We start from the raw sequence: 54,589 nt of genomic DNA on the forward strand, positions 1-54,589 counted from the left end.
GTCCAAGGCGAACCGTCCGCCCGTCCCCGCCCTCTTCCAGGTCGCGCTCGCCCCCGTGCAGGCGTTCTTCCGCCTGGAGGCCAGCAGCGGCATCCTCCTGGCGCTCTGCGCGGTGGCCGCGCTCGCGTGGGCCAACTCCCCCTGGGGTGACACCTACGCGGCCGTGTTCGACGCGCCCCTGCGCCTGGAAGCCGCGGGCCACGGCGGCGCTTTCACCTTCCGTGAACTCATCAACGACGGGCTGATGACGCTGTTCTTCTTCCTCGTCGGGATGGAGATCAAACGCGAGCTGTCCTCGGGCGAGCTGCGCACCTTCTCCCGAGCGCTCCTGCCCCTCATCGCCGCGCTGGGCGGCATGGTGGTGCCCGCCGCCCTCTATCTGGCCTTCACCCACGGCACCCCCGCGCAGGGCGGCTGGGCCATCCCCATGGCCACCGACATCGCGTTCGCCATCGGGTGTCTTACGCTGGTGAAGGCGCGCGTGGGCCACGGGCTGGTGGTGTTCCTCACCGCGCTCGCCATCTTCGACGACATCGGCGGCATCCTCGTCATCGCGGTGTTCTACGGCACCGGCCTCCATGTGGAGTGGCTCGCGGCCAGCGTGGGCGTGTGCGCGGTGCTGTGGGCGCTCAACCGCTTCTACGTGCGCAACGGCCTGGCCTACGCGCTCGCGGGCCTGGCGCTCTGGTACGCCATGCACCACGGGGGCATCCACGCGACGCTGTCCGGCGTGGTGCTGGGCCTCTTCATCCCCGCGCGGCCCACCCGCCCGGGACGCGAGGTGCTGGAGGAACTGGCGGACTACATCAAGGGGCTCGTGGCGCAGCCGGATGACGAAGGCCAGCGCGGCGCGCAATTGCTGCACATCGAGGAGGCGCTGGAGGACATCGAGCCGCCGCTCAACCGCTTCGTCCACTTGTGGCACGGCTTCGTGGCGTTCGGCATCGTGCCGCTGTTCGCGCTGGCCAACTCCGGCGTGGACGTGTCCGGCATGGGCCTGTCGGATCTGCTCAAGCCCCTGCCCCTGGGCATCATCGCCGGCCTCTTCGTGGGCAAGCAGGTGGGCATCTTCCTCTTCACCTGGGCGGCGGTGAAGGCGGGCGTCTCCCCCCTGCCCGCGGGCGCGAGCCTCGCGCAACTGTACGGCGTGGCGGTGGTGGCCGGCATCGGCTTCACGGTGGCCCTGTTCGTGGGCGGACTGGCATTCAGTGGACAGCCGGCGCTCCTCGCGGAGGCCAAGCTGGGCATCCTCACCGGCTCGCTGCTCTCCGCCGTGGTGGGGTACGTGCTATTGCGCTACGTGGCCCGACCCTCGGTCGCGCCAGACCGCTCGCCATGAACCTCCAGGACCTCAACCGCATCCGGCAGATCACCGTCATCGCCGCCCGCCATGGTTTCGGCGAGGTGGCCGAGCGCGCGGGCGTGTGGCGCATGCTGGGCCGCAAGGAGAAGGTGGAGGTCTCCCCGGAGACCCAGCGCGAATCCACCGCGCGCCGCTTCCGCCTCTTCCTGGCGGAGCTGGGCCCCACGTTCATCAAGCTGGGCCAGGTGATGTCCACCCGCGCGGACCTCCTGCCCGCGGAGTTCGTGGAGGAGCTGGCCACGCTCCAGGACCATGTGGAGGCCATCCCCCTGGAGGCCATCCACGCGCAGATCCGCGACGCGCTGGGCAAGGACGTGCACGAACTGTTCGCGCAGGTGGACCCGGAGCCGCTCGCCGCCGCGTCCATCGCGCAGGTGCACCGCGCGGTGACGTTGGATGGTGAGGAAGTCGTCGTGAAGGTGCAGCGGCCGGACATCGCCGAGCGCATCGACGCGGACCTGGGCGTGCTGCGCTCGCTGGCGCGCCTGCTGGAAGCCGTGGTGGAGGAGACGGGCATCTACACGCCCTCTGGCATCGTGGACGAGTTCGACCGGGCCATCCACGAGGAGCTGGACTTCGTCAACGAGGCCTCCAACATTCGCGCGTTCCTGGAGACCCACCGGGACCGCCCGTACATGAAGATTCCCCGCGTGCACGCGGCGCTCTCCAGCCGCACCGTGCTCACGCTGGAGTTCATCCGGGGGGAGAAGATCAACCCGGCCGTGCTGTCGGAGGCGGAGCGCAAGCAGCTTGCGCAGAACATCCTGGAAGCAAGCTTCCGCCAGCTCTTCGACGACGGCCTCTTCCACGGCGACCCGCACCCCGGAAACCTGCTGCTGATGGAGGGCCACCGGCTGGCGCTGCTGGACTTCGGCGTGGTGGGCCGGCTCACGCGCCCCATGCAGGAGACGCTGGTGATGCTCTGCCTCGCGGTGGCGCTCAAGGACAGCGACTCCGTGGCGCGCATCCTCTACCGGGTGGGCGTGCCCGACGCGCGCGCCAACCTGATGGGCTTTCGCAACGACATCGAGTCCATCCTCGGCCAGCACCTGCCCACCACCCTGGGCCAGGTGGACGCGCGCACGCTGCTCCGGGACCTGTTGGACCTGGCGGTGAAGTACCGCATCCGCATCCCCAAGGAGTACGCGCTCCTGTCGCGCGCCTCCATCTCCACGGAGGGCATGCTGCGAAGCCTCTACCCGGAGATGAACATCCTGGAGGTCGCGCTGCCGTACGCGAAGGAGCTGCTCGCCGGGCGCTATGACCCGAGCCAGCTCCAGGGCGGCCTGATGCGCACGCTGTTGCGCTTCCAGTCCATGGCGCAGGACCTGCCCACGCAACTGTCGCAGATCCTCCTGGACCTGGAGACGGGCAAGTTCAGCGTCACCGTGCGCGCAGAACAGTTCGACAAGCTCAACGAGAACCTGCGCAGCGTGGCGGTCATCGCCTTCCTGGGCCTGTGCGCGTGCGGCTTCATCGTGGGCGCCTTCATCGCCTTCGCGCCCCGGCCGCCCATGTACGGCAACGTGCCGGTGCTGGGCATCGTGGGCATCGCGGTGGCGGCGGCGCTCTTCGGCGCGGTGCTCACCTGGTATCTGTTTGGCGGCCGCTTCGGGAAGGTGAGCCTCTCCCGCTTCCTGAAGAAGCGCCGGTAGCGCCGGGGCCTTCCGGAGTCTGGAGCGCCCTCGCGGTGAGGTGGGTGTGACACCGGCCCACCCGGGTCGGGCAGGCAGGCCGGGGAGCGCGTGTCACGGGAGTGAGATCGGATCCGTTGAGGGGTGCACAGTCACGCTCGGGCCGGTTAGGCTGCGCGGCGTGTTGGCTCCCCCTCTTGCCCACGTGGTCGTCTTGCTCGCGAACCCTACCGCCGCCCGTCGTCCGTACCGCGCCCCGCTGGCTTCGCTGTTCGCGGTCGCGCTCCTCGCCACCTCCGCCGGCTGTGCTGGCGGGCTGGATGATCCTGATCGCTTCACCGGGGGCACAGGCAGTGCCTGCGCGACCAGCACCACCGCCACGGGCATCCTCCAGGCGCAGTGCTTCGCGTGTCACTCCACCTCCAGCAAGGAGATTGGCGCGGGCCTGGACCTGGAGGCCACCGGCCTTCCGGGGCGCCTGTACACGACGACCTCGTCCTCGACGTGCAGTTCCGTGCCGATGGCGAACAGCGCCGATCCCGCCAATTCGCTCTTCCTGAAGAAGCTGACGTCGAACCCCGGCTGCGGGACGCGGATGCCTCAGGGCGCCGCGCTCAGCGATGCGGAGACGGCCTGCCTCAAAGAGTGGCTGGTCAACGGAAAGCCGAGCTCGCCTTGAAGACGCGCAACCGTTTCGGCTCCATCACCGCCCTGCTGGGCGCCGCCCTCCTCCTGGGGCCCGTCGCCCACGCCGCGCCGAAGAAGCCGGCGAAGACGACGCAGTCCGCGAAGAAGAAGCCCGCGAAGCAGGCCGACGTGCGCCGCGTCGCGGTGGTCGCCTCCGGTCCGCACGCGGAAGCCGCGCGCGACGCGCTGGAAGCGGAGCTGGCCCGCCGCCCGGCCCGCTATGAAATCGTGCCCGAGTCCGCCGTGCGCAGCGCCGCTTCGCGCCTGGGGCAGGATCCCACCACGGCCGCTGGCGCCTCCGCCGTGGCCAGCGAGCTGGGCCTGAGCGCCCTCCTGGTCGCGGACACGTCCACCACGGGCAAGAAGCAGCAGGTGCGCCTCTCCGTGCGCAACGGCAAGGATGGCAAGGCCCTGGCCTCGCCCGCCGCGGCCCGCCCGGCGACGGCGAAGCTGGTGCCCGTGTCCGTGAAGCGCCAGTGGACGGCGCTGGAGAAGGGCCTCCAGAAGAGCCGCGCCCCGGAAGCCGTCGTCGCCCCGTCCAAGCCCGTGGAGCCCGAGCCCCCGCTGAAGCCCGCGACGCCCATCACGGACACGACGCCCGTGACGCCGCCCGCGAAGACGCCCGTCACCCCCGAGGACAAGACGCCCCCGCGCAAGCCGGTGGTCGTCGCGCCGAAGCCCGAGGAGAAGAAGCCGGAGGATACGCAGACCTACGCCGGCACCGCGCGCCGTCCGCCCCTCGTGGAGGGCGCGGTGGGCCTGAAGCTCTTCGGCCGTTCGCTTCGCTACAAGGACGACCTGTTCGGCGTGCTGCGGCCCTACACGCTGGGCCTGGACGTGGGCGGCTTCGCGCTGCCGGGTGCGCCGCAGGTGAGCGGCGACCTCACGGTCTACCCGCTCGCGCGCTTCAAGCAGGGCGCCCTGGCGCGGCTGGGCCTCACCGGCTCCATCGACCAGTCGTTCGGCCTGAAGTCCACCGGCAGCACGGGGGCCGTGTCCTATCCCACCGTCGCGCGCGAGTGGCAGGCGGGCCTGCGCTACGTGATGCCCTTCGGCCAGGCGGAGCGCTACGGCTTCGAGGTCACCGGCACCTACGGGATGAACACCTTCCGCATCGATCCGGTGAACGACGAGCGGCCGTTGGACCTGCCCAACGTGGAGTACCAGACCGCGGGCCTGACGCTGGGCCTGCGCGCGGAGCTCACGCAGAAGCTCGATTTCAACTTCCGCCTGGGCTACCTGCACCCGCTGAGCGCGGGCGAGCTGAACTCGGACACGTGGTTCCCCAACGCGTCCATGGGCGCCGTCACCGGCAGCGCCACCGTGGCCTACCGGCTCAACAGCTTCCTGGACGTGCGGCTCAAGGCGGACCTGCGCCGCTACTTCTTCAAGTTCAACCCGGACGTGGGCGACAACTACATCGCCGGTGGGGCCGTGGATCAGTACCCCGGCCTGTCGCTCCAGTTGGGCTTCAAGTACTAGCCAGCGCGTTCCGGAGGACCCGCCGGTCCGTGCCCCGCACGGACCGGCCGTGGAGTCTGGAGCGCTGACTTCGCCGGGTCGGGATGTACCCGATTTCCTACTTGGCCAGGGATGTCAGGGGCGGCCGTTATACCCCTGAGCGATTTTCCCCTGACCCAAGGAGGCGGCGTGAAGGGTTTCAAGTGGTGCCTGGCGACAACGGTGCTGGCGGTGGTGGCTCCCGTCCAGAGAAGCGAAGCCCTCCCCCACCGCATCACCTACGGACTGGTGGGCGAGTGGAAGGCGACGGTCACCTCTGCCTCGCTGCCGGAGGTGGCGCCGGATTCGAGCGGGCTCGCGTATTCCACCAGCCATGACCAGACGGGGACGGTCATCGGAGGGCTGGCCCAGGCGGATGGCTGGACGGGCCTGGGCATGAACCTGGCGGGTGACAAATACATCCAGGTGCCCTACTCGCCCTACCTGAGCTTCGGCACGGGGGACTTCACGCTGACGGCGTGGGTCCGGATGATGGACACCACCCGGACGGTGAAGACGATCATCGACAACCGGGGCTCCGACGGCCGGGGCTACACGTTCTCCGTCGTCAATGGCAACAAACTGGACCTGCTGCTCTCGGACTCGGCGGGCTCCACCCACCACCAGTCCAATCCCAGCCTGGCCCCGCAACTGGTGGCCAATCGCTGGCACCACGTCGCGGTCAGCGTCCGGCGCACCTCGTGGCCGGCGATCGCCACCTTCTTCGTGGATGGGATCCCCGTGGGCACCACGTCGCCGCGCCTGGGCTCCATCGTGAACACCGCCCTGCCCTTCCTCATTGGCGGGAACAACGACGGCGCAAGCTACCGCTTCAGCGACCACATCGACGAGGTGATTGTCTTCAACACCGGCCTGTCGGACGCGGACCTCCCCTACGTCACCAAGCCGGGGAAGCCGGCCTTCGCCCCCTCCTACTGGAACGACCCCAGTCGGCAGTACCTCAACAATTGCTACAACTACGCCACCACCAAGGCCACCAACACCTACGCGCAGCCGGGCAGGCATTCGGGGGCCGTGGCCTCGACCATGGACTGCGCCTCCGTGGTGCAGGCCGCCCTCAACGACGGGCTGGAGCTGCTGCCGGGCTATCCGGATGCCTCGGGATACAAGTCCGCCGTCGCGCTGGTCGTGGCGCCGGGCTACGACTACCACTGGTATCGCCGGGGCACGGACAACCTGTGGACCCACAAGCCCGGAGGGACGGCCGCGACGAACCTCGACAGCCTGGGCCTGACCATCTCCGATCCCGCCACCGCCAACCGAGGCGTCTACACGCAGTTCTGCGGCTACTTCCGCGTCTGGTCGGACAGCATTGATGGCTCCGGTCACGAGAACATCCGCTAGTCCCTGTCCCCCTTCCAGGAGCTGAATCCATGTCTCGTCATTCCTTTCATGCGGTCTTCCTGTGCGGTGCGCTGGGTCTGGGCCTCGCGGGTGTTCCCACGGCCTCCGCTGCCGACGTCCAGTCCGAGCAGTCCCAGCCGGCCCTGCGCGTGACGTACCTGCTGTATTCGGGCCGTCCCAATCCGGTCGTGCTGGTGACGGACCCCGAGCAGATTCGCAGCATCGAGAAGCAACTGAGCCAGGCCCTCGCGAGCGGTGAGCGCGTCACGAAGGCCGAGTCCCATGCCGTCCTGGGCTACACGGGCATCCAGATTGAACGGCTGGGTGCCACGGCCCGGAACAGCGCGCCCCTCGTCCTCCGAGGCGACCTGCTGCGCACCTCGTCCTCCCAGGCCACGGTGTCCCGCGACGTGGCGGGGATCGAGGACATCCTGCTCCAACTGGGGCGGGAGCAGAAGGTGATTGGCGACGTCGAGCTGTCGGTCATCCGCCAGACGCGCTGATCGGGCCGCGGGCCCGGACCTCCGCCCCAGCAGGCGTCCGGGCCCGGATGACCGCCAGCCCGCACTCGGGCCGTTCCTCCGTTCAGTTCTTCCGCTGCCCCCCGGGTTCCACCTTCTCTCGCTTCCGACTTCCCGAGTGGACTCGGTGCAGCGGTCGCCCGTGCACAGCCACCCTGTGGTGAGCACGCGTCCAGAAGACAAACATGATGGGGGGCGAGATGAAAAAGACGAAACGCGCGCTGGGGTTCCTGACACTGCTCGCAAGCGCTGGCTGCGCGGACACCTATTACGATCCGTACTACTACGACACCGCCTACTACGATCCGTACTACGGGGCGTACGACGCGGCGTGGAGCTACGCCTGGGTCGATCCGGTCTACGGCTATTGGTATTACAGCCTCCCGGTGCAGTCTCGAAGCATCGACAGAGGGCAGCTCCAGAACCCTGTCGACGTGAACACGGCGGCCGCCCAGCTCGCGGCGAACGCCTCATCCACCTTCACGCCCACCGGGTGCGCCACCGCCACCTCGTCGGGCGCGACGGTGAACTACGCCCTCAACAACTGCAGGGCCCCCATCGGGCTCGATCAGCTCTCCGGCAACGTCCAGTTGGTGCTGTCGGACAACCAGGGGCAGCTCGCCATCGCGGCCACCTCCACCGACCTCTCCATCAACGGAGCGCCGTACAACCTCTCCATGCAGATCGTCGGCTCCCCTCCCGAAGCGGGTCAGCGCAAGGTGACCATCACCTCCACCAGCTTCTCTCCGGAACGCTTCGACACGCGCTCGTCGGAGAGCACGGTCACGTGGGTGGAGGGCAGCGGGTGCTTCACCTTGAACGGTCAGTCAAGGTCCACGCGGAACAACTTCAGCGCGACCACGACCGTCTCGGGCTATCAGCGCTGCGACAACCAGTGCCCCTCGGCCGGGACGGTGACGGCGGTGACGACCGAAGGGACGTTCTCCACCTCGTTCGACGGCTCCAACACCATCAACGTCTCCACGCCGAGCGATGACACCCGGACGTATACGATTGACTGCTGAGCGCTGAGCGCGACCGGGGCGGGCTGGGGCGTTCGGCTCCAGCCCGCTCCGGCGCAGGCCTGGGCCTTCCTACTTGCTCACCGCGATGGACTTCCGGAAGAGCGCCAGGCTGTAGACGAAGAACCCCACGCCCACCGCGCTCACCATCAGGAACTGGCGCCAGACCGCCTCCAGCCCACCGCCGCGGTAGATGATGACCTGCGAGAAGCTGACGAAGTGCCGGGCAGGCAGCAGGTACGTGACATACTGCAACCACTTCGGCTGGCTTTCGACGGGCGTACTCCCGCCCGAAAGCAGCATCAGCACGAGGACCACGAGGATGATGAGCAGCGCGAACTGCGCCATCGACCGTGAAATCGTCCCCAGGAAGATGCCGAGCGCCGTGGCGAAGAACAGGTAGAGCACGACGCCGACGAACCACAGCACCACCGAGCCGGCGAACGGCACCTTCAACACCATGTGCACGACCAGGAGGAGCGAAGCCCCGGTCGCGACGAGGATCACCAGGCCGTTGGCCCAGACCTTCGCCATCGCGATCTCGAACGAGGTCAGCGGCATCACCAGCAGGTGCTCCAGCGTTCCGTGCTCGCGCTCGCGGATGACCGCGGCGCCCGTCAGCACGACGGTCAGCAGGGTTATCTGGTTGATGATGGCCACCACGCTCTTGAACCAGGACGAGACCCCGTTGGGGTTGAAGAGCTTGCGAACGACCAGGTTGACGGGCTTCGGGCCTGTCTCCTCCGTGCGCCTGAGAAAGGAGGAGACCCGGTCGTTGATGATGTTCTTGATATAGCCAGAGCCGATGCCCGCCTGCTGCATGGCCGTCGCGTCGATGTTCACCTGGATGTCCGGGTTGCGCCCCGCGCGAAGGTCATGCTCGAAGCGGGGCGGAATCACGACGACGAACATGAACCGGCCCCTGTCCATGTTCGCCTGCACCTCGTCGGGGGAGATGAGCTCCGGCAGCTTGAAGCGGGGCGGATAGAAGGCGTTGAGCAACTCCTTGGACAACGCGGACCCGTCCTCGTCGGCGAAGGCAATCGATGCGTTGTTCACCTCGCTCGAAGTCCCCGTGGCCTGGACATAGATGGCCAGGGTGAACGCATAGACGACGAACACGACCAGCACCGCGTCGCTCAGCAGGCTGCGAAGCTCCTTGAGCCCGAGCCACAGAATGTTCAGCAGCGAGTTCACCGCTATTTCTCCTGCTTTCTCAATCCAATGACACTGATGGCCAGGAGGACGGGGACGCACGCGGCCAGGAAGGCGACATCCCGCATGAGGAGGCCCGGCCCCAGTCCCTTGGTGAAGGCGCCCAGGCTGGCGTGCATGTAATAGGAGGCCGGCCAGATGGAACCGACGAGGCCGGCCCCGCCCTGCAGCGTGGAGACGGGCTGCAACAGGCCGGAGAACTGGATGGTCGGCACGATGGTCAGGATGGCCGTGACGAAGACGGCCGCGACCTGGCTGCCCGTGAAGGTCGACGTCACCATCCCGATGCCGGTCGTCGCCGCGACGTAGAACAGCGTGCAGAGCATCAACGTCAGGAAGCTGCCCTTGATGGGAACACCGAAGACGACCAGCGCCAGGGCCGTCAGGATGAAGAAGTTGGCCATGCCGATGACGACGTAGGGCAACTGCTTTCCCAGCAGGTACTCCAGCCTGCCCGTGGGCGTGACATAGAAGTTGATGATCGACCCCAGCTCCTTCTCACGCACGATGCTGACCGTCATGAGAATCGCCGGGATCAGGAGCAGCAGCAGCGCCGGGACGCTCGGCACGATGGAATAGACGCTCTCGAACGTCGGGTTGTACAAGAAGCGCTCTTCGATGTTGGCCGTGTATTTCTGCGCGCCGGCCCACTGGAAGCCGCTCGCGGGATCCCGCAGCATCCGGTTGTGGACCCCCTGGACGTATTGTTGAACGGTGTCGCCACGGAAGGTCATGGCGCCGTCCACCTGCGCCAGCACCTCCGGTCCGGAGCCCCGGCGGAAATCCAGACCGAAACGCGGCGGAATCTCCAGCACCATCGAGACATCGTCCGACTGGAGCCGGCGCAGCGCCTCGTCCGCGGATTGGGCTGGCGGCGTCGGCGCGAAATAGGGTTTCGCCGCGCCGAACTGTTCAATGTACGCGCGACTCTCGGGTGACTGGTCCATGTCCAGCGCGGCATAGCGGATGTTTTCGACGTCGGTCGTGATTCCAAAGCCGAAGACGAGCATCAGCAGCGCCGAGCCGACAAAGGCAAACGCCAGCCGGACCCTGTCGCGGAGGATCTGGATGGTCTCATTGTGGGCGTATGCGAGCATCCGGCCAAGACGCAGCCGGAGGCCGGCCCGGTCCGCTCGTCGCACGGCCGGGGGCCGCGGGGGTGGCGGGGCTTCGGGCGCGCGAGCGGGAGTCGCGTCCCTGGGCGGCGTGTCCTTGCTTTCGGCGCGTGCCTTTTCGGCGATGGCATCTTCCATGTAGCCGATGAAGGCGGTCTCCAGGCTGTCTGCGTTCCGTGCCTCGATGAGCTTCTGGGGGGAGTCCGCCGCCAGCACCCTTCCCGCGTTCATGAGGGAGATGCGGTCGCAGCGCATCCCCTCGTTCATGAAGTGCGTCGTCACGAAGATGGTGACGCCCTGCTTGCGCGACAGATCGATCAGCAGCTCCCAGAAGCTGTCCCGGGCGACCGGATCGACCCCCGACGTGGGCTCGTCCAGGATGAGGATCTGCGGCCCGTGCAGCACGGCGACGGCCAGCGAGAGACGCTGGCGCAGGCCCATGGGCAGGTCCCCGGCCAACGCGTCCAGGTGCGCGCGCAGTCCGAACCGCTCGACCAGCTCCTCGATGCGCGCCTTCGCCTTGTCTGGCGGCAGATGGTAGAGCCGCGCATGCAGGACCAGGTTCTGCCGGACGCTCAGCTCGCCGTAGAGCGAGAACGCCTGCGTCATGTAGCCCAGGTTCTTGCGCACCTCCATGCTCCCGGCATCCACGGAGCTGCCGAAGAGCTTCGCCGTCCCCTCCGTGGGGGGAAGCAGGCCCGTCAGCATCTTCATGGTCGTGGACTTGCCGCAGCCGTTGGAGCCCAGGAAGCCGAAGATCTCACCCCGCTCAATCGACAAGGTGACGTGGTCCACGGCGGTGAAGGTGCCGAAGCGGCACGTCAGCCCGTCGGCCTCGATGGCCAGTTCCGCCTTGCCCGGCGGACGGGGCGGGATGGTGACCTCCTTGTGCCCCCTGCGCTTCTCCTCGGGCAGCAGCGCGATGAAGCAATGCTCCAGGTCCCGGGTCCCCGTGCGCTCCATCAGCTCCGCGGGCGTCCCTGTCGCCAGCACGCGCCCCGCGTCCATGGCGACGATCCAGTCCCACTGCTGCGCTTCGTCCATGTAGGCCGTGGAGATGATGACGCTCATGCCGGGGCGCCCGGTGCGAATCTCGTCGATGAGGCTCCAGAACTGCCGCCGGGAGAGCGGGTCCACGCCGGTGGTGGGCTCGTCGAGGATGAGCAGGTCCGGGTCGTGCACCAGCGCGCCGCACAGCCCCACCTTCTGCTTCATTCCGCCGGAGAGCTTGCCGGCGGGGCGCTCCGCGAACTTCCCCAGTCCCGTGGCTTCGAGCAGCTCCGGGACGCGCACCTTGCGCTCCTCGGGCGACAGCCCGAAGAGCCGGGCCATGAAGTCGACGTTGTCGTAGACGCTGAGCTCCAGATAGAGGTTCTTGCCCAGCCCCTGAGGCATGTACGCGATCCGCGGCCCCACCGCGCGCCGGTGCCGGGCATCGGCGATGTCCCCGTCCAGGACCGTCACCCTCCCCTGCTGCATCTTCTTGGAGCCGGCGACCAGGGCCATCAGCGTCGACTTGCCAACGCCGTCCGGCCCCACGATGCCCACCATGATGCCGGTGGGAACGTCGAGCGAGATGCCGTCGAGCGCGACCACCTTGCCGTAGCGGTGGGTCACGTCCTGGATGGAGACCACGAGCCTGGAGGAGCCGCCCGGCGATTCTGGAGACGCGGATGAGACCATGGCTGAGCCCTCCCGGGTCACCGGGCTAATGGGATTCGGATTCAGCCGTGATGACGTTCTGCAATTTGGTAGGCCAGGTGGCGGAAGGGTCCACCTTCACGTAGCCGACGCCGCGAATGCCTGTCTTGATGCGCTCGACGTAGCGGCTGGCCAGCTCCCGTGGGACCTGGAGCTTCAGTCGGAACACCAGCTTCTCCCGCTCGCTCTTGGTCTCCACCTGCTTGGGCGTGAACTGCGCTTCCGGGGACACGAAGGAGACATACCCGGGGATGGAACGGTCGGGCTCGAAGTCGGCCGTGAGGCGCGCTTCGGAGCCAAGCTTCACGCGGGCGGCCTCGCTCGCCGGGAGGAAGATCTCCATGTAGACGTCTTCCAGGTTCACCAGCGTCAGCGCCGGTCCGCCGGGCGCGAGCACCTCGCCCGGCTCGGCGAGGCGATAGAGGACGCGTCCCGTCACGGGCGACTTGAGCGTCGCGTCGGCGATGCGCGTCTGGACCGTCGCCGCATTGGCTCGCGCGACCTCGATCTCCTCCCTGGAGGTCTTCAGCGTGGCTTCCGCTTCCGCCAGGGCGGCCCGGGTGGTCTCCACCTGGCTTGTTCGAACGTCCAGATCCCGCTGCGAACCGGCCCCCTGCGCCACCAGCCTTCGGGCGCGCTCGGCTTCGATGGTGGCAAGCTGTATCTCACTCTTCTGCTTGACGATCCCCGCCTGGGCCACCGCCAGCTTCTCCTCCGTGGCCGCGAGGTTCGCGTTGGCTTCCGCCAGGCTGGACTCCAGCGTGGTGGTGTCCAACCGCACCAGCACCTGACCCGGCCTGACGAGGTCGCCCTCGTTGACAAGGATTTGCTTCACCCGCAGGGGCTCCTTGGCGGCGACATCGGCCAGCTTGGCCTCGATGCGGCCATTGCCTGAGACGATTCCCTCCGGCAGCGCGGATTTCTTTCCCTTCCAATACTTGAAGCCAATGAACACGGCGATCGCGATGGCGATCAGTCCAATGGCCCACTTGATCTTCCCCTTCGGGTACTTGGGCATGGCGGACTCTCTATTGCTTTTCCGGCTGCGAGCTGTGCTTGACTTCCTGCGTCCGCGGCTTCGACAACATGTCGCCCCAGTCGGTCCGCTTCTCCATCTCGCTTTGCATGGGTTCAGGCACGACGGGTTGATCCCGGCGGACCTCCCAGCCCCCGCCCAGCGCCTTGTAGAGGGCGACCAGGTTCGTGGCGATGGAGGAGTTCGTCTGGACCAGGTTGTTCTGCTGCTGCAAGAGCGAGCGTTGCGCGTCCAGCACGCGCTGGTAGTCCACGGCGCCTTCCCGGTACTGCACCACGGCGAGCTCCACCGACCGCTGCGCGGCTTTCACAGCGGCTTGCTGGAACGCCATGGCCTTCTGGGCATTGACGTAGCCCGTCAGGGCATCCGCCACCTCCTGGGCCGCCTTGAGCACCGTGTTGCGGTAGTTGACGAGCAATTGCTGGAAGCGCGCGTCTTCGATCCGCACGCCATTCTTCAGGCGGCCGTAGTTCAGGAAGGGAAAGACAATCCTGGGGCCAATGGAATACACCAGGCTGCCAAGGGAGAAGAGATTGCCGGAGGACGTGCCGCTGGTGCTCGCCTCCAGCCCTATCGTCCCGAAGAGGGAGAAGCTTGGATAGAGGTCCGCCTCGGCGATGCCGATCCGGGCACACTGCGCGGCGGCGAACAGCTCGGCGCTGCGGACATCCGGCCGCCGCCGCAGGATCTCCGCCGGCATGCCGACGGCCACCGTCGCGGGCGCCAGCGGAATCTGCTTGGGGCCCGCCAGCAGGGCCTCCACGGCGCCCGTGGGCTGGCCCAGGAGCGTGCTCAGGGCGTTTCGGGCCTGCTCCAGCCCGCCCTCCAGTTGGGGGATGGTGGCCCGGGTGCTCTCCAGCAGGGTCGCGGCCTGCGCCACATCGAGCTCCGAGGTGGCACCGTTGGTGAAGCGCGAGTCCGCGATCCGGAAGCCCTCCTCCTGAATCCTGACGTTCTCCCGGGCCTGCTCGATGAGCACCTCGTACGTCCGGACCAGGACGTAGGTTCGCGCCACCTCCGCGTTGAGCGCGACGAGCGAGGATTGGTAGTCCGCCACCGACGCGAGCAGGGCGGCGGCCCCCGACTCCACGCCCCGCCGGTACTTGCCCCAGAAATCCACCTCCCACAGCGCGTCGAAGCCCAACTGGTATTCCAGGTAGTGGCGGTCGAGGGAGCCGAGATTGGTCAGATCCACCAGGTTGGCCGCAGCTGAGTTCTCACTGCGTCCCACCGCTGCGGCGCTGCCGGTGGCCACCTGGATCTGCGGAAACTGCTGGCCAGTGAGGACGCCCAACTGCGCGCGCGCCTCCACGATCCTCAGACCCGCGACCTGCAGCGGCAGGTTCTGCCGGTAGGCGACCTCGACGAGGCGGTCGAGCGCTGGATCGCCAAACGACTTCCACCATTGGGTGTCGACCGCTGCCTGCGTCGAAAGTCGTGGGTCGCCCTGGGTGCGCCACTCCTTGACCACCTCGACCTCGGGCTTCGTGAAGTTGGGACCTACCGTGCATCCGGAGAGCGCCGTCAGGACGCCGAGCAGCGGCCACGCGCCGACGAAGGGTGCACGCCCCGGGTTCATCCCCTGCCTGGTGCTGTCCATCCCCAGCATTCAAGACACCTCGATTGATGGGGAGGATCCGCACTTCGCGCAGCGCACGGAAGTACGAGCGGTCCGAATACCCCTCGGGGCTGACTGCGATGTCCGCTCCCCCAGCCCTGACACCGACCCGAGGGCGAGGCGGATGTCGCCCGCCGCACAGGGTTGGCGCTTCGAATGTCTGACGCGCCCTCAAAGGCACGCATCGCACGCGTCGTAGGGCCGCACGCCCGTCAATGCAGGGTGCCGTCCTGCTCGAGGAGATCGGCGGGATCCGTCACCACGAGGTCCGCGCCATGGCGGCGCAGCTCGGCGGGCCGACCCAGCCGGTCGACGCCGATGACATAGGCGAAGTGGGCCGCACGTGCGGCCGCGACGCCGGCAGGCGTGTCCTCGAAGACGACCGCTTCCTCGGACCCGACACCGAGGGCACGGGCGGCCGCGAGATAGACTTCGGGGGGCTGCGTGGCGCCGAGCCGCGCGTCGAAGAGGTCCAGGATGCCAGCGGACTGGAGCAGTTCGGCGCAGTGCCTGCTCGCGGAGACGACCGCGGTCCGAAGTCCCGCGGCGCGCACCGCCTGGACGTAGCCGACCGTTCCCTCATACGTCTCCACCTGCTCCTGCCGGAGCAGTTCGACCAGGAACTCCGCCTTGCGGTCGTTCAGCGCGTGAACCGTGCTCTCCGGCAGCGCGATGCCGCGGGCATCTAGAAACGCATGGAGTCCTTCCAGGGGTGGCTTGCCGTCGAAGTAGTGGCAGGTGTCGCGCACCAGATCGAAGGGGATGAAGGGCTGCCCCGAGGCTCGCGCGCGCCGCCGCAGATAGTAGTCGCACACCTGCTTCCAGGCCCGGGCGTGGAGGCTGGAGGTCTGGGCGAGGACGCCATCGAGACCGAAGAGGCAGGCGCGTGTGCGGGGCGGAAGGCCCAGCTTCGTCCGGGCGAAGGGCGGCTGGCCCAGGATGAAGGCGTCGACCGCGTAGGCGAACCCGTCCTCATCGTTGGTGCGCGTGACGTGGCGTGCGAAGCGTTGGACCTCCGCGCTGGCGTTGCCCATGGCGAGGCCAAGGCCGGCGGTGGTCAGCATGGGCAGATCGTTGGCCATGTCCCCGATGGCCGCGATCTGCTCGATGGGAATCGCAAGGAGGCGCGCGGCCTCACGCACGACCATTCCCTTGTTCGCTTCAGGATGCGTGACGTCGACATAGTAGGGCGTCGAACGTGCCGCCGACGCCTCGGTGCCCAGTCGCAGGGAGAGCTCGGCCTCGCAGCGCGCGACCCGCTCGGTGTCCTCGCTCACCCCGACGAGCTTGATGGGGGCGTTGAGCACGCCGTGCAGGTCCGCGATGACGACCGGGTCGAACCCGACGTTGCTCCTCTCTCTGGCCACGCGGAAGGCCTCGGGGTCGCGGAGGAACCAATCCGCCCCCTGGTATACCCAGACATCCAGGCCCGCCTGGAGCATGAAATCGACGGCCTGCCTGGCGATGGCGGGAGGAATGGTCCGCTGCTCCAGCACCGTCGTGAGATCGGATTTGACATACACGCCGCCGTTGAAGGCAGCCACGGGGTCGGTGAGATCCAGCGCGGCCACCAGCCCTGCCATCCCGCGCGGCGGTCGCCCGCTCGTGACGGTGAACTGGATGCCGCTGGCGCGCAGCCGGGCGACGGCTTCGCGGGTTCGCGCGGTGACGGCCTTGTCCCGCGTCACCAGCGTCCCGTCGATGTCCGCGATGAGCAACTTGATGGTCATGGCTGCCTCCAGCACCCGCCCGCTTGCTGCGGCAGCCGCACGCCGGGCGTTGTCGGTGACGGCTGGGTCCAGGGTTCAAGATGGCATCGCAACAGGGCGGCACCATCCTGCCCGGCGCTTCAAGGCAATCCCATGGCCGAGCGCCGCCCCGCCAGTTGTCGGCGCAACGGGGCGCCCTCAGGTTCTTGCGATGGATGGGAGGAACACATGCCGACGATGCCAGGGCTCGACCAGACCGCGCGAGCCATCGTTGCTGATGGAAAGGGCATCCTGGCGGCGGACGAGACAGTCTCCACGATCACGAAGCGCCTGACCGCGCGCGCGATCGAGTCGACCTCGGACAGCCGCCGCGCCTACCGCGAGATGCTCTTCAGTGCGCCCGACATCGCCGCGTTCATCGGCGGTGTCATCCTGCAGGACGAGACGATCCGGCAGGACAGCTCGACAGGCATCCCGCTGCTGGAGTTGCTGGTGGGTCGCGGCATCATCCCCGGCATCAAGGTCGACACCGGCGTCCACCCCCTGGCCGGCGCGCCGGGAGAGTTCGTCGCCGAAGGGCTCGACGGGCTCCGCGCGCGGCTCGAGGAGTACCACGAGCTGGGTGCGCGCTTCGCCAAGTGGCGCGCGGTCTTCATCATCCGCGACGGGCTGCCGACCGCGAAGTGCATCCACGCGAATGCGCACGCGCTCGCGCGCTACGCCGCCCTCTGCCAGGAGCAGGGCCTGGTGCCCATCGTGGAGCCTGAGGTCCTGATGGAGGGAGCGCACGCGCTCGAGCAGTGTGAGGACGTGACGGGGCGCGTGCTGCAAGCGGTCTTCAACGAACTCTTCGACGCGCGGGTGTCCCTGGAAGGGATGTTGCTCAAGCCGAACATGGTCACCGCGGGCCTCCGTTGTGCGAGGCAGGCGTCGGTGGACGAGGTGGCGGAGGCGACGTTGCGCGCCCTGACGCGCCATGTGCCGCCCGCGGTCCCCGGGGTCGTCTTCCTTTCCGGTGGACAAGACGCTGTCCTGGCCACCGAGCACCTCAACGCCATCAATGCGCTGGGCGGCCCGAAGCCCTGGAAGCTGAGCTTCTCCTACGGACGCGCGCTGCAGGACGAGGCGATGGAGGTCTGGCAGGGCCGGCGTGAGCACGTGCCCGCCGCCCAGCGGATGTTCCACCACCGCGCCGGGTGCGACAGCGCGGCGGCCCTGGGCAGCTACAGCGGCGACATGGAGGGCGAAGCGGGCTTCGCCGGGGCGACGGAGCCTCCCTCCATCCACGACGAACCCGACTCAACACTCCACACCCAACACTGATGGGAGACATGTCATGGCACATCCGACAGGGACCGGATCATCCGAGGAGTCTGGGTCGTCATGGTCCGCCAGGGAGCAAGGCGAGGGGCCCTCCACGCCGGCCAGGGAGCGGACCCAGGGAGGTGGACCGCTCACCACCAGGGAAGTGGAGTTGATGAACGCGTACTGGCGCGCGTGCAACTACCTCGCGGTGGGGATGATCTACCTCCAGGACAACCCGCTGCTGCACAGGCCCCTGGTGCCCACGGACGTGAAGCATCGGCTGCTCGGCCACTGGGGCGCGAGCCCGGCGCTCTCGTTCGTCTGGGTCCATCTGAACCGCCTCATCGTCGAACAGGGGCTCGACGTCGTCTTCGTGGCCGGGCCGGGCCACGGCGCCCCGGGCGTGCTCGGACCGGCGTATCTCGAGGGCACCTATTCAGAGGTCTATCCGGACAAGAGCCCGGATGAGGAGGGGATGCGGAAGTTCTTCAAGCAGTTCTCCTTCCCCGGTCACATCGGCAGCCACGTCACCCCGGAGACGCCGGGCTCCATCCATGAAGGCGGCGAGCTTGGCTACAGCCTCTCCCACGCGTACGGCATGGCCTTCGACAATCCCGACCTCATCGTCGCCTGCGTCGTGGGTGACGGCGAAGCCGAGACCGGGCCGCTCGCGACGGCCTGGCATTCGAACAAGTTCCTCAACCCCGCGCGGGACGGCGCCGTGCTGCCCATCCTGAACCTCAACGGGTACAAGATCGCCAACCCGACCATCCTCGCCCGCATCAGCCCGGAGGAGCTCGAGTCCCTGTTCGTCGGCTACGGCTACAAGCCCTACTTCGTCGAGGGCAGCGACCCGGCCCAGATGCACCAGAAGATGGCGGAGACCCTGGAGCGCGCCGTCGAGGAGATCCGCGCCCTGCAGAAGACGGCACGGCAGACGGACACCCCGACGCGTCCGCGCTGGCCCATGATCGTCCTGCGCTCACCCAAGGGCTGGACCGGTCCGAAGGAGCTGGATGGGCACAAGCTGGAGGGCTCCTGGCGCTCACACCAGGTCCCCTTCGCCAACGTGCGGGAGAACCCGTCGCACCTGAAGGCGCTCGAGGACTGGATGCGCAGCTACCGGCCCGAGGAGCTGTTCGACGCGCAGGGCAGACTGAATCCGGAGGTCAGGTCGCTTGCACCCAAGGGGTCGCGGCGGATGAGCGCGAACCCACACGCCAACGGCGGCCTGCTTCGCAAGACGCTCAGGCTGCCCGACTTCCGCGACTATGCGGTCAAGGTCGGCACGCGCGGCACCACGCTGCATGAGAACACGAAGCCCCTGGGCGAGTTCCTGCGCGACATCATGCGCGACAACCCGACGAACTTCCGCGTCTTCGGCCCGGACGAGACCGCCTCGAACCGGCTCCAGGCCATCTACCAGGTGAGCAAGAAGGCCTGGATGGCGAACCTGTTGCCAGAGGACCTCGACGGGGGCGAGCTCGCGCGGGACGGCCGCGTCATGGAGATGCTGTCGGAGCACACGCTGCTCGGCTGGCTCGAAGGGTATCTGCTCACCGGGCGCCACGGCCTCTTCCACACGTATGAGGCGTTCGCCCACGTCATCGACTCCATGTTCAACCAGCACGCCAAGTGGTTGGACATCAGCAAGAACCACGTGAGCTGGCGGGCGCCCGTCGCCTCGGAGAACATCCTGCTCTCCTCGACGGTGTGGCGTCAGGACCACAACGGGTTCTCACATCAGGACCCGGGGTTCATCGACCTGGTGACCAACAAGTCCGGCTCGGTCACGCGCATCTACCTGCCTCCGGACGCCAACACGCTGCTGGTGGTGGCGGACCAGTGCCTGCGCAGTACCGACTGCGTCAACGTCATCGTCGCGGACAAGCAGAAGCACCTGCAGTTCACCAGCATCGACGAGGCCGTCTCCCACTGCGCCAAGGGGTTCGGCATCTGGAAGCGGGCCAGCACGGACCAGGACGCGGAGCCGGATGTCATCATGGCCAGTTGCGGCGACGTCGCGACGCAGGAGGCCCTGGCCGCCGCCTCCATCCTGCGCGCGCGCGCGCCGAACCTGAAGCTGCGCTTCGTCAACATCGTCGACCTGTTCAAGCTCCAGTCGTCGGCGGACCATCCGCACGGGTCCACCCAACGGGAGATCCAAAGCCTGTTCCCGCCGGGCAAGCCGATCATCTTCAGCTTCCACGGCTACGCCTCGCTCATCCACAAGCTCGCCTATCGCTTCATCAACCACGAAGACCTGCACGTGCATGGCTACCGGGAGAAGGGCAACATCAACACGCCCTTCGAGCTGGCGATCCTGAACGAGACGTCCCGCTTCCACCTGGTCATCGACGTCATCGATCGCGTGACGGGGATGCAAGCAAAGGCAGGACACCTGAAGGAGGAGATGCGCAACGCCATCCTCGACAACCTGGCCTACGCGCACGAGCACGGCAAGGATCGTCCTGAAATCGCCGACTGGACCTGGCCGGACTGAGAGGGGTTCACGCATGGCGCGGCGGACGTTCAAGACGGGTGGCGTGCCGGACGCGCTGCTCGTGCTCAACGCCGGCTCTTCGAGCCTGAAGTTCTCCGTCTTCCTCGATGAGGAGCCCCTCCGCCTCCTCCTGCGGGGGGAGTTCGAGGAGCTGTCGACCCGTCCGCGGTTCGTCGCGCACGCGGACGGTGCCGTCATCAGCCAGAAGGATTGGGCCCCCGGAACGCAGCTCGGGTACACGGGCGCCACCGACTTCCTGTTCGCCTGGGGTCGGGAGGGCGTCCTCGGCGGGCACCGGATCGCGGCCACCGGCCACCGGGTGGTCCATGGCGGCATGCGCTTCTCCGGGCCCGCCCTCGTCGACGCGGCGACCCTGGCGGAGCTGGAAGCGCTCATTCCGCTGGCGCCGTTGCACCAGCCCCACTGCGTGGAGGCGATTCGCGCCGTCACACGGACGGCGCCAGCGGTGCCGCAGGTCGCATGCTTCGACACCGCGTTCCACCGCACCCAGCCCCCCGTGGCCCAGGCCTTCGCCCTGCCCCGCCGCTATGCCGACGAGGGCGTCCGCCGCTACGGCTTCCATGGCCTCTCCTACGAATACATCGCCTCCACGCTGCCGCGCACGGCGCCCGGGGCCGCCGAAGGACGCACGGTGGTGGCGCACCTGGGGAACGGCGCGAGCATGTGCGCCCTGCTCCGGGGACGAAGTGTGGCGACGACCATGGGCCTCACCGCCCTGGATGGGCTCATGATGGGCACCCGCTGCGGCGCCCTGGATCCCGGAGTCCTGCTCTACCTGATGGACCGGTACGGCATGGACGCGCGCGCGCTGGAGCGGCTCCTCTACCAGCAATCCGGTCTGCTGGGCGTCTCCGGCGAATCCAGCGACATGCGCGAGCTGCTCAGCGCCTCCAGCGCCGCCGCCGCTGAAGCGCTGGAGTTGTTCGTCTATCGCATCCATCGTGAGCTGGGCTCGCTCGCGGCGGCGCTGCACGGCCTGGACGCCGTGGTGTTCACGGGCGGCATTGGCGAGCACTCCGCGCCCATTCGCGAGCGGGTCTGTCGCGACGCGAGCTGGCTCGGGTTGGAGCTTGATGAGGAGGCCAACGCTCGCGGAGGCCCCTGCATCACCCGGTCCGGCAGCCGCGTCTCCGCCTGGGTGATTCCCACGGATGAAGAGGCGATGATCGCCCTGCACACCCGGCGCGTGCTGAGCACGACTGGTCTCGCACCCGGGCCGCAGTGAGAGCGTGTGCCCCCCTGCCCGGCCCCCCCTGAAGGAGCGGTGTGCGGACAGGCGGCCCATCCCCACGCTCCCCGCACCACGCGGTCTGGTGCCCAAAGGCGGTCGTCATGCGATGGAACACTTTGCTTCCCCTTGCCCTGCTGGCGTTCAACGTCCCCGGGAGCGCGCGTGCCCAGACGGTGTCTGGCACGGACGCGGACACGACAGGCTTCACGACACAGGGGATCGAGGTCCCCGAGCGGCACTTCATGTTCAACGTGGGCGGTGGCCTCTCCTTCCCCATCTCCGACGCGGGGGACCGCTTCGAGACGGGCGGCGGCTTCCAATTGGGCGCCGGCTACCAGTTCCATCGGAGCTTCGGCGTCATGGCGGAGTACTTCTACAGCGGCTATGACATCCGGTCCGACGTGCTCACCGGGACTGGCGTCGACGGCAACCACTACATGCAGTACGGCAGCCTCAACGCCGTCTGGAATGTGATTCCCCGCAGCACTTTCGGCTTCTACTTCATCGCCGGGCCGGGCCTGTACTACCGCCAGGTGGAGCTGCTCCAGTTGTCGGGCGTCGCGGCCGTCCCGTACTGCGACCCGTGGCTGTACTACTGCGCCACGGACGTGGTGGCGGTCTCGGAGATCATCGGCTCGCGCAGCAGCACGGACTTCGGACTCGGCGGCGGCGTCGGCCTCACCCTGAAGATCAACGGGGAGCTCCGCTTCTACGTGGAGGGGCGCTACCACTACATCTTCGGCCAGAGCTTCGACGTGCCGGGCGGCGACTCGCGCAAGGCCGACGGCCAGTACATCCCGGTCAACTTCGGCATCCGCTATTGAGCCTGGGCTTTCGCGTCGGGGCGTGACGCAAAGGACGAGGGGCCCGAACTCCCGCTGGCGTGGAAGTCCGGGCCCTGCGTCCATGGGGCCGTTGTCCGGCCCGGGCCGCGGTGCTCGTCAGGCCAGGGGCTGGGACGCGGGGCCGTTCTTCAGCTCCTTGCGCACCGCCTCGCTGACGCGGTCGCGGACGACGTCCGCCATGCGCTCACGGAGCTCCTCGCCCACGCGATCGCGGACGGCGGCCACGATGCTCTCGGTGTCGACCTGGCCGGGCCCCTGCGACTGGAAGCCGCCCATGGCCTGCTCACCGTACCCGCCGCGCATCGTCGGGCCCATCGAGGCCATCGACTCGCGGATGGCGTCAGCCATCCGCTCCTTCAGCGCCTCGTGCAGGTGCTCGCGGAGGTTCATGGACAGCCGCTCGTGGAGGGTGTCGACCAGGCGCCCGCGGAGCACCTCGGCCAGGCGCTCCGGGTCGATCTGGCCGACGCCCTGCCGCTGGACGCCCGCGAAGCCCATGGTGCGCTCGCTCATCCGGGTGCGCAGCTCATCGCCCAGCCGCTCGCGCAGCGTGTCGCGCATGCGCTCGCGCAGGCCGCTCTGGACGCGCTCGCGGATGCCGTCCGCGATGCGCTCGCGGACGATGTCGGCGATGCGCTCCGGATCGATCTGGCCGTAGCCCTGCATCCGGCGCTCGGACAGCGCGGAGCGCAGCGTCTCCACCAGGCGCTCCTTCAGCGCCTCGCGGACGCGCTCGCGCACGGCGGCGTGAATCCGCTCGGACATGGTGTCGGCGAGCCGGGTGCGGATGGCGTCGGCGATGCGCTCGGAGTCCATCGGCCCGAAGCCCTCCATGCCCATCCGCCGCTCCATCATCGCGGTGCGCAGCGCATCCCCCAGACGCTCGCGCAGGGCGTCGCGGACGCGCTCGCGCACGACGTAGCCGAGCCTGTCGCGCAGGGCGTCCTCGAGGCTGTTGCGCACGCGCTCGGCGATGCGGGGCGTGTCGATCTGGCCCCCCTGCTGGAGGTTCATCATGTTCTCGGCCAGGGCGCCGCGCAGCGCTTCGCCCAGTCGCTCCCGGAGCACCTCGCGCACGCGCTCGTGCACGCCGCTGGTGATGCGCTCGCGGATGTTGTCGGTGAGGCGGTTGTGGACGGCGTCGGCGATCTGCTCCGCGTCGAACGGCTGCCCGCCACCCTCCCCCTGCTGCATGTTCATCGCGCGCTCGCTCAACACGCCGCGGACCGCTTCGCCGACGCGCTCACGAATCTCCATGCCGATCCGCTCCTCCAGCCCGGAGACGACGCGCTCGTGCACCGCGTCGGCGATGCGGGCCTTGATGGCTTCACCAAACATCTGCTGTCCCTGCATGGGGAACTGTTCCTTGCTCATTGAGCTGCCTCCTGGCGCTGCGGATAGAGCGGCAGGTGAGAAGAGTCCCGGCCTGCTGCTCAAGGCGGACTGATAGAGCCAGACGCAGTCGGCGGATACAGGGCCCGGGTCCAGCGCGGGTGTTGGCGCGTGTCCCGCGAAGTGCCCTCGCTGGGCGGGCTGGACACGCGTGAGCATGAACCAGCGGACTGCGGTCCCCGGCTTCCGGGGATGGGAAAAAAATTGGAACACCGGATGCGGGGGGAGTCCCCTGCCTGTCGAAGTGCGCACCCCCGGCAGCACGGGGGCGCGTGCCCGGGATCAGGGGAGTATCCGGCGCCTCGGCCCTCCGCACCGCGATCCTGTGGGCTGCGCCGCGCAGGGCGGCTCCCCTGGGGCGAAGGCTTTCACGCATCACGGAACCTCACTTGAAGAGCGGTCGCGCCATGCGGCCCTTCTCCCACGTTTCGGATGACCCTGGCCTGGGGCAAGGGAGGGCCCGTGGAGAGGAGAGAAAGAAGAGGCGCTCCCGCCGGATGCTGTCCCTGGACCACGAACCCTGACAGTCGAGCATCACCAATATTCCTGCTGCGCAGGCGTCTACAGGGCACCCTGAGAGGAAGGGCCTTCGAATGCGCCAACCTGTTCGCACGCTCCTGATGACCTGCCTTTGTGTCCTGTCGGCTTGCAAGCCCAGCGACATCACGCCCCGCCCCATCCCCCCTGGATACGGCTTCCCGGGTGACCGGAATGAGATCCAGGGGTGGGCGGATGCGTGGAACACCGCGCGGATCACCACCAAGGCCTGGAACCTCTGGGCGGGTCTGCATGCCGATTCCGGGGAGGTCTACCCGGGAACCGGGCTGCCCATGCCCGTCTGGGACACCTGGAACGGGGAGGAGATCTTCCCGGCCCCGAATCAGCCGACGCCAGACCCGTCGCAGCGCAAGGCAACCCATGCCTTCCACGGGCCCCGGCAGTTCCATCATCCGGCGGGCTCGGGCCCGGCCGTCACCCCGACCGAGCAGCTCGTCTCCTTCAACAAGTTCAATCCGGAGATGGCCGCGTACCTGACGCAGGCCCATCCGCTCACCGCGGGGGGACCGCCCTATTACTACAACCAGTTCACCAGCTTGGCCGCGCTCAACAGCCAGTGGCCAGCCAACACGCCCATCGCGCGGCGGGCGGTGCAGCAGGCGCCATACACCGCGCCCTCCGCGGGGAAGCGGGGCTCGGCGGCCATGGAGCTCAAGCCCGTGCTGTACCTGGTCAAGAAGAGCCAGCCCACCCCGGTGCCCGTGTGGAGGGGATTCGAGGGCAGTCTCCATTCCGCCACCTGCACGCCCGAGCAACAAGAGCAGGACCAGTGCCATCCGACGCCCTCGCTCTGGCTGACGTGCGCCATCGTGGATCCCACGGCGCCGGCGAATGCGCCCATCGCGGAGGCCAGCGCCGAGCAGATCCAGCGCGTCGCGCCCCTCATCGCCCAGGCGAACAACGCCAATCCCGGGGCTCCGATCTTCAGTTGCCAGCGCTACCTGCATGCGCCGCTCTCCGCCCTCTACTCCTTCCGGATGAGCGCCGACGAAGCCCAGGCCTTCAACAGCACCAACATCGAAGGGCTCCAGGCGGAAGCAGGCGATTTCGCCGTCCTTACGGCCATGCACGTCAACACCAAGGAGCTCGTCAACTGGACCTGGCAGACCTTCTGGTGGCAGCCAGGCCTTGACGCGCCCGACGACTTTCCCGGAAGCAAGAAGGGGATGACGGACAAGGTCACGGGGGCGGGGCGCAACTATGCGATGTGCACCGCCTATCGCCAGACCCAGGGCGCGGGGAGCAACAAGATGGTCGTCTGCTTCAATCCGTACCTGGAGACCTCGCCGAACATCCCCCTGGGCGTCCAGAGCAACTGCATGACGTGTCATGGCACCGCGGCCGTGGGCAGCGCCTTCGTGAACACCGCCAGCAGTCCGCCCGCCGCGTGGGCGCCCCAGACGCCCTCGTATCCCTGTGACTACAAGACACCCATTGATTTCGCCACGTACCCGTGGCTCGCGGGCTTCACGAGCACGGACTTCTCCTGGGCGATTCCCGCGGATCCCCAGCCACTCCCCCAGAGCCCGAACAACCTCCCACTCGTCGATACATTGAACTGTCCTTGAGCCGTCGTGAGGAACGGAGTCGGAACGACTGACACAGCAGGGCTTCCACCGCGGCCTTGCGAGTGGATGTGGGCATACGTCTTGAATCATGCTCAACCCGCCGTCCGGCAACTATCTTTACCAGGGAAACAACCCATTCTCGTATAGGGCGGCTGTCGGGTTTGGGCCGGAATCCGACAGTCATTCATTGTCCCTGGGTTCAACATGTCCTTGCGTCGTCTGTCGTTGTGGCTCGTTCCCACCTGCGCGGCCTGGCTCGGCTGCGGAGAAGCCGTGCCTCCCACCGGGCAGGTGGACCCCCTGGATGTGACCGTGGAGGACCCTCGCGAGGGCACGGCGGTCATCTCTGGCGAGGAGTTCCTGCCGGGCTGTGGTGAGCCCGACGCGGGCTCCGGTGAGGCGGACGCGGGCACGCCCGACACCTCCGTGCTGGTGACGGCCGACAGCCGCTTCCACTCCAGCACAGGGGTGACGGTGGTCCCGGAGGACCTGAGCGGCAATGACCTGGAGATCCTCATCCCCCAGGGCACCGGCTATGCGCGGCGCACGGGCACCCCGGTGGCGGGGGGCATGCGCTTCGACAACGTGCCGGACGGCGAGTACTTCCTGCGCTTGAACCGGTTCTACTACCTGTCCCGCGAGCGCCATTTCGACCTGGGCCGCAACCGGATGGGCCGCCCGGACGCTGTCTACTCGCCCTTCTCCGAAGGGACCGCGGCCCTGTCCCTCACCCAACTGGCGCCCTGGCAGGAGTGGACGACCCTCAACGACCCGGGCAGCAGCCTCCAGCTCATCAGCGGGGACGTGGACGTGTACGCCCCGCTCAGTCTCAACGAATACGTGTCGGTCGGGGCCACGACCCTCAACGACCCGTCCGCCTGGATCTACAACAGCACCGGCCGGGGGCTGCCCGTCCTGGACCCCGCGAAGGGCGACCACCTCTACCTGAACCAGCTCAATTCGGTGGCGGCCGGGACGATGCCGAGCGGCGCGCCCATGTCCTACCAGACGGTGGTGAACAGCCTCCAGCCGCCGTCCTTCGCGTTCACGCCGGACGGCACCACGCCGCTGCCGCTGTCAGGCGCCCTGCAGCCCGTCGCGCAGCAGCCCTTCTCCATGGAGTGGCGCCTGTCCGAGTTCACCCGCTGGCGGACGGACTCGAACCCCACGGGCACGCTGAGCTACTCCGCGATGTCCCTGTCGCCCATGCCGTTTGGCGACCAGGACGGCTGGGTGGGCTACCAGGGTGAGCTGTTCACCCTGAGCCTGCCGCGCGGGGAGGACGGCGTCATCGCGAGCCGGCTCGCCTACGGCAATCCCTATCCTTCGAGCTGGGGCGTGGTGGCCACCGTCAGCTATGCGTTCCGGTCCGCGACGCCGGTCGTCATCGGATCCCGCACCCACTACCCCAGCGGCAACGTCTACGTCACCGACCGGCTGGATCCGCTCATCGCCAGCCCCATCCAGCCGCCCATCTCTCCGCCCCGGCAACTGCGCATCGACGGCGTGGATGCCTACACGTCGCGCGTGGTGGGCACCACCCAGCCGGTGTTCACCTGGCAGCCGCCCGTCCTGGGAACGCCGAAGGCCTATGTGCTGTCCATCATCCAGTTGATCGGCACCTTCGACGCCGCTCCGACGCTGCGCTTCTACGTGCCCGGGGACCGGACGCAGGTCCGCCTGCCGCCCAACGTGCTGCTGCCGGGCGCCACGTACTACGCGCGCGTGGCGGCGGACGGCTCGCCCCACTACGAGCCCTGGCGCGCCCCGTTCATCACCGCGGAGAAGCTGCCCGCCGTCAGCTCGGACACGTTCAGCGCCGTCTTCACCACGCCGTAGTTCCATGAAGGTCCCGCCCGCCACCGCGCACCCTGGCGGTGGCGGGGGGATGGGGCTCATGGGCCGCCGGACCTCATCCGGTGGCCGGCTTGCGGCAGGAGCACGGGGCAGCTACCTTCGGGGAAGTCCCTGCATCCACGCAGCCGGTCTCGCCAGCCGGTCCCAACTCGGCGTCTGATTTGTCTTCGGTCCCCAGTCTGGTGTGGTCGTCGCGCGAGAACATCCGCGCGCAACTGCTGTCCCTCCTCGAAACGGTTCCGCTGGAGAGCGTCGACCTTCGAGTTCGGGTCGTCCGCCTGCTCGGAGTTTTCGGAGGGCCGGAGCTGACACCCCTCCTGCTCGAACGGTTCTTCGATGAACGGGAGGGGCTCTCCACTCGAAACAAGGCGCTCGAAGTGCTGGTGAAGCAAGGCGCACCGCTCTCCGGCCCGGACCTCACCCGGATCAGCGAAGTCCCCCCGCTCATCTGCCCCTGCTGTTGCCCGTCCACGGAAGCGCTTCTCACGTTGGCCCGAACGGAGGACGCCTGGGACGCCGCGGAGGCCGTACTGCTCAAGTGCTCGCCCCAACTGCGCGCGCACGTGCTCGCATCCACGGAACGCACGCGCTTTTCCCCACGGCTCGTCGAGTGGCTCTATTCGCGCTGGTTCCTGTACGACCGCCATCCGCTCGCGGAGGGAGATGCCTGGGACCGACGGGCCAATCTCCGGGTGGCGGTGGCGCACCGTGAGCGCCCGGAGGCCAGGAGGCTCCTCGATGCGTGGGCACGCGACGCAGCCGCCGAGGTGCTGAAGTCCCAGCTCCAACAGTCCATCAACGTGCTGTTGCTGCTGCCCTTGCCGGACCTGCTTGCAGCCGTCGGCCCGGAGGCGCTGCTGCGCCTCCTCCATCGCATCGTGCGCGCCGAGAGTGTGGCCCAGACGGTGCCCTACGGCCTCCAGCAGAGCCCGCCGGGGAGCGCCCGGGCCCTGGAGCTGCTCGTGGAGTGGCGCGAGGCTCGCCCCCTCCTGCGTTCGTTTCTCTGTGACTTCGACATCCCGGACGGAGTGCGGCGCTTGCTGCTCCATCACCTCGTTGATCACGACCCCGCCATGGCGGTCCGATGGGCGCTCGCCGCGATGCGGTATCCCGACAACGCGGCCCTCGTCCGTTTCGTGCTCCAGGGCGCGGCCCGGCAGCCCGCTCCCGGAGACCGGCCCTTGTTCCTGGCCGCGCTGCAGGGCGAGGACGCGGAAGGCCAGGGCTTCGCGCTGGAGGGATTGTTCGCCCTGGGCGAGTCGGGCGCTGGCTGGTGCGACCGGCTCACCTCGCTTGTGCATTCGAGCGACGAGCCCGTGCGCCTCCGCGCGGCGGCATGCCTTGTTCGAGAGGGCCAGCGTGAATGGCTGCCGATGTTGAGACAGGCGGCGCTCGAAGCACCGGAGCAGGGGCTGCGCGCGGAGGCGGTGCGCTGGCTTGGCCAGGTGGACGCGGAGGCCAGCCGGCCCATGCTGAAGCAGGTGCTCTCCGAGGTGGCAACGTCTTCACACCCGAATCACGCCTCTGGCGCGGACGAAGCAGCTCGGGCCCTCTCCCGGCAGGGAACGGCCGAGAACCTCTCCGCGTTGCTCGACGCTGCGCTGCGAGGCTGCTGCTCGCCGAGCATCGACCGGGAGCTGGAGGACCATCTGGCGCGACAGGAAGGACGTCTGGCGAAGGGCGTCCTTCCGCCCGGGTCGCGCTGACCGCCGGGGTTCATGCCGCAGAGCGAATATCCATGTCCCCGCCACGAGCGCCGGGGGACATCCGCGCCGGGATCATCGAAAAGCCCTGCCCCATGGGGTTCGACCAGGGCCGCTCTCCGGTTTCATCTCCATCCGAGCACCAGGGCCGCAGGCACTCGCGGCGCGGTGGCCGCGATGGGCGACCCGCAGGGGCGGGCCCGCCGGGAGGGATTCCCCGGGGGCCCGCGGCGACTTGCGGCGCGGAGGATCGGCCTCAGTAGATGCGGAAGTCGTATCCCGGCGGGTCCTGATTGTAGACGTTATGGCCCGAGCTGTTCAGGTTGCTGATCCGCACGTAGTACGCGGAGTTCGCGGGGACGCTGAGCGTCACCCGGGAGGCCTTGCAGGACCAATCGTACCAGACGGAGCAGATGTCATTGTTGGAGGCCACGAGCGCCCCGGGGGCGCCGTTGGCGTAGGCATACACCTCCAGGAAGGTGTCGGCACCGTTGAGGTTGTAGGTCTCGAACTTCGCCGTCATCGCGCCGCCAAAGTAGACGGCGATCCAATCCACGTCCCCCAGCTCGTGGAAGTTGAGGCCCGTCAGGGGAGAGCCCGGGTAGGCGGTGAACTGGGCCGCCGTGTCGTTGTCCTCATAGGCGTCCGGAGGGGGCAGGTGGCAGTACGGAGAGGGCGGGCTGAAGCCGTCGGGAGCACAGAATCCAGCCGAGCAGATGCAACTGCCACGGCAATCCGCGCCCGTGTCGCACTCCCGCCGGGGCGGCGCGCCGCAGTCCGGATTCGGAGGGCCGAATCCGTCAGGCACGCATTGGTTCGCGGAGCACATACAGGCGTCGGCGCAGTCCAGTTCGCTGCCACAGTAGCGGTACGTCGTCAGCGACGACTCCGTCACCGCCTCCACGCTGGCCGGCCCCGTGTCGCGCTCCAGGAGCGTCGTGTCACCGCAGGCCGCGGACAGCAGCGCCAGTCCAAACACGAGAGGAATCAATCGGGTCCGCATTCGCACGTTTCCTTTGCTGGGGAGGACTCCTCCCAGGGTGAAGTCGTGGAGGACTTAGCGCGCGGGTCACGAAATATCAAATTAAACAGACTTTACTGGATATCTTGAAAATTATGCCATGCCAGCGTCCCCGCATCCAATGACAGACAGGGGGACGAGCGCACGGGGACACCTGCCCGCCACCGCGCGCGGACGTGCGAGCTGATTCCCCGGTGATGCGCGTCGCGACGCGGTCTCCCTATCCTTCTCCATGGACCCGAAAACGAGCCTCCCGGGCAAGACGCACCACTACGTGCCCACGCCCTTCCCCGAGTCCAGGGCCTTCCCCTGGGATGAGCTGCTGGAGCCCACGCAGCGGGGGCTGTACGAGTTGCTGTCCTGGCTGGAGGCCGCCTGCGGATGCAGCCTGGGTGAGGGGAAGGTCCGGGACGAGCACCTCTCCACCAGCCTGCTCATCTCCGGCCCCCGGGGCGCGGGGAAAACCACCGTCCTGCTCAGCGCCGTCCAGGCCCTGCGCGACTGGAGGGCGTTCCTCGGGCTGAAGCCAGGCGGGCGCCTGGGGGCGGAGACGCACGAGGCGGTGGCTTCGGGGCCGGAGGCGATGCGCAGGGACCTGTGCACGACGCTCGAGCGCATCGAGGGGCGCGTCGTCTGGCTGGAGCCGCTCGACCTGGAGCCGGTGCCCCCGGGCGCCAACCTCCTGGCCACCCTGCTGGTGCGCGTGCGCGCGGCCCTGGATGCGCCCCAGGAGGGCGCGTCCGCGCGAGGCGGGCATGGCAGGTGGTCCTCCTCCATCCTCGAGGAGAGCGCGGAGGAGGCCTGGGGAAAGCTGGATCACCTCATCCGGGATGCCTCGTTCATGTGGGAGGACAGCGCGTCGACCACCGACACACGCGCGCGCGCGGAGCAGCAGATCAAGGCCGCGGAGATCTACGCCAACTTCCAGCAGCGCTTCGCGGGGGCCATGGAGAACGTGGCGAAGACGCTGTCCCTGCCCCGCTTCGGCACCGCCAGGGGGGAACAGGTCATCCTCGTGCTGCCCATCGACAACGTGGACCGCAGCATCGAACACCTCCACAACATCGTGAAGCTCACCCGCATGGTGGCCAGCCCCCGGCTCTGGTTCGTGCTGGCCGCGGGCCACCAGGAGTTCCAGCTCTTCATGGAGCGCTCCTTCCAGAAGGAGCTCATCCTCTCCGGGCAGGCGGGGATCGGGGCCGTGGGCCAGGACGAGACGCTCTCCATCGCCCGGCGCCAGTCCGCCACCACCCTGCGCCGCGCGCTGCCCCCCAGCTACCGCATCAACCTGGGCCCCGTGGATCCCTACAAGGCATGGGACTTCCGCCCGCTGGGGGTGGAGGCGGAGGACGGAGCGCAGACGCTGGGCGGCCTGCTGGAGCAGCTCCGGCTGCCCTGCGCCCCGACGCGGGAGAAGACGCAGGTGCTGACCTCCTTCGCGGACCTCATCAACCTGGCGCCCCGGCTCTCCGACACGGTGAAGACGACCTACCGCCTGGCCACGCGGGATGGGCGGGACGCGCCCCTGCGCAAGGTCATCCTCACCCCCGCGGGCAAGCTCGCCCTCCACCTGCCCGCGCGCACCCTGCAGGACCTCTGGCACGCCGCCCGGCGCGAACTCTGGAGCACCCGCGCCTCCTCGGAAGAGCCCTCCGTCGCGGATGGAGAGCGCACCGTCCGGGTGGTCACGGAGATGCTGCGCAACGCCATTGACGAAAGCGACCTGCCGGCCTGGGCCAGCCAGCAGTTGAACAACCGCATCCTCCGGTATGACGAAAAGGGGCTCATCTTCCTGGACCTGACGGGCAAGCCGGTGCGCCGCTCCAAGCGGACCACCCTGTCGGACGTCCTGGAGTGGCCGCACGCGGGGCGACCGGGCAATGGCGCCGCGAAGACGGAGCAGCGGCTGCTCCTCAGCGAGCTGCACCTGCGGCACTTCCACGACGTGGTGCTGATGTTGAGCGACCTGGACCGGCCGGGCCACAGCGTGCCCCTGCCCGGCAACGTGACCGGCTGGTTCATGCTGCTGCACGACGCGCTGATGCTGTTCGAACCGCCCCGGGTGCTGAACCTGGACGTGACGCCCTTCGAGATGAGCCCGGAGCTGGTCGTGACGATGCACGAGCTGTGGGTGGAGGCCGCGCCCCACGAACCGCTCGTCCAGGTGGAGTGCTGGTGGAGCCTTCCCACCTGGAAGACCTTCGTCGAGTTCGCCATCTTCACCGCGCAGTGGAAGGCGTTCCTGAAGCGGACGGCGGACGGGTTCTTCAAGGTCGACAACATGAAGGACTCGCGCATGAAGGTCGGCTCCCACCACCGCTTCATCCAGGCGGCCTGGGTGGAGAACATCTGCTCGGTGTCGGGGCGCAAGCTGGGTGGATGGGATTGGGGCGACGCACGCGACCGGGGGGTGGAGGCGGTGATCCTGGAGCAGGAGCGCGCCAGCGCGCTGGAGCCCTACGAGCAGCGGGTGCGCGGCACGGTGGCGAAGCTCGTGGAGGACATCCGGACGAACAGCGTGGGCTCTGATCGGCTGTGGACGGCCCGGGTGTGGCTGCAGAACGCGCTGCCCCTGCTGGTGCTGCCGGAGTTCGCGCCGGCCCCCGCCCTCAGCGAGCTGCTGCGCTGGCAGTCCGGGGAGGCGGGCGAGAACGAGGACTGGGACGAACTGGTGGCCTACTGGGAGCACCATGGGCCCCGCCTGACGCGGCTGCGCGAGCAGATGGTGCGCGCCGCGGTGGGGCGCTCCGGCGCGTCCGAGGCGCTCCGCCGCCACCTGGGCACGGACGGAGGCCAGCTCACGGGCCTGTACTACGACTGGCTCGACGCCGTGGTGCGGACGTGGTTCCGGGTCATGGACCAGGAGGGCGACCACCTGGAGCTGGAGGCGCTGCGCAGGGTGTCTCCCGTGCAGGACCTCCAGGCGGACCCAGGCCATGGGCACTGAGGGACCGCGCCAGTCCCAGGGGAACCTAGCCCCCCGCCGCGTTCCGGAGGCCTACGTGCGCGCGGAGGTGGCCTGCTTCCCGCTGACCAGCCTCCAGGCCTTCAGGGACGCGCTGACGGAGCTGGTGCCATCGCTGGAGGGACGCGACGCGGGCCCCACGCGGGCGCTCTGGCGCGATTGCGAGAAGACCCTGTCGGAGCACGCCAGCGGCTGGTCGCTGGATCGCCTCATCGCCGTCAGGGACGTGTTCTGGTTCGATTCGCGTCGGCACATCCGCGGCCAGCGGGATCCGCCGCGGCGGGTGTCCATGGCCAGCTATCTGGTGCACCTGGCGGACACCCACCTGGAGCGCCGGCCCGGAGTCACCGTCGTGGCGCAGGACACGGAGGCCGGCGCGGTGGACGCCGTCACGCACTACCGCTGGCTCACGTTCGCCCTGCCCGAGGACCTGTTGATGTCGGCCGTGCCGGTGGAGCCGCCACCCACGCGGGTGGACATCGAACCGCCGCTGCTGATGCGCCACCTGCTGGACCGGGGCGTGACGGAGGTCCACCACCACGTCAACGCGGGCATGGACTTCCCGCTGCTGTGGACCTCGCTGCTGTCCGCCATCGCGGACCCGTCCCTGGATGCACGCCTGCTGTCGGGACCGGGGCTCGTCTTCGGCGACGGCGGGACGATGCTCCGCTGGCTGCTGGCGGCCGCGGTGTCCCGCTGCGTCCTGGCGGAGGTCATCCTGCGAGGTGGGAAGCGGCCGCTGCTGGAGTTCGTGGCGGGCCTGCGCGAGTCGTCCGTCTGGCTGCCCCAGCGCCGCCGGGTGCTGGAGCGGACGCTGGAGGCGCTCTCGCGCGCCCGCCTGGAAGTCCTGCCAGAGGTGGACGAACTGCGCGAGCTCTACGGGGACCTCCACCCGCTCGCGGCCCGTGGCGGCACCGAAGCTCCGGAGACCCTCGACGACGTGTGGCGGCGGTGCGATCCCATCGCCCTGCGGATGGGGCTGCACACGCCCAACGCAGGGGAGCGCTGGTTGGTGCGCTACGGGCTGCGGTGGATGCGGCGGATGGAAGAGGCCGGCACGCCGGATCCGCACTTCGAGCGCCTCTTCTGGCAGGTGCAGCGGGTGCGCTGCCTGAGCTACCGCACCTATGTGCAGCGGCCGCTGACCGCGGGCCTCCAGTGGTTCATCCGCTTCTATGATCGCCTGGGCGCGATGAAGCGGCCCCTGCACGCCGTGCGCGCGGAGATCTCCTACGCGGTGGCGGGGGGCGAGCAGCCCATTGCCGCATTGGAGGTGCGCACCCGCCTCATGGACACCTCCATCCAAATGGCGGAGGAGCTGTGGGGGCTGACGCGCTCGTGGCAGCGGGTGCTGGAGCGCGTGGGGCGGGCCACCAGCGACGGCCGTCAGCCGGAGTTCGGCCTGGTGCTGCACCTGCTCAAGGCGCGGGACCCCAAGCGCCACTGGAGGGAGGGCCTGCCGCCCGCGCATGCGCAGGGCACGTACGCGGAGCCGGTTCCGGAGGGCCTCATCCGCCTGGGAGGCCGTTACGCGGACTACTTCGTCTCGCAGTCGACGCGGGTGGAGGCGCTGGTGGACCTGCTGCGGGCGGTGCCGCTGTCGCTCTGGCTGGTGCGGGGGCTGGACGTCGCGTCGGACGAGCTGAGCGTGCCCACGTGGGTGCTGGCGCCGCTGTATCGCTACGTGCGGTGGGAAGCCGCCCGCGCCGCGGTCCGGCCGGCGGCCCGGGGCGCCCCACCCCTCCAGCTCACGGGCCACGTGGGCGAGGACTACCGGCACCTGATGGAGGGGCTGCGCCGCATCTACGAATGCCTGCACTACCTGCTGGACCACCGGGGCGGGCGGCTGGGACACGCCACGTCCCTGGGAGTGGAGCCAGGGACGTGGGCGGAGTCCGTGGGCGCGGTGATGATGCCGGCCGAGGAGCGGCTGTGGGACCTGGTCTTCGAGTGGCGCCTGTACGGCGGCTACCGGCTGCCCCCGGGCCTGAGCGTGGACACCCCGCCGGGACGGCCGCTGCAGGTGGAGAACCTCATCCGCGAGCTGTCCGAGGGCATCTTCGGCGAGTGCATCGCGCCACACGTCCTGGCGGAAGCCCACCACGTGCTGCACAACCTCTGGTGTCCGCCCCTGGCGCAGGAAGGCGTGGGCGTGGGGCTGGACGCGTTCAGCCGGGCTTCCCGACGGCTGGATTGGATCCGGGTGCGCGACTCCCGGCGCGTCCAGGAGCTCATCGAAGCGTACCGGGAGGACGAGCGCGTGTTCCGGCGCGGACAGCAACTGGTGGACATCCCGCTGGATGCCGCGGAGGTGGCCGCGCTGCGCTCCGCGCAGGACGGCCTGCGCCGGTACGTGGGGGCGCGGGGGACCGTCGTGGAGGTGAATCCCTCCAGCAACCTGCTCATCGGCAACCTGTTGGACTTGCGCAACCACCCCATCCTGCGGCTCTTCCCGCCGCGAGCCGAAGCGGGGGCGCCGCCGCCGGTGCCCATCGCGGTGGGCGCGGACGACCCCATCACCTTCTCCACCTTCCTCCTCCGGGAGTACTCCCTGCTGCACGAAGCGGCGCGGAGCGCGGGCTACTCCGAACGCGAGGTGCACGAGTGGCTGTCCACCGTCCGGCAGACGAGCATGGACGCGCGCTTCACCACGCCCTGGCATCCCAGCGCGGAGCGCATGACGGAGGACCTGCTGGACGCGCTGGGGGCCTTCACGCGGCGGCCCTTGGGACACCTTGGGTCCCGGCCCTCAAGGTGAGCCAGGCCGCCTACTCCGGCTTCGCGCGCTGCTCCGGCTTCGCGCGCTGGGAGGCGCCACCGGCCTCCGGGGCACCGCTGGAAGGCAGCAGCTTCTCCGACTGCCCGAGGAGCCTGCTGAGCACCTTGTTCATGATGGAGCTCAGGAACCGGTCCGCGGAGTAGCCCGCGGCCACGGACAGGGCCGCGAGGGTGAAGAAGACAGCGCGCCAATCCCTCACGACGATGTTCAGCAGGGCCGGGTTGTAGTTGGCGGCCTTCACGGGGTCGCGAGGCACCACCGAGAGGATCAGGTTGGACTGCTCGACGAAGAGGAGCGTCAGGGCCGCGAAGGCACCGACGACGGGCTTCACCATCAGGTGGTAGGCGAAGAAGCGGCTCGTCGCCCCCGTCGCGACGACGAAGCGCTCCTTGGACAGCATGTTGGACACCACGGCGCCCGCGGCGCCCACGAGGCTGAGCAGCAGCATCCCCTGGGGAACGAGCTGTTCGGGCCAGGTCGTGACCAGGGATTGGTTGAACCCCAGCAACGCGATGAGGGAGAGCGTGATGAGCAGGACGGTGCTGAGGATCTGGATGGAGACGTTGATGGAGAGCTGCCAGAAGCTCTTGTCCCCCCGGTCATTGATGACGCCCAGCGCGCCCCGCAGCACGTGCCGGCATCGCGTCAGGCGCTCCTGCTCGGTCAGGGAGGCCTCAGGATCGCTTTCGGGAAGCGCCTCGCCCCGGAGCACGCGGACGCTCCGGGGCAGTGGACCGTCGGTCCGCTCCGCGCCCAGCCAGAGCACCTTCTGGGCCGGGTCCGTCACCCGCCGCTCGAACTGCTGCTGAACCTCCAGCGCGTTGGGCAGCAGCATGTGCAGGGGCATGATCAGCAGTTGCAGGCCGTCCACCTCGTGGATGACCTGCCAGAAGGAGAAGGACCAGCGCCAGAGCGGCCTGTCGAGGCAGCGCCGGGCCACCTCCAGCCGCTGGGCGCACTGCTCCAGGATGACCCGGTCCTCGGCCGTCAGATCCTCGCGGACCTGACACAACTCATGGATTGAAGCGGCGTTCTCCAATCTGTTCCAGAGCAACTGGGTCGCCGAGCCATACCTGCCCCGGCGGCGGCGGAAGCCGACGAGCCCGAGGATGGCGGGAGGAGGACCGTCGGAAGGCAGGGTGTCGGAGGCCGCCATGAGGAACACATGGACACGGCGCGGAGGCCTGCCAATCCGGAAGCGGAAGGTGCGGCAACCGCTGCCCTGGGGTCCTGCTCCCATTCACCGCCGCGCAGGAAGCGCGACGGCCACACCCGTCTTGACGCGCTCCAACGTCACGCTGGTGGTGAAGCTGCGGACGTTCGCGTCGCTGAGCAGGGCGCTCTGGGTGAAGGCGTCGTATTCCTCCATGCTCCCGACGAGGACGATGAGGATGAAGTCCGCCTGCCCGGTGACGTAGTAGCACTGCTGCACTTCGGGGAGCCCCTGCATCCGGAGCTTGAAGCGCTCCAGGTCGGCGGTGCGCTCCTGGTCCAGATCCACCGCGACGACACAGGTGATGGGCAGGCCCACGGCCTTCGGCGCGAGTTCGGCGACCTCACGCCGGATGACGCCGACCTCGCGCAACCGCTTGAGTCGGCGTTGGACGGCCGCGGTGGAGAGGCCCACCTCCTCCCCGATGGTGCGCGCTGGAAGCTGCGTGTCGTGCTGGTAGCGCTCGAGGATCCGCAGGTCCAGGTCGTCGAGGGATGCGTCGTCCTTGTGCATGGCGTCCGGTCCGGGTGCGGCATCTGCGCGCGAAGGGGGGCAACAACGCGGCGTGACGCCTTCCCGTGCAACCTATCCTAGCGGGCATGAATCCAGCCGCGGGAGCGGTTGCCAAGGAGCCTCACCGATGATCGATCATCTGGAGCTTTCGACCCAGGACCTCGCCACCGCGACGGCGTTCTACCGCGGCGCGCTCGCACCGCTGGGCTACACGTTGCACGTCGAGGGCAAGGCGAACGGGTTTGGCGCGGAGCCGGCCCGGCTCGACTTCTGGCTGCGCCCGGGGGAGCCCTCCTCTCCGCGCCCGCACTTCGCCTTCTTCTGCGCCACGCGCACCCTGGTCGACGCGTCGTACCGCGCCGCGATGCAGGCGGGGGGCACGGACAACGGAGCCCCGAAGCTGAGGGTGGACATCCATCCGACCTACTACGCCGCCTTCGTTCGCGATCCCGATGGCCACAACGTCGAGTTCGTCTGCCAGGCCTGACGCCCGGCAACTAATTGACAGTCGGGAACATCCCCGGCCCGGATAGGTTTCCGGACCGGGAGGCGTCCACCCTTGCGCATCAGGTCCATCCAGCCGCTGCTGCGAATCCTCGCCCTGGTCCTCGTCACCCCGGTAGCCCACGCCGCCGGGGCGGGTTCGCCCAGGGCGGGCGAAATCATCACGGAAGCCGGTACGACGAAGACAGCTCAAGGCGAGACGGTCTCCTACGAGCTGGGCACCCTGTTCGTGCCGGAGAATCGGGCGGTCGGGAACAGCCGGCTCATTGGCGTGGGCTTCGCTCGCATCAAGGCGGCGCGGCCCACCGGGGCTCCTCCCATCTTCATCCTCCCGGGAGGGCCCGCGCGCAGCTACCTCAATGCCTTCACGGATGAGGATGCCGCCGCGAAGAAGCAGCTTGCGGGCGTGTTTCCCTTCACCGCCGCCGGTGATGTCGTTGTCATGGACCAGCGCGGCTATTCGAAGCGCGGAGAGGAATTGCTGGTGGCGCGTCCACGCCAGCCCCTGGATCGGCCGCGAACCCTGGCGGCGGATGCCGCGGAGATGGTGAAGCTGGCCCAGGACGCGATGGCGGCGCATCCCGACAAGGACCTCGCCGGGTACACCGTCGTCCAGTGCGCGGAGGACGTGAACGACCTGCGCCGGGCGCTGGGCTACGAGCAGATCACCTTGTCCGGGCAGAGCTTCGGCTCCCAGTGGAGCTTCGCCGTGATGAAGCTCCATCCGGAAATCGTGGCGCGCGCCTGGCTCTCCGGCGTGGAGCCGCTCGACAACAGCTTCGACATGCCATCGCACGTCTTCGCGGTCCTGCAACGGATTGCCTGGGACGCGGACCGGGCTCCTGAACTGGCCCCCTGGCTGCCCAAGGGAGGCGTCATGGAGGCCCTGCGCGCCGTTCACGCACGGCTCGCCAGCGGGCCGCTCCGGGTGAAGGTCAAGGACGCGGCGACGGGCAAGCAGCGCACCGTGGTGCTGGGCCTGGAGGACTTCCGGGCCTCGCTGCTGATGCCCCCGGAGGCCTGGCCCGCGTTCGTGCTCTCCCTCTACCACCGGCACTACGACGACTGGGCGCGCGCGGTCCTCCAGGAGCGTCAGGCGGAGACCTCACCGGTCCGAATCCTCGCCCCGTTGATCGACAGCAGCCTGGGCGTGTCCGCGCAACGTGCGCACCTGCTGCGGACCGACCCGGGCACGGAAGCCCTGGGCATGACGGACTTCGACGCGCTCATCGCCTCCGCGGACGCGTGGCCGACGCCTCCCGTGGAGGAGTCGCTCCGACTCCCGGTCCCGAGCCCCATTCCCGTGCTCTTCTTCCACGGGGACTGGGACACCTCCACGCCCATCGACAACACACTGGGCATGCTGCCGTACTTTCCCAACGGCCGGGCCCTGCTGGTCCACCGGGGCGTGCACCACACGCGCGCCCCTGTGTTCGAACAGCACCCCGACATCCTCCCGCGGGTCATCGCGTTCCTGAAGACGGGGGACACGCGGGACTTCCCCGTCAACGTGTCGCTGCCCGTCCCCCCGTTCCAGAAGCCGTCATTCCCTCCGGGGCGGTAGGGTGAACAGGCGAGGGACTCGAACCCGGCTCGGGCGGTGACGGACGCCACCGCCCGCGCCGGTCCTTCTGGGACTACTGGACGGTGTAGGACACCGTGCCGCTGCAGCTCCCGTTGGAGTAGCAGCCGGCGCGGATCTGGTAGGTGCCCGCCGTCGTGGCCTTGAAGCTCGCGTAGGACAACGTGCCGCAGGCGTCGTCGTTCGAGGCCGCCTGGGTGGTGCCGTTGTACAGGCGCAGGTACGTGTCACCCGTGCCGGAGGAGCCCGGCACCGTGCAGGTGCCGAACTTGAGGGTCTGCCCGGCGGCCAGGGTGACGTTGTGGTTGACGGTGTTCTGGTTGGCGCTGTTGGTGTTGGTGGCGGTGAAGGTGAACGTCACCGGCGTCGGGGGCGGCGGGTAGCCCGCGCACAGGCGCGTGCTGGTCGACACCGCGCAGTAGTCGTCGATGGCCGGCCGCACGTAGGTGATGTCCTCGCCGCGGCAGCCCGTCTCCGTGCAGGTGTTGACGACGCTGCAGCTCCCGCTGGTCTTGTAGTCGGTCTCGCCGCGCACCAGGATGCCGGCCACCGTGTAGCCGCCGTTCTCGTACACGCCCGAGCCCGAGTTGCCGCCGAACGTGTCCGTGGTGCCCACGAAGTAGTCCAGCGTGCCCGAGCGCGCGTCACGCACCGAGCCGCCCGAGTCGATCTTGAAGGGAATGCCGCTGCCCGAGCCGATGACCGTCACCTTGGTGCCCACGGCCAGCGCGGCGTTGCCCGCGCGAATGGGGGCAGGCGTGAAACGCGGGGTGGCCGGCCGGTCCAGCCGGACGACGGCGAAGTCCAGGTTGCGCCCGCCCACCGTGGCCTGCTGGCGCGCGACAATCGCCTGGCAGGAGAAGATGTCCGCGGTCGTCACCGTCTTCATGGTGCCGGCGGCGGTGCGGTAGAAGTTGAAGACGAAGCGCGTGCTGCTGCAGGCCGACGCGCTGGTGATGCAGTGGCCCGCCGTGAGCACCAGGTCGTCGTCGATGAGCGTACCGGAGCAGAAGGCCGGGGTCAGGTCGTCCAGGAAGCGCTCGGAGGCGCAGAGGTTGTACGCGGAGCGCAGCGTGGACGCGTTGAAGGTGACGTTGTCGGGGTTGGTCGCGTTGAAGTCCGACGGGTTCATCAATGCGACGGTGGACTGCTGAGCGCGGTCGCGCAGCGTGGCATCCGCGTGCGCGTACACGTCCATGCGGTTGTCGGTTCCGTAGACGACGGGCTGCTTCTCCGTACCCACGGGAGTGTTGTCGGTGGGCTCAGCCTCCGGGGCCGGGCCGCAGGCCGCGAGGGAAAGGGTACACAGCAGCGTTGCGAGCAGCGTCCTACAGCCGGAAGTCCGGGGGATTCGCATGTGCTGAACACTCCTTGAGGGTGATGGCCGCCCGCCAGGGGGACGAGCAGAGGGCCGCATGCTCGCGCCAACCATGCACTCTCCGCAACGTGTCCTTAACGCGGAGTCACGGTGGTCCCGGGAGTCCCTTCAGAACACGAGGGGAATGGAAACATGCCGCACAGGGACCGTGGTGCACAATTCCTGCGGGATTGAAATCCATTCCCATTCCCGGGTGCTCCCAACGGCCTCAGAGATCGATGAACTCACAGTCGCGCACGAGGACGTTCATCATCAGTCCTTGGACGCGGCCACGAATACCGATCTTGGTTCCCTTTGAAAGGTTCGCAGCCTTCTTCACCTGCTCGTCGGTGATGAAGCATTGGATCTGCGGGATCTCGAACTGCCGTCCGGTGCCGAGCGTGACGTAGACGGAGTTCATGATGTCCTTCTTGATGTCGTCGACAATGCCCGCGGTCTGGATGACCTGGTCCTTGAAGTTCGAGTCAGCGCGAACCTCGTTGTCCGCGTACTCCGCGAGGAGCGTACGAATCTCCACCAGCTTGGGGGCGGGCTTTTCTTGAGCGGCAGTGGTTCGGCTTGACGCCGTCTCCCCTGATGTCGAGCCCTTCTTCGCCGCGCCGATAGCACCGAGGCACGTCCCGAGGAAGCAGAGCGAAAAGAGCCCTCCCACCACGAAGAGGCTCACCTTGAGCACGGAGGTGCCACGGGGCACGGGCGCCCCACACTTCGGACAAGCCGTTGCATTGCTGGCGACGTCATTTCCGCACTGCTTGCACTTCACCAATGCCATTTCCATTCCCTTGCCGGCGCCTGTCGAATGCCGAGTCGGCTCTGGATCAGGATTGGACTTTCAACTGCTCGACACCATCCCCCGCAAGGAGAGGGTGCGAACGACCCCATGGACGACATAGAGAGGCAACCCACCAGGAGCCACTCGATGAGCAGGTATTTCGTCAAACTGAAGGCCCCCAAGGGCCAGACCGTTCCGCCCTTGCTCGCGCGCTTCGCGAAGTGGCTCGCGAAGCAGGAGTACGGCGCGTTCGGGACCTTCGAACTCATGTCATCGAAGGTGCCTGGCGGGCTGCGCGATGCGTGGTGCTTCCTCTCGCTGCCAGAGGGCTCGCTGCTCGCGCTCGTCTCGACGGTGAAGCCGGCGCCCGTGGTGCTGTTCGATTCGGAGTCGGACGTGCTGAAGGTCGTCGCGCCCAGCCTCGAAGCGTTCCTGCTCGCGCTCGGCGCGGGAAAGACGCGCCTGGACGATCTCGACGAGGGTGACGAGCGCGAGGCACTCGTCGCGTGGCTTTCGAAGGAGAAGGTCCAGGCGCCGAAGCCCGTGAAGTTCAACGTGAAGACGTACCAGCGTGACGCCATGCCCGCGCCCGTGGTGAGCGAGGGCGTGAAGAAGCTCGCGCCCCTTCCTCGCGGGCTGGTGTCGCTGCTCGGCAGGCACGTAAGCGACGCGAAGCTCGCCGCGGACTTGAAGAAGCTGAAGCTGCCGACGAAGCTGCCCAAGACCCAGGGCAAACTGAAGGACCTGAAGCGCGGCATCACCGTCAGTATCGGGCGCGACGGAGTGATCCGCGAGGTGCTGCTCGGCAAGAACTACGACGGTCCGCTCGCGTTCAAGCTGCCCTCGGGCGTGAACGACTTCACGGCGACGAAGCTCCTGGGGAAGCCGACCGGCGAACTCAAGAAGAAGGACGGCGGCAAGATCTGGGAGAAGGTCCTCGATGCCAACCGCGGCATCTACTTCTCACGCAGCCGCGGTCACTTCGACTGGTGGTCGGATCACCGGTTCATCCTCAAGACGAAGTGAGTCCAGACGCCACCGGGAGACCCGCTCCTCCCGGTGGACGTCCATCCCTCAGGGGCAGGCGCTCACGGGCACGACCTTCCAGTGCTGGCCGGAGGCCGATGCGGTCCTGGCCAGCACGGGCGCGGTGTTCCTACCGTCGTTGAGGATGTCCAACGACAGGGCTCCCCCCTGCCCCTGGTTCGTCAGCCAGTAGAAGCCGTTGCCCACGGGCGTCACCTTCCACTGCTGCTCCGCGACGGCGGCCGTCTTCACGAGCAGGGGTCGGTTCGTCGATGTATTGGCCAGTGACAGGTCCGCGCCACGCCACAGGGTGGTCAACCGCCAGGCGCCATTCGCCTCGGGCGTCAGCTTCCACTGCTGCCCCGACGCCGTGGCCGTCTTCATCAGCAGCGGCGTGGTGTTGGTGCCGTCGTTGACGATGTCCAGCGACAGACCATCGCCCTGCCACAGCGTCGTCAGCCGGTAGAAGCACTGCGGATTGAAGGACGGGCCCGGGGGCGCTGTCGGCACCTGCCACACCTTCTGGAGCAGCGCCGTCACGGTGGGGTCCACCTTCGCCAGCTCGTCGCGGTTGAACGGCTGGAAGTCGTTGCGGCCGAAGAAGGCCTCGGTGGTCTCCGCGAAGTACTCGCTCACGTTCGACATGGCGTAGGCGCGCTCGGTCGTCGTGGGCTGGCCCGGACCATTGAAGCGCTGCACCAGGTCATAACCCTTGCTCGCGACCGCGCGGGTGTAGGCCGCCTGGAGCTCCGCGGCCGAACCCGCGAGGACCTGATCCGCGTAGGCGTGCGCCAGCTCGTGCAGCACGAACTGGGGCATCCGCTGCGATTCCGCCTCGAAGACGAGGACGTTCGAGATTTCCACGTTCCGGGCCATCGCCGGGTTGCGGCCGTTGCTGCTCAACCAGGCCGCATTGGGATGGTACTCGGCGCGCGCCGGCTGACCGGCGTATTGCGGGGACAGCCACAGCGACACCTTGCGCAGTTGCGTCACGGGTCCCGCCGGGACGACGCGGACGATCTCCTTCAACTGCGCCGCGAGGAGCACGACGGCCTTGTCCGTCGCGGCCTTGTTGGTCGCCGGCAGGCGGGTGTCGACATTCACCGTCCAGCCTTCGATGTTCTGGGTCTGGTAGGTCGGGGTGGCCGCGGACGCGACGCCGGAGCACGCCATCAGCGGCAGGAGCAGCCGGGTAAGCCAGTGCCTTGGATTCATGTTCTCTTTCAGAGTTCCATGCAGTTGAAAGCGATGGGTTCACGCGCCAGCGCCTGACGGATGCCGCTGTAGACCGCGCCATTCGACGCCAGTCCGATGTGCTCCACGAAGATGAGCGGGCACTGCTCCTGCACGGTGATGTTGCACTTCAGCGACTGGCCCTTCGCGTTCGTGCGGTCGCAGTTGTCCATGCGGCCGTTGGTGGCCGCGTCGGTGAACACGTCGAACTGCTTCAGGTTGTTGATGTTGGTGTAGGCGATGGCGTCGTCCGCGGCCCGGACATTGATTTCCTCCAGGAACGGCCCCGCGCGGAGCTGGTGGCAGATGGGGCTGTCCGTGGGCTGGGAGGTACACCCGACCAGCAGCGCGGCCAGCAGCGGGTCCACATGGGTGCCCTTGTGGGGCGTGCCCAGGCTGATCATGTTCTCCACCTGCTTGTGGCCGAAATCGTGGATGAAGGTGCGGGACGTGATGCCGCCCTGGCTGTGGCCGATCAGGTTGACCTTCTCCGCCCCCGTCTTGAGCAACACCTCCGACACCCGGTTCTTGAGCACCTGCGCGCCCTCGCGGATGTCGATGAGCCCGAAGCCCGGCAGCTCGAAGAACTCCACGTAGTAGCCGTCCGCCCGCAGCCGCGCCTCCAGCAGCAGGTAGAGGAACTCCGACGCCATGGTGCCCCCAACGATGATGACCGGGTTCTTGCGGCTCGTCGGCGCGGGGACCGGCGTCGGCACGGCGGCGGTCGTGATGCCACAGCTCACCACGCTGGCCTTCGCCGTACCGGGGTTGGAGATCAACGGCGGATCCGCGGCCAGGCAGGCCCAGGAGCCGTCCGAGGGCTGCGGACCCTGCTGCACCATGAACTCGGCGTGGATGGAGCCATTGCCGGCCCAGGACAGCTCACAGCCGCCGCCCAGCGCCCTGCCCGGCCCCTTCGCGATGGACTTCGGATAGGCCCCCGTCCCCGGGGTGCCCTGCGTCACCGTGCACTGGAGGCTCGGCTTGGGGGTGACCGCCGTGGGCGCCACGCGGCAGGCGACGAGCGACGCCTCCACCGAGGCGTCCTGCGCGTGGTTCGGCGGATCCGCCGCCTGGCAGTACCAGCCCTGGCCACCCGGCGTGGGGCGGGACACCACCACGTTCTCCGCGTGCACGGAGCCGTTGCCGAAGTGGGACGTGTCACAGCCACCGGAGACGACGGTGTAGCCATCGGTGACGAGCGTCGGCGTGAGCGACACCTCCACGACGGGGTTGCGCAGCAGGCCCCCCGTGCGCTTCGTCAGCGTCGTGCATTGCAGGGGCAGGTTCGCCCCGGCCGCATCGGTGGCCTTGCAGTACGTGACGGACGCCCTCGCCCAGGCCGGATTGGAGACGAACGCGGGGTCCGCGCCCTTGCAGCGCCAGCCGAACTCCCCGTCGGGCGCGTTCTGCACCATCACCGCGGCGTGCACGGACTCCAGGCCGAAGCGAGACACCTCACACCCGCCGCCCACCCGGACGTAGCCCAGGCGCTGCCTGTCCAGCGGCACCGTCGCCACGGCCCTCGGGTTGGGCGTCAATCCCACGGCGGGCACGCGCTCCTGGGATGTCTGGCAATCGAGCGTCCCCTGCGCGGCGGCCGTCGAGCCCAGCAACAGCAGCGCGGTGAACAGCACGGCCTGTCTTTTTGAAAAGGTTGTCATTGGAGAGCCCGCCCTTTCACTTCGCCACTTCGCGCAGCGTGATCTCGTAGACCAGCGTCGCGTTGGGGGGCACCTTGCCGGGAAGTCCCTGGGCGCCGTAGGCCAACTGCGGGGGAACGACGAAGCGGTACTTGCTTCCCAGCGTCATGAGCTGGAAGGCCTCCGTCCAGCCCTTGATGCCGTCGCTGACGCCGATGACGGAGACCTTGCCCTGGGCCGCGGAGCTGTCGAACTCCGCGTTCGTGCCACCGACGATCATGCCCTTGAACTCGAAGACCACCCGGTTCGCCGGGCCGGGGCGTGGGCCTGCGGGCGTGGGCGTCAGCACCTGGTACTGGAGGCCGCTCGCGGTGGTGACCACGCCCGGCATGGCCTTGTGCTTCGCCAGGAAGTCCTGCCCCGCCTTGCCGTACTTCGCCGAGTCCGCCGCGAGCTTCGCCTTGCGGTTCTGGAGCATCGCGTTGCGGCCCCGCTCCCGCGCGGTGGTGAGCTCCACCCCGGTCAGCAGGGAGGGCTTTGCCTCCAGGTTGTCCCGCAGGCCCTGGAGCAGCGCGTTGATGTCCAGGTCCGCGTCGTTGCGCTTGAGCGACTCCGCGACGTCCTGCCCCAGGGCGTAGCTGTCCCGCTCCTTGTCCGTCGCGAGCGGTGTGGCGGCGTGGGCGGCCGCCGCGCTGAAGAGCAGGAAGAAGGCAAGAGGTCTCATGGGCACGAACTCCGGGGTGGTTGAGGCAGAAGGAAGCGCTCCGCCAGGAAGCAGCGGCACCCCGCGCTACATCAATTCACGTGCCAGGGTTTGCGACAGCTCCGCGCGCGGGCCCGCCCCGGAACGGCCTGAAAACAGAGACACATGACACGTCAGGGCCGCCCCTGACGCGTCACGGAAACCCTCGCACGAACTGGTCAACGACGGATGTCGATATTTCCCCGCAACCAATTTGAGGACCCCGTGTTGAAGGACGCCGGAGGTGTTCATGAAAGCAGTCGCGCGGATGTGTTCTGTCGGTTTGTGCTTCATGTTGTTGGCATGTGGAGGCGCGGGGAGTCCGGCGTCGGAAGAGACTCACTCGGGGGTGAGTGCCGGAGCACTCGCGGAGGCGAGTCCGCTGGCACCCGACGCGGGCTCACCGTGGAGCGCGGTGGGCACACTGGTGGCGTCGCGGGCCGCGGCGGCGGGGGTGACGCGGATGGGCATCGCCATCTACGACGCCCAGGACCGCAAGGTGTTTGAACAGATGGTGGGTGACTTCACGCCCGACGAGCGCGTGGCGGTGGCGTCGTCCTCGAAGATGGTGTCCGGCGTCGTCCTCTTCGACGTCATCCGGCAGGGCCTGCTGTCGCTGGACTCCACCACCGGCCAGGTGCTCGGGTGGACCGGGGACAAGGCGGGCATCACCCTGCGCCACCTGCTCTCGTTCACCTCGGGGCTGGAGCCGAACCACCCGTGCACTTCCCGGGTCACCCTCACCCTCCAGGAGTGCGTCGCGCAGATCGCCACCGTGCCGGTGAAGGCCCCGCCGGGCACGCGCTTCGACTACGGCGGCGTACACCTCCAGGTGGCGGCGCGCATGGCGGAGGTGGTGACCAACAAGGGCTGGAACACGCTCTTCACGCAGACGCTGGCGACGCCGCTCGGCCTGCCTTCGGGGGTCACCTACTACACGGCGCCGACGCAGATGCTGGGCACCACCAACCCGCTCATCGCTGGAGGGTTGCGCGCGTCCATGAACGAGTACGCGAAGCTGCTCGCGCTCGTCTTCCACCGGGGGCGCTACGCGGGCCTGGAGAAGGGCACCCTGGCCCTCTTCTCCGCCCAGACGCGAGAGCCCTACCCGTCCGTGACGGTGGGCAACTCCCCGATGCAGGACGTGGGCTATCCCTACCGCTATGGGCTCACGGCGTGGCTGGAGTGCAGCCCCGTGCCCGTCCTGGGATGCCCCAGCATCAGCTCGCCCGGCGCTTTCGGTTGGACGCCCTGGTTGGACCGGGACGCGGGCTACTACGCCATCCTGGGCATGCAGTTGGGCGCCGGGGATGCGACAGGCGGCGTGGTGTCGTTCTCCGTGGACCTGGAGCAGGACCTCAAGCCGCTCATCCGCACGGCGCTCGGAAACTGAGCGCGGCACCGCCCGGGCCGGTGTGCTGGCTCCGGGCGGGAATGAACGCCGGTCCGAGAGTTCACACGGGCCGGCGGAAGTAGTCCCCGAGGTCCGCGGGAAGCTGCGACGCCACCGCCGCCACCTCCTGCTCCGGGATGCGATCGCGCACGGCCGTGAAGACGGCGGCGACCACGCGAGGCGCCTGGTCGACCTTGATCTTCAGATGGTCCGCCACGTCGGACATGAACTCATCGCGGCCGATGCGCCGGGCGCGCGAGGGGCCTCGGTGCACCGAACAGGCGCCCAGGATCTGCCCGATGCCGCCGGTGAGCGCGCGGAAGAGCTTCACGTCCTCACCGTCCGAAAGGCGCCGTGCGAGCGTGCACAGCACCGCGCTCGCGGCCTCCCGGGCATCCAGGCCCTGGCTGTGCATGACCGCGTCGGATTGGATTTCATCCAGGAAGGGCTGGAGCTCCAGCGACTCGTCGCGCTCCTTGACGGGCACGGCGTGGGTGTCCTGCGAGGGATTCTGGGGTGAGGCCATGGGGCATCTCCAAGGGTTCGTGGGCCCGAAGGGGCCAGGGTCCGGGAAGAGGCTGCGCACGTGAGCGGACGTCGGCATCGTCTGGAACTTCCCGGGCCTGGATGCCCGCCCCAGACATGCCCCCGAGGGAGGGCTCAACAGGGAGGCATTGCAGGGTGATGACAAGCGCCACAGGTTAACCCTTCCAGTGCGCGAAGGAGCGACCATGTCGAGACTCGGCGAACCGTTGCAACCCCACACGAGCCTCGTGGGGCGGCGCCTCAAGCGCTTCGGGCCCGCGCTCCTCATCGCGGTCCTGTCGGTGACGGGCCTGATGGCGGCGGACTCCTGTGGCGGCGGCGGAGGCGGAAGCTGCAAGGCCTGCCGTGACGACTGCGCGAACAACGGCATTCCGGCGAGCCAGTGCAACTGCGAGGGTTGCACCCCGCCTTAGGAGGCCACCATGCCTGGACTCGCCACGCGCCTGTTGATCGCGCAGCGCGCATTGGATTCGCTGAAGGCGTCGGGCGCGCCGGAGGTCGACGTCATCGAGGCGAACCTGAAGTGGTACCGGCTGGGCGCGCTGGGTCCGGCGCTCGGGGACTTCGTTCCCTTCGAGAAGACGCCCGGACAGAACGGCGGCCGCTCGCCCTACTACAGCGTCTGGGTGGAGGTCCTCCGGCTCGCGGTCGGAGACCCCACGGACAGCACCCCCGGCGTCGTGCAGACGTTGCGCGCGTTCAAGCAGTTCCAGGAGCAGGTCTCGAAGCTCGTGAAGGACCACGACTTCGATGGGCTCAAGGAACTGAAGGACAGCGGCGGACTGGACAAGGTGCAACTGGCCTCCGCAGACCTGGGCCGGATCATGAAGCGGTTCTCCGACAAGGAGAAGCTGGCGGAGGTCGGCCGGAAGATGGGGCGCAACAGCAAGCCGCCCCTCCTCAATCCCAGCAACCTGATTCCCCCGAAGCAGTGGAACGGCCGTGACTGGTTGCACTGGAAGCAGCCCGGACACTTCGCCTCCACCCTGCGCGCCCGGGCCCTGGCCAGTGGCGACGGTCGCTTCATCGCGTATGCCCTGGGGTGGACGGTCGCCTACGCCGCGCTGGTGTGCGGCACGGGCCTCATGAATTCGCTGGTCGGCTCCAGCTACCGCAACCACTGGTGGCGCACGCGCTTCATCGGGAACTTCGTGGACGCCTGGGTCTGGGGCTTCTACGGCGCGAAGGCGTCCATGGGCCCCACCGACGTGCCCACCCCTGCGTATGCCGCCTGGCCGGGGCTCTGTGACGCGCGGCTGCACGACCTGGTGGACTTCACCGGGGGGCTCGATGCGGAGATTGTCGGGCGGAGCATCGTCGCGGAAGAAGCCCTGCCCCACGTGCTCCCCCCGGCGTTCACGGCCTTCTGGGTGGACGCCTGGACAGCCGCCTACCCCGGACAGGATGCGCCGCTCTTCACGCAGGACCGGCTCCAGGTCGCCTACCTGCTGCTGTGGATCCAGCTCTGGTTCCAGTCCTCCGGCGACGTCATCGGTTGCAACCCGGCGCCCCCGGCCGACCCTCCGGATGCGTGCACGGACAAGACCCCGCCAGCGTGGGTGGACCCAACGCTCATCGATCCCCAGACGAATGCGCCCTTCAAGGCGCCCACGCCGAAGGCCAAGCATGATCCGGACGTGGGAGAGATCATCTCCGGCATCCTTCTGGCATTGGCGGGCGTCGCCTCGTTCTTCCTGGGCGGCGCGGGCTTCGGCGCGGCGGCGCTCGCGGGCGGCATCGGGCTGATAGTCGATGGGGTCAAGACGCTGAACTGGGACGAGTTGGAGTGTCAGCTCCACTGGATCGCGGTCTACCTGTTCAACGGCCTGGATGCGCTGCACAAGCTGACGGTCTTCGCGGGCCTCCAACCTCCAGCTCCCGCGGAGTTCGCGACCGCCACGCAGAAGGTCCAGTTCGCGGACAACCTGCCCCTGTCGTATTTGAGCGCCGGGAGCGTCTGCAAGAGCCGGGGAATGGAAGGACTGCACGTGCCGTGGTCGGGCGCGCTCAGCACCTGGAACACGTATCCAGACACGACCGCGCTCGAAACACCGCTGACGGATGTGTGGCCCTTCGCGGGCCGGTGGCCGTCCGCCATCGTCGACGACGTGGGCGCGAACGCCGCTACGGAGGACATCACCCGCCCTCCTCCCGCCTGGCCCGGGGGCATCCACGGGTCGTTCGGTCCCGCGGTGCAGGCGAGCGTTACGCTCATCCGGAATCCGGGGCGACTGCCGGACTGGAACCTGGACAATGACCGGGGACGCGGCTGGCTGACGTGGGAGCTGGCGAGTCCCTACGCCGACCCCGTGCCCGCGAAGCCGGAAAGCTAGAGGTGGGCTCAATGCCTTCCATGGACGAACACAAGCACGGACGGCATGACCGGTGTCAACTGGAGCCGGTTCCCCAGGGCTGCTGGCTCGTCATTCCCTACAAGGACACCGACGAGGGCGAGCGCCCGGTCCTCGCCGGTGAAACCTTCTGGGAATCCCATTACATCTGGATGGAGGATTCGAGCGGGAAGCCCATCCTCCAGGCCATCGTCGGCCAGCCGGTGCGAGTCTTTGTCCGGATCCGCAATCGCGGGACGCTGACGTCGTTTCCCACGCGCGTCACCTTCGCGTTCGTGGATGCGTCGCTGGGAATCGCCTGGAGCGCGCCCCGGGTCCTCGCCCAGGTGGGGACGAACGTGCCGCCGAACCAACTGGGCCCCGGGGTGATGGACGTGGAGTGCCCCGTGCCCTGGGTTCCCGGGCCCTTCAGCACGCACGCGTGCCTGCTGGTGATGTGTGACGGCGTGTTCATGGACCGGCCGACGGTGCCGTGGAGTGCGGGGTTCGACCGGCACGTGGCCCAGCACAACGTCACCATCGTCCCGGCGGCGCCGGGTTCGACCCTGACGTTCCCGCTCCAGTTCGCGACGGTGCTGGCGGCCACTTCGACCGTGCGATTCGCCGCGCAGGCCGCGTGGGTGGAGGCGAGCGACGCCGAACAGGTGCTGCGCTACGCACCGGGCCGGCGGGGCGTCCGTGGCACCCTGCTCGAACCCGGCATCGTGAAGGAGAGCTTCCGCCCGGGCCGCATCGAAACCGTCGGCGCGCTGGAGCAAGGCCCGCTGGAGTACCGGGCCGAGGCCCACGGGGAGGCCGTGGGGTTCGTGTCCCTGGGCGAACCCCTGGAGTCGCGGCCGAGGGAACTCCAGCGTGTGGACTTCGAGCTCACCGTGCCCTTCGGAGAGGAAGCGCCGTTCCTGCTCGTCCGGCTGGCGCAGGTGGAAGACGGTGTCGTGACGGGCGGCTACACGGGGGTGTTTCAGCTCCGGACGTGAACCCGGATCTCGATCTACGAGGTCCGGAGCCATCCCTGGGCCGTGCCCCAGGGGCTCGACCTCGAGCATCTGGACTGACCCACCACAGGGAGGGTCACTCTCCGCGCCATCGGCCCCACTCTTGGATGAACGTCCTGGCGCGGAGAGAGATTGAAGACGAAACAGAACAAGCGGAAGACGATCGCGCTGCTGGCCCACGACGGAAAGAAGGCCCTGCTCGCCGCGTTCGTCCGCGACCACCGCAGCCGTCTGCGCTGCTTCAACCTCATCGGAACCGGAAACACGGGCCTGCTGGTCCAGTCCGCGGGCCTGGAGATCACGATGAAGCTGTCGGGCCCGCTGGGCGGGGACGCGCAGATCGCCTCGGAGGTCATCGCCGGTCGCTGTGACGCGGTCATCTTCCTGCGCGATCCCCTGGTCTCGCACCCGCATGATCCCGACATCGCCATGCTGATGCGCAACTGCGACGTGCACAACGTTCCGCTCTGCACCAACGTGGCGACCGCCGAGCTCATCCTCAAGGGGATCCGCTGAGTCCGACCGTTCTGTGGCAGTGTCCCGGTGAGGCGCTCCTCACGGGAGCCCCAGGATCCACGATGCCTGATTCCTATTACGTGCTGGGCGTGCAGGACCCCGACGTCGGCGACCGCGCCCGGCTCATCTACACGCGCGACCACCCCCTGCGCAGTTGGATGACGGGAGCGCGTTTCGACCGGCCACCACCTGAACCCATCCCGCTCAAGCTGCGCGGCACCGACGAAGAAGGCTGGGTGCTGGGGGACTTGTGGCTCACGCCCATCACGGTGATGTCCAGGCGCCTGCACGAGGCCCTGCTACGGGCCGGCGTGGACAACCTCGAGACCTATGCCGTGGAGCTGACCGACCCGGAAGCCGGCACGGTCTACCAGGACTTCGTCGCCTTCAACCTCATCGGAAGGGTCGCTGCGGCCGATGCGGGCAGCACCCGGTTCGCACCGGGCACGAAGGAGCGAACGGTCTCCGCCGACATCGACTCCCTGGCCATCGACCCGGCCAGGGCGCTCGGCGCGCGGATGTTCCGGTTGGCTGAGTCGGTGAACGCCATTCTCGTGCATGCGGCGGTGAAGGAAGCGATCGAGTCCGCCGGCATCTCGACGCTCACCTTCCTCGCCCCCGAGGACTGGGCGGGCTGAACGCCCTACCCGTGCGTCACCGGCCGGGACACCTCTGGCGACGGAGGTGTCTCATCCCCGCCCTTGCCCCGGCTCAGCCACCTGCCCAGCCGCGTCTTGTAGCGGTCCGCCACCACGTAGAAGGCGGGCACCACGAGCAGGCTCAACACCGTGGACACCGACAGGCCGCCCAGCACCGCGATGGACATGGGCGCGCGCGTCTCACTGCCCGCGCCCAGGGCCAGCGCCGCGGGCACCGCGGACATCATCGTCGCCGTGGACGTCATCAGGATGGGCCGCAGGCGCACTGGCCCCGCGCGCAACATGGCCTGCATCGCGTCCAGGCCCAGCTCGCGCTGTTGGAGCGCGTAGTCCACCAGGATGATGGAGTTCTTCTTCACGATGCCCATCAGCAGCAGCAGGCCAATCATGCTGAAGATGTTCAGCGTGTTGCCCGTGACGAGCAGCGCGAACGACGCGCCCGCCACCGACAGCGGAAGGATGGTCAGCACCGTCACCGGGTGCAGGAACGAATTGAACTGCGCGCCCAGCACCATGTACGCGACGGCGATGCCCAGGAAGAGCGCGAAGATGAGGCTGCTCATCGAGTCGCGGAACGCCACGCTCGCGCCGCCCGCCACCACGCGGATGCCCCCGGGCAGGTTCTTGCCCAATTGCTCCACCGTGGCCAGCGCCTCCTCCTGGTTGGAGCCCGGCGCCACGTTGGCGAACAGGCTGATGGCCCGCTCGCGGTCGCGACGCGTAATCGCCTGCAACGCGGGCAGCTCCTGCTGCGTCACCAACGACGACAGCGGCACCAGCGTGTTGTTCGCCGTGCGCACCTTGAGCAGCGACAGGTCCTCCGGCCGCGACCGCTGATCCGCCAGCAGCCGCATCCGCACGTCGATGCGTCGCCCGCCGCTGCTGTACTTGCCCACGCGCACGCCGCCCACCAGCGCGTTCACCGTGGAGGCCACCGCCTGGATGGGCACCCCCACGTCCGCCGCGCGCGCACGGTCCGGAGTGATTCGCAGCTCCGGCTGGCCCAACTGGTAGTCCGTGTCCAGGTCCACCACCTTGCCGGACGCCGTGAGCTGATCTCTCAGGGACTGGCTCGCCTCCACCAGCTTGTCCCAGTCCGAACCGCGCACGCTGAACTCCACCGGGAAGCCGCGCTGCGCGGTGAAGCCCGCCTGCGACAGGTCCTGCACCACCGCGCGCAGGCCCGGGTAGCTGTTCAGCTCCTTGCGCAGCACCTGCGCGAACTCCGCCTGGGACATGCGTTCGTCGCGCGGCAACAGCGTCAGGTTCATGTTGCCGGAGTTCACGCT

General features: G+C 68.4%; 41 protein-coding genes. 25 read left to right on the top strand and 16 right to left on the bottom strand.

Going from position 1 to position 54,589, the window contains the following annotated elements; all coding sequences use genetic code 11:
- The 7 genes from nhaA to D7V88_RS03560 form a co-directional block, all read left to right on the top strand.
- The coding region (gene nhaA / locus D7V88_RS03530; RefSeq protein ID WP_244237955.1) for a Na+/H+ antiporter NhaA at window positions 1-1,339 on the top strand (1,339 nt) is incomplete at its 5' end.
- Entirely contained in the window at window positions 1,336-3,018 is a 1,683-nt protein-coding gene (locus D7V88_RS03535) for an ABC1 kinase family protein (RefSeq protein ID WP_120539167.1), read from the top strand. The genes nhaA and D7V88_RS03535, both read left to right, overlap by 4 nt.
- A gap of 160 nt (window positions 3,019-3,178) precedes the next feature.
- Complete coding sequence (locus D7V88_RS03540; protein WP_158624984.1) at window positions 3,179-3,676, top strand: hypothetical protein; 498 nt, start codon at window positions 3,179-3,181, stop codon at window positions 3,674-3,676.
- The gene (locus tag D7V88_RS03545) at window positions 3,673-5,166 is read left to right on the top strand and encodes a hypothetical protein (RefSeq protein ID WP_120539169.1); all 1,494 of its coding nucleotides are present in this window, start codon (window positions 3,673-3,675) and stop codon (window positions 5,164-5,166) included. Before D7V88_RS03540 ends, D7V88_RS03545 begins: the two co-directional genes overlap by 4 nt.
- 168 nt (window positions 5,167-5,334) lie before the next feature.
- Window positions 5,335-6,549 (top strand): LamG domain-containing protein, encoded by a 1,215-nt coding sequence (locus D7V88_RS03550; RefSeq protein WP_158624985.1) that lies wholly within the window; start codon window positions 5,335-5,337, stop codon window positions 6,547-6,549.
- A gap of 29 nt (window positions 6,550-6,578) precedes the next feature.
- Window positions 6,579-7,052: a hypothetical protein gene (locus D7V88_RS03555; RefSeq protein ID WP_120539171.1), complete on the top strand. Its 474-nt coding sequence runs from the start codon at window positions 6,579-6,581 to the stop codon at window positions 7,050-7,052.
- Between the two features lie 218 nt (window positions 7,053-7,270).
- Window positions 7,271-8,095, top strand: coding sequence for a hypothetical protein (locus D7V88_RS03560; RefSeq protein WP_147448591.1), 825 nt, complete (start codon window positions 7,271-7,273; stop codon window positions 8,093-8,095).
- A gap of 69 nt (window positions 8,096-8,164) precedes the next feature.
- Here the strand turns inward: D7V88_RS03560 and D7V88_RS03565 are convergent, their stop codons facing one another.
- The 5 genes from D7V88_RS03565 to D7V88_RS43785 form a co-directional block, all read right to left on the bottom strand.
- Complete coding sequence (locus D7V88_RS03565) at window positions 8,165-9,289, bottom strand: ABC transporter permease (protein ID WP_120539173.1); 1,125 nt, start codon at window positions 9,287-9,289, stop codon at window positions 8,165-8,167.
- A gap of 2 nt (window positions 9,290-9,291) precedes the next feature.
- Entirely contained in the window at window positions 9,292-12,105 is a 2,814-nt protein-coding gene (gene rbbA, locus D7V88_RS03570; RefSeq protein ID WP_120539174.1) for a ribosome-associated ATPase/putative transporter RbbA, read from the bottom strand.
- 25 nt (window positions 12,106-12,130) lie between these two features.
- Window positions 12,131-13,141 carry an HlyD family secretion protein gene (locus D7V88_RS03575; protein WP_120539175.1) on the bottom strand — a complete coding sequence of 337 codons (1,011 nt, stop codon included), beginning with the start codon at window positions 13,139-13,141 and terminating at the stop codon, window positions 12,131-12,133.
- Window positions 13,142-13,151: 10 nt separating this feature from the next.
- On the bottom strand, window positions 13,152-14,759 hold the full coding sequence (locus D7V88_RS03580) for an efflux transporter outer membrane subunit (protein ID WP_244237956.1): 1,608 nt from the start codon (window positions 14,757-14,759) through the stop codon (window positions 13,152-13,154).
- Between the two features lie 230 nt (window positions 14,760-14,989).
- Window positions 14,990-16,507: a Cof-type HAD-IIB family hydrolase gene (locus tag D7V88_RS43785; protein WP_244237957.1), complete on the bottom strand. Its 1,518-nt coding sequence runs from the start codon at window positions 16,505-16,507 to the stop codon at window positions 14,990-14,992.
- 207 nt (window positions 16,508-16,714) lie between these two features.
- On the opposite strand from D7V88_RS43785, the gene D7V88_RS03590 reads away from it, so the two are divergent.
- From D7V88_RS03590 to D7V88_RS03605, 4 genes are all read left to right on the top strand, one after another.
- Complete coding sequence (locus D7V88_RS03590) at window positions 16,715-17,809, top strand: class I fructose-bisphosphate aldolase (protein WP_120539177.1); 1,095 nt, start codon at window positions 16,715-16,717, stop codon at window positions 17,807-17,809.
- A 13-nt stretch (window positions 17,810-17,822) separates the two neighbouring features.
- Entirely contained in the window at window positions 17,823-20,294 is a 2,472-nt protein-coding gene (locus D7V88_RS03595) for a phosphoketolase family protein (RefSeq protein WP_120539178.1), read from the top strand.
- 13 nt (window positions 20,295-20,307) lie between these two features.
- Window positions 20,308-21,540, top strand: a complete 1,233-nt coding sequence (locus D7V88_RS03600) for an acetate/propionate family kinase (RefSeq protein WP_208726090.1) — start codon at window positions 20,308-20,310, stop codon at window positions 21,538-21,540.
- 107 nt (window positions 21,541-21,647) lie between these two features.
- Window positions 21,648-22,370, top strand: a complete 723-nt coding sequence (locus D7V88_RS03605; RefSeq protein ID WP_120539179.1) for an outer membrane beta-barrel protein — start codon at window positions 21,648-21,650, stop codon at window positions 22,368-22,370.
- 117 nt (window positions 22,371-22,487) lie between these two features.
- Here the strand turns inward: D7V88_RS03605 and D7V88_RS03610 are convergent, their stop codons facing one another.
- Window positions 22,488-23,765, bottom strand: a complete 1,278-nt coding sequence (locus D7V88_RS03610) for a hypothetical protein (RefSeq protein ID WP_120539180.1) — start codon at window positions 23,763-23,765, stop codon at window positions 22,488-22,490.
- Window positions 23,766-24,376: 611 nt separating this feature from the next.
- Between D7V88_RS03610 and D7V88_RS03615 the strand changes: the two genes are divergently transcribed.
- The 3 genes from D7V88_RS03615 to D7V88_RS03625 all read left to right on the top strand — a co-directional run bounded on the left by D7V88_RS03615 (window position 24,377) and on the right by D7V88_RS03625 (window position 29,472).
- Window positions 24,377-25,909, top strand: coding sequence for a hypothetical protein (locus tag D7V88_RS03615; protein ID WP_120539181.1), 1,533 nt, complete (start codon window positions 24,377-24,379; stop codon window positions 25,907-25,909).
- Between the two features lie 204 nt (window positions 25,910-26,113).
- Window positions 26,114-27,748: a hypothetical protein gene (locus D7V88_RS03620; protein WP_147448592.1), complete on the top strand. Its 1,635-nt coding sequence runs from the start codon at window positions 26,114-26,116 to the stop codon at window positions 27,746-27,748.
- A gap of 179 nt (window positions 27,749-27,927) precedes the next feature.
- Window positions 27,928-29,472, top strand: a complete 1,545-nt coding sequence (locus D7V88_RS03625) for a HEAT repeat domain-containing protein (RefSeq protein ID WP_147448593.1) — start codon at window positions 27,928-27,930, stop codon at window positions 29,470-29,472.
- A 253-nt stretch (window positions 29,473-29,725) separates the two neighbouring features.
- Here D7V88_RS03625 and D7V88_RS03630 read toward each other — a convergent pair whose 3' ends face one another.
- The gene (locus D7V88_RS03630) at window positions 29,726-30,472 is read right to left on the bottom strand and encodes a hypothetical protein (RefSeq protein ID WP_147448594.1); all 747 of its coding nucleotides are present in this window, start codon (window positions 30,470-30,472) and stop codon (window positions 29,726-29,728) included.
- Between the two features lie 250 nt (window positions 30,473-30,722).
- Here D7V88_RS03630 and D7V88_RS03635 point away from each other — a divergent pair, with 250 nt between their 5' ends.
- Together D7V88_RS03635 and D7V88_RS42880 are read left to right on the top strand one after the other, a co-directional pair.
- Window positions 30,723-33,437 carry a hypothetical protein gene (locus tag D7V88_RS03635; RefSeq protein ID WP_120539185.1) on the top strand — a complete coding sequence of 905 codons (2,715 nt, stop codon included), beginning with the start codon at window positions 30,723-30,725 and terminating at the stop codon, window positions 33,435-33,437.
- Complete coding sequence (locus tag D7V88_RS42880; RefSeq protein WP_158624986.1) at window positions 33,427-36,213, top strand: amidohydrolase family protein; 2,787 nt, start codon at window positions 33,427-33,429, stop codon at window positions 36,211-36,213. Before D7V88_RS03635 ends, D7V88_RS42880 begins: the two co-directional genes overlap by 11 nt.
- A 10-nt stretch (window positions 36,214-36,223) precedes the next feature.
- Here D7V88_RS42880 and D7V88_RS03645 read toward each other — a convergent pair whose 3' ends face one another.
- Complete coding sequence (locus D7V88_RS03645; protein WP_147448595.1) at window positions 36,224-37,390, bottom strand: hypothetical protein; 1,167 nt, start codon at window positions 37,388-37,390, stop codon at window positions 36,224-36,226.
- Between the two features lie 84 nt (window positions 37,391-37,474).
- Window positions 37,475-37,960: an Lrp/AsnC family transcriptional regulator gene (locus tag D7V88_RS03650; RefSeq protein WP_120539187.1), complete on the bottom strand. Its 486-nt coding sequence runs from the start codon at window positions 37,958-37,960 to the stop codon at window positions 37,475-37,477.
- Between the two features lie 127 nt (window positions 37,961-38,087).
- Between D7V88_RS03650 and D7V88_RS03655 the strand changes: the two genes are divergently transcribed.
- A complete protein-coding gene (locus D7V88_RS03655) occupies window positions 38,088-38,447 on the top strand; it encodes a VOC family protein (protein WP_120539188.1) in 360 nt (119 codons plus the stop codon).
- Between the two features lie 72 nt (window positions 38,448-38,519).
- The gene (locus D7V88_RS03660; RefSeq protein WP_120539189.1) at window positions 38,520-40,028 is read left to right on the top strand and encodes an alpha/beta fold hydrolase; all 1,509 of its coding nucleotides are present in this window, start codon (window positions 38,520-38,522) and stop codon (window positions 40,026-40,028) included.
- A 73-nt stretch (window positions 40,029-40,101) separates the two neighbouring features.
- On the opposite strand, the gene D7V88_RS03665 is transcribed toward D7V88_RS03660, so the two are convergent.
- Entirely contained in the window at window positions 40,102-41,403 is a 1,302-nt protein-coding gene (locus D7V88_RS03665) for a serine protease (protein WP_120539190.1), read from the bottom strand.
- Between the two features lie 229 nt (window positions 41,404-41,632).
- A complete protein-coding gene (locus D7V88_RS03670; protein WP_158624987.1) occupies window positions 41,633-42,196 on the bottom strand; it encodes an OB-fold protein in 564 nt (187 codons plus the stop codon).
- A 147-nt stretch (window positions 42,197-42,343) separates the two neighbouring features.
- Between D7V88_RS03670 and D7V88_RS03675 the strand changes: the two genes are divergently transcribed.
- Window positions 42,344-43,222 carry an SMI1/KNR4 family protein gene (locus D7V88_RS03675; RefSeq protein ID WP_120539192.1) on the top strand — a complete coding sequence of 293 codons (879 nt, stop codon included), beginning with the start codon at window positions 42,344-42,346 and terminating at the stop codon, window positions 43,220-43,222.
- A 48-nt stretch (window positions 43,223-43,270) separates the two neighbouring features.
- On the opposite strand, the gene D7V88_RS03680 is transcribed toward D7V88_RS03675, so the two are convergent.
- From D7V88_RS03680 to D7V88_RS03690, 3 genes are read right to left on the bottom strand one after another with little or no spacing between them, the layout of a single operon-like run.
- Window positions 43,271-44,437: an RICIN domain-containing protein gene (locus D7V88_RS03680; protein ID WP_120539193.1), complete on the bottom strand. Its 1,167-nt coding sequence runs from the start codon at window positions 44,435-44,437 to the stop codon at window positions 43,271-43,273.
- Between the two features lie 8 nt (window positions 44,438-44,445).
- The gene (locus D7V88_RS03685) at window positions 44,446-46,092 is read right to left on the bottom strand and encodes an alpha/beta fold hydrolase (protein WP_120539194.1); all 1,647 of its coding nucleotides are present in this window, start codon (window positions 46,090-46,092) and stop codon (window positions 44,446-44,448) included.
- Window positions 46,093-46,135: 43 nt separating this feature from the next.
- Window positions 46,136-46,822, bottom strand: a complete 687-nt coding sequence (locus D7V88_RS03690) for an FKBP-type peptidyl-prolyl cis-trans isomerase N-terminal domain-containing protein (RefSeq protein WP_120539195.1) — start codon at window positions 46,820-46,822, stop codon at window positions 46,136-46,138.
- A 367-nt stretch (window positions 46,823-47,189) separates the two neighbouring features.
- Here D7V88_RS03690 and D7V88_RS03695 point away from each other — a divergent pair, with 367 nt between their 5' ends.
- Window positions 47,190-48,233: a serine hydrolase domain-containing protein gene (locus D7V88_RS03695; RefSeq protein ID WP_244237958.1), complete on the top strand. Its 1,044-nt coding sequence runs from the start codon at window positions 47,190-47,192 to the stop codon at window positions 48,231-48,233.
- Between the two features lie 61 nt (window positions 48,234-48,294).
- Here D7V88_RS03695 and D7V88_RS03700 read toward each other — a convergent pair whose 3' ends face one another.
- Window positions 48,295-48,759, bottom strand: coding sequence for a DUF2267 domain-containing protein (locus tag D7V88_RS03700; RefSeq protein ID WP_120539197.1), 465 nt, complete (start codon window positions 48,757-48,759; stop codon window positions 48,295-48,297).
- A 205-nt stretch (window positions 48,760-48,964) separates the two neighbouring features.
- Here D7V88_RS03700 and D7V88_RS03705 point away from each other — a divergent pair, with 205 nt between their 5' ends.
- From D7V88_RS03705 to D7V88_RS03725, 5 genes are all read left to right on the top strand, one after another.
- Window positions 48,965-49,192 (top strand): hypothetical protein, encoded by a 228-nt coding sequence (locus D7V88_RS03705; protein WP_147448596.1) that lies wholly within the window; start codon window positions 48,965-48,967, stop codon window positions 49,190-49,192.
- Between the two features lie 9 nt (window positions 49,193-49,201).
- Complete coding sequence (locus D7V88_RS03710) at window positions 49,202-51,112, top strand: hypothetical protein (RefSeq protein WP_120539199.1); 1,911 nt, start codon at window positions 49,202-49,204, stop codon at window positions 51,110-51,112.
- Between the two features lie 20 nt (window positions 51,113-51,132).
- Entirely contained in the window at window positions 51,133-52,107 is a 975-nt protein-coding gene (locus D7V88_RS03715) for a hypothetical protein (protein WP_147448597.1), read from the top strand.
- A 150-nt stretch (window positions 52,108-52,257) separates the two neighbouring features.
- Complete coding sequence (locus tag D7V88_RS03720) at window positions 52,258-52,641, top strand: methylglyoxal synthase (protein WP_120539201.1); 384 nt, start codon at window positions 52,258-52,260, stop codon at window positions 52,639-52,641.
- Window positions 52,642-52,703: 62 nt separating this feature from the next.
- The gene (locus D7V88_RS03725) at window positions 52,704-53,279 is read left to right on the top strand and encodes an imm11 family protein (RefSeq protein ID WP_120539202.1); all 576 of its coding nucleotides are present in this window, start codon (window positions 52,704-52,706) and stop codon (window positions 53,277-53,279) included.
- A 5-nt stretch (window positions 53,280-53,284) separates the two neighbouring features.
- Here the strand turns inward: D7V88_RS03725 and D7V88_RS03730 are convergent.
- Window positions 53,285-54,589 (bottom strand): efflux RND transporter permease subunit (locus tag D7V88_RS03730; RefSeq protein WP_147448598.1); only part of this gene is annotated, 1,305 nt, incomplete at its 5' end.

Origin of the sequence: Corallococcus terminator, from assembly GCF_003611635.1 — a bacterium.
Taxonomy (GTDB): domain Bacteria; phylum Myxococcota; class Myxococcia; order Myxococcales; family Myxococcaceae; genus Corallococcus; species Corallococcus terminator.

What these genes read in the sequence shown, in the direction of transcription:
- D7V88_RS03620 (WP_147448592.1), top strand. Translation starts at nt 26,114, where the DNA reads ATGTCCTTGCGTCGTCTGTCGTTGTGGCTCGTTCCCACCTGCGCGGCC.
- D7V88_RS03725 (WP_120539202.1), top strand. Translation starts at nt 52,704, where the DNA reads ATGCCTGATTCCTATTACGTGCTGGGCGTGCAGGACCCCGACGTCGGC.
- D7V88_RS03700 (WP_120539197.1), bottom strand. Translation starts at nt 48,759, where the DNA reads ATGGCCTCACCCCAGAATCCCTCGCAGGACACCCACGCCGTGCCCGTC.
- D7V88_RS03680 (WP_120539193.1), bottom strand. Translation starts at nt 44,437, where the DNA reads ATGAATCCAAGGCACTGGCTTACCCGGCTGCTCCTGCCGCTGATGGCG.
- D7V88_RS03580 (WP_244237956.1), bottom strand. Translation starts at nt 14,759, where the DNA reads ATGGACAGCACCAGGCAGGGGATGAACCCGGGGCGTGCACCCTTCGTC.
- D7V88_RS03600 (WP_208726090.1), top strand. Translation starts at nt 20,308, where the DNA reads ATGGCGCGGCGGACGTTCAAGACGGGTGGCGTGCCGGACGCGCTGCTC.
- D7V88_RS03535 (WP_120539167.1), top strand. Translation starts at nt 1,336, where the DNA reads ATGAACCTCCAGGACCTCAACCGCATCCGGCAGATCACCGTCATCGCC.
- D7V88_RS03645 (WP_147448595.1), bottom strand. Translation starts at nt 37,390, where the DNA reads ATGGCGGCCTCCGACACCCTGCCTTCCGACGGTCCTCCTCCCGCCATC.
- D7V88_RS03590 (WP_120539177.1), top strand. Translation starts at nt 16,715, where the DNA reads ATGCCGACGATGCCAGGGCTCGACCAGACCGCGCGAGCCATCGTTGCT.
- D7V88_RS03615 (WP_120539181.1), top strand. Translation starts at nt 24,377, where the DNA reads ATGCGCCAACCTGTTCGCACGCTCCTGATGACCTGCCTTTGTGTCCTG.
- D7V88_RS03635 (WP_120539185.1), top strand. Translation starts at nt 30,723, where the DNA reads ATGGACCCGAAAACGAGCCTCCCGGGCAAGACGCACCACTACGTGCCC.
- rbbA (WP_120539174.1), bottom strand. Translation starts at nt 12,105, where the DNA reads ATGGTCTCATCCGCGTCTCCAGAATCGCCGGGCGGCTCCTCCAGGCTC.
- D7V88_RS03595 (WP_120539178.1), top strand. Translation starts at nt 17,823, where the DNA reads ATGGCACATCCGACAGGGACCGGATCATCCGAGGAGTCTGGGTCGTCA.
- D7V88_RS03715 (WP_147448597.1), top strand. Translation starts at nt 51,133, where the DNA reads ATGGACGAACACAAGCACGGACGGCATGACCGGTGTCAACTGGAGCCG.
- D7V88_RS43785 (WP_244237957.1), bottom strand. Translation starts at nt 16,507, where the DNA reads ATGACCATCAAGTTGCTCATCGCGGACATCGACGGGACGCTGGTGACG.
- D7V88_RS03630 (WP_147448594.1), bottom strand. Translation starts at nt 30,472, where the DNA reads ATGCGGACCCGATTGATTCCTCTCGTGTTTGGACTGGCGCTGCTGTCC.
- D7V88_RS03605 (WP_120539179.1), top strand. Translation starts at nt 21,648, where the DNA reads ATGCGATGGAACACTTTGCTTCCCCTTGCCCTGCTGGCGTTCAACGTC.
- D7V88_RS03650 (WP_120539187.1), bottom strand. Translation starts at nt 37,960, where the DNA reads ATGCACAAGGACGACGCATCCCTCGACGACCTGGACCTGCGGATCCTC.
- D7V88_RS03670 (WP_158624987.1), bottom strand. Translation starts at nt 42,196, where the DNA reads ATGGCATTGGTGAAGTGCAAGCAGTGCGGAAATGACGTCGCCAGCAAT.
- D7V88_RS42880 (WP_158624986.1), top strand. Translation starts at nt 33,427, where the DNA reads ATGGGCACTGAGGGACCGCGCCAGTCCCAGGGGAACCTAGCCCCCCGC.
- D7V88_RS03675 (WP_120539192.1), top strand. Translation starts at nt 42,344, where the DNA reads ATGAGCAGGTATTTCGTCAAACTGAAGGCCCCCAAGGGCCAGACCGTT.
- D7V88_RS03690 (WP_120539195.1), bottom strand. Translation starts at nt 46,822, where the DNA reads ATGAGACCTCTTGCCTTCTTCCTGCTCTTCAGCGCGGCGGCCGCCCAC.
- D7V88_RS03610 (WP_120539180.1), bottom strand. Translation starts at nt 23,765, where the DNA reads ATGAGCAAGGAACAGTTCCCCATGCAGGGACAGCAGATGTTTGGTGAA.
- D7V88_RS03560 (WP_147448591.1), top strand. Translation starts at nt 7,271, where the DNA reads ATGAAAAAGACGAAACGCGCGCTGGGGTTCCTGACACTGCTCGCAAGC.
- D7V88_RS03555 (WP_120539171.1), top strand. Translation starts at nt 6,579, where the DNA reads ATGTCTCGTCATTCCTTTCATGCGGTCTTCCTGTGCGGTGCGCTGGGT.
- D7V88_RS03705 (WP_147448596.1), top strand. Translation starts at nt 48,965, where the DNA reads ATGTCGAGACTCGGCGAACCGTTGCAACCCCACACGAGCCTCGTGGGG.
- D7V88_RS03710 (WP_120539199.1), top strand. Translation starts at nt 49,202, where the DNA reads ATGCCTGGACTCGCCACGCGCCTGTTGATCGCGCAGCGCGCATTGGAT.
- D7V88_RS03665 (WP_120539190.1), bottom strand. Translation starts at nt 41,403, where the DNA reads ATGCGAATCCCCCGGACTTCCGGCTGTAGGACGCTGCTCGCAACGCTG.
- D7V88_RS03655 (WP_120539188.1), top strand. Translation starts at nt 38,088, where the DNA reads ATGATCGATCATCTGGAGCTTTCGACCCAGGACCTCGCCACCGCGACG.
- D7V88_RS03575 (WP_120539175.1), bottom strand. Translation starts at nt 13,141, where the DNA reads ATGCCCAAGTACCCGAAGGGGAAGATCAAGTGGGCCATTGGACTGATC.